50 protein-coding genes and 3 tRNA genes (2 of these 53 cut by a window edge) are annotated in these 57,671 nt (G+C 67.4%); 29 read left to right on the top strand and 24 right to left on the bottom strand.

Annotated features, from left to right (window positions below):
• Positions 1-472: the 3' portion of a YwiC-like family protein gene (locus ACX1D0_RS14495; RefSeq protein ID WP_459018700.1), read on the top strand. The gene continues 290 nt to the left of window position 1, outside the view; 472 of the gene's 762 nt are visible here — the last part of the coding sequence; its start codon lies beyond the left edge, outside the window; the stop codon is at positions 470-472.
• An 89-nt stretch (positions 473-561) separates the two neighbouring features.
• On the opposite strand, the gene ACX1D0_RS14490 is transcribed toward ACX1D0_RS14495, so the two are convergent.
• The 3 genes from ACX1D0_RS14490 to ACX1D0_RS14480 form a co-directional block, all read right to left on the bottom strand.
• Positions 562-1,467, bottom strand: coding sequence for a 1,4-dihydroxy-2-naphthoyl-CoA synthase (locus ACX1D0_RS14490; RefSeq protein ID WP_459018699.1), 906 nt, complete (start codon positions 1,465-1,467; stop codon positions 562-564).
• A gap of 48 nt (positions 1,468-1,515) precedes the next feature.
• Complete coding sequence (locus ACX1D0_RS14485) at positions 1,516-2,250, bottom strand: glycerophosphodiester phosphodiesterase (RefSeq protein WP_459018698.1); 735 nt, start codon at positions 2,248-2,250, stop codon at positions 1,516-1,518.
• 107 nt (positions 2,251-2,357) lie between these two features.
• A tRNA-Arg gene (locus ACX1D0_RS14480) sits at positions 2,358-2,430 on the bottom strand.
• Between the two features lie 130 nt (positions 2,431-2,560).
• Between ACX1D0_RS14480 and ACX1D0_RS14475 the strand changes: the two genes are divergently transcribed.
• Together ACX1D0_RS14475 and ACX1D0_RS14470 are read left to right on the top strand one after the other, a co-directional pair.
• A complete protein-coding gene (locus tag ACX1D0_RS14475) occupies positions 2,561-4,045 on the top strand; it encodes an AlkA N-terminal domain-containing protein (protein ID WP_459018697.1) in 1,485 nt (494 codons plus the stop codon).
• Positions 4,042-4,524: a methylated-DNA--[protein]-cysteine S-methyltransferase gene (locus ACX1D0_RS14470; RefSeq protein ID WP_459018696.1), complete on the top strand. Its 483-nt coding sequence runs from the start codon at positions 4,042-4,044 to the stop codon at positions 4,522-4,524. Before ACX1D0_RS14475 ends, ACX1D0_RS14470 begins: the two co-directional genes overlap by 4 nt.
• 50 nt (positions 4,525-4,574) lie before the next feature.
• Here ACX1D0_RS14470 and ACX1D0_RS14465 read toward each other — a convergent pair.
• Positions 4,575-4,668: transfer RNA gene (locus ACX1D0_RS14465), tRNA-Ser, on the bottom strand.
• A 131-nt stretch (positions 4,669-4,799) separates the two neighbouring features.
• Here ACX1D0_RS14465 and ACX1D0_RS14460 point away from each other — a divergent pair.
• Positions 4,800-6,512, top strand: coding sequence for an LCP family protein (locus tag ACX1D0_RS14460; RefSeq protein ID WP_459018695.1), 1,713 nt, complete (start codon positions 4,800-4,802; stop codon positions 6,510-6,512).
• A gap of 19 nt (positions 6,513-6,531) precedes the next feature.
• On the opposite strand, the gene ACX1D0_RS14455 is transcribed toward ACX1D0_RS14460, so the two are convergent.
• Entirely contained in the window at positions 6,532-6,969 is a 438-nt protein-coding gene (locus tag ACX1D0_RS14455) for a hypothetical protein (RefSeq protein ID WP_459018694.1), read from the bottom strand.
• 48 nt (positions 6,970-7,017) lie between these two features.
• A tRNA-Ser gene (locus ACX1D0_RS14450) sits at positions 7,018-7,105 on the bottom strand.
• A gap of 170 nt (positions 7,106-7,275) precedes the next feature.
• On the opposite strand from ACX1D0_RS14450, the gene ACX1D0_RS14445 reads away from it, so the two are divergent.
• The 4 genes from ACX1D0_RS14445 (at position 7,276) to ACX1D0_RS14430 (ending at position 11,993) form a co-directional block, all read left to right on the top strand.
• Positions 7,276-8,094: a pseudouridine synthase gene (locus ACX1D0_RS14445; protein WP_459020462.1), complete on the top strand. Its 819-nt coding sequence runs from the start codon at positions 7,276-7,278 to the stop codon at positions 8,092-8,094.
• A gap of 84 nt (positions 8,095-8,178) precedes the next feature.
• Positions 8,179-8,838: a 4a-hydroxytetrahydrobiopterin dehydratase gene (locus ACX1D0_RS14440; protein ID WP_459018693.1), complete on the top strand. Its 660-nt coding sequence runs from the start codon at positions 8,179-8,181 to the stop codon at positions 8,836-8,838.
• A 59-nt stretch (positions 8,839-8,897) separates the two neighbouring features.
• Positions 8,898-9,863, top strand: a complete 966-nt coding sequence (locus ACX1D0_RS14435) for an NAD(P)H-quinone oxidoreductase (RefSeq protein ID WP_459018692.1) — start codon at positions 8,898-8,900, stop codon at positions 9,861-9,863.
• 105 nt (positions 9,864-9,968) lie between these two features.
• On the top strand, positions 9,969-11,993 hold the full coding sequence (locus ACX1D0_RS14430) for a cell wall-binding repeat-containing protein (RefSeq protein ID WP_459018691.1): 2,025 nt from the start codon (positions 9,969-9,971) through the stop codon (positions 11,991-11,993).
• Between the two features lie 70 nt (positions 11,994-12,063).
• Here ACX1D0_RS14430 and ACX1D0_RS14425 read toward each other — a convergent pair whose 3' ends face one another.
• Positions 12,064-13,122, bottom strand: a complete 1,059-nt coding sequence (locus tag ACX1D0_RS14425) for a glycosyltransferase (RefSeq protein ID WP_459018690.1) — start codon at positions 13,120-13,122, stop codon at positions 12,064-12,066.
• A gap of 90 nt (positions 13,123-13,212) precedes the next feature.
• On the opposite strand from ACX1D0_RS14425, the gene ACX1D0_RS14420 reads away from it, so the two are divergent.
• Positions 13,213-14,511: a nucleotide sugar dehydrogenase gene (locus ACX1D0_RS14420; protein WP_459018689.1), complete on the top strand. Its 1,299-nt coding sequence runs from the start codon at positions 13,213-13,215 to the stop codon at positions 14,509-14,511.
• A gap of 1 nt (position 14,512) precedes the next feature.
• On the opposite strand, the gene wecB is transcribed toward ACX1D0_RS14420, so the two are convergent.
• Entirely contained in the window at positions 14,513-15,577 is a 1,065-nt protein-coding gene (gene wecB / locus ACX1D0_RS14415; RefSeq protein ID WP_459018688.1) for a non-hydrolyzing UDP-N-acetylglucosamine 2-epimerase, read from the bottom strand.
• 113 nt (positions 15,578-15,690) lie between these two features.
• On the opposite strand from wecB, the gene ACX1D0_RS14410 reads away from it, so the two are divergent.
• A complete protein-coding gene (locus ACX1D0_RS14410) occupies positions 15,691-16,950 on the top strand; it encodes an O-antigen ligase family protein (protein ID WP_459018687.1) in 1,260 nt (419 codons plus the stop codon).
• Positions 16,951-17,605: 655 nt separating this feature from the next.
• Positions 17,606-18,703 carry a glycosyltransferase family protein gene (locus ACX1D0_RS14405; protein ID WP_459018686.1) on the top strand — a complete coding sequence of 366 codons (1,098 nt, stop codon included), beginning with the start codon at positions 17,606-17,608 and terminating at the stop codon, positions 18,701-18,703.
• Here the strand turns inward: ACX1D0_RS14405 and ACX1D0_RS14400 are convergent.
• Complete coding sequence (locus ACX1D0_RS14400; RefSeq protein ID WP_459018685.1) at positions 18,694-19,929, bottom strand: glycosyltransferase; 1,236 nt, start codon at positions 19,927-19,929, stop codon at positions 18,694-18,696. The genes ACX1D0_RS14405 and ACX1D0_RS14400 overlap by 10 nt on opposite strands.
• Positions 19,930-20,020: 91 nt before the next feature.
• Here ACX1D0_RS14400 and ACX1D0_RS14395 point away from each other — a divergent pair, with 91 nt between their 5' ends.
• The 4 genes from ACX1D0_RS14395 to ACX1D0_RS14380 are packed head-to-tail and all read left to right on the top strand — an operon-like array spanning position 20,021 to position 25,592.
• A complete protein-coding gene (locus ACX1D0_RS14395) occupies positions 20,021-21,106 on the top strand; it encodes a glycosyltransferase (protein WP_459018684.1) in 1,086 nt (361 codons plus the stop codon).
• Positions 21,103-22,440, top strand: a complete 1,338-nt coding sequence (locus tag ACX1D0_RS14390) for a lipopolysaccharide biosynthesis protein (protein WP_459018683.1) — start codon at positions 21,103-21,105, stop codon at positions 22,438-22,440. Before ACX1D0_RS14395 ends, ACX1D0_RS14390 begins: the two co-directional genes overlap by 4 nt.
• Positions 22,441-22,450: 10 nt before the next feature.
• Positions 22,451-23,770: an O-antigen ligase family protein gene (locus tag ACX1D0_RS14385; protein ID WP_459018682.1), complete on the top strand. Its 1,320-nt coding sequence runs from the start codon at positions 22,451-22,453 to the stop codon at positions 23,768-23,770.
• A 10-nt stretch (positions 23,771-23,780) separates the two neighbouring features.
• Complete coding sequence (locus ACX1D0_RS14380) at positions 23,781-25,592, top strand: polysaccharide biosynthesis protein (RefSeq protein ID WP_459018681.1); 1,812 nt, start codon at positions 23,781-23,783, stop codon at positions 25,590-25,592.
• Here ACX1D0_RS14380 and ACX1D0_RS14375 read toward each other — a convergent pair.
• Together ACX1D0_RS14375 and ACX1D0_RS14370 are read right to left on the bottom strand one after the other, a co-directional pair.
• Positions 25,574-26,743 (bottom strand): glycosyltransferase family 4 protein, encoded by a 1,170-nt coding sequence (locus ACX1D0_RS14375; protein ID WP_459018680.1) that lies wholly within the window; start codon positions 26,741-26,743, stop codon positions 25,574-25,576. The genes ACX1D0_RS14380 and ACX1D0_RS14375 overlap by 19 nt on opposite strands.
• Complete coding sequence (locus ACX1D0_RS14370) at positions 26,713-27,648, bottom strand: NAD-dependent epimerase/dehydratase family protein (protein WP_459018679.1); 936 nt, start codon at positions 27,646-27,648, stop codon at positions 26,713-26,715. The genes ACX1D0_RS14375 and ACX1D0_RS14370 overlap by 31 nt, the downstream gene beginning before the upstream one ends.
• Positions 27,649-27,781: 133 nt before the next feature.
• Here ACX1D0_RS14370 and ACX1D0_RS14365 point away from each other — a divergent pair, with 133 nt between their 5' ends.
• The 3 genes from ACX1D0_RS14365 to ACX1D0_RS14355 are packed head-to-tail and all read left to right on the top strand — an operon-like array spanning position 27,782 to position 30,930.
• Positions 27,782-29,065 carry a nucleotide sugar dehydrogenase gene (locus tag ACX1D0_RS14365; RefSeq protein WP_459018678.1) on the top strand — a complete coding sequence of 428 codons (1,284 nt, stop codon included), beginning with the start codon at positions 27,782-27,784 and terminating at the stop codon, positions 29,063-29,065.
• A 54-nt stretch (positions 29,066-29,119) separates the two neighbouring features.
• Positions 29,120-30,274: a DegT/DnrJ/EryC1/StrS family aminotransferase gene (locus ACX1D0_RS14360; protein ID WP_459018677.1), complete on the top strand. Its 1,155-nt coding sequence runs from the start codon at positions 29,120-29,122 to the stop codon at positions 30,272-30,274.
• The gene (locus tag ACX1D0_RS14355; RefSeq protein ID WP_459018676.1) at positions 30,271-30,930 is read left to right on the top strand and encodes a sugar transferase; all 660 of its coding nucleotides are present in this window, start codon (positions 30,271-30,273) and stop codon (positions 30,928-30,930) included. The genes ACX1D0_RS14360 and ACX1D0_RS14355 overlap by 4 nt, the downstream gene beginning before the upstream one ends.
• On the opposite strand, the gene ACX1D0_RS14350 is transcribed toward ACX1D0_RS14355, so the two are convergent.
• Positions 30,890-31,483 (bottom strand): acetyltransferase, encoded by a 594-nt coding sequence (locus tag ACX1D0_RS14350; protein ID WP_459018675.1) that lies wholly within the window; start codon positions 31,481-31,483, stop codon positions 30,890-30,892. The genes ACX1D0_RS14355 and ACX1D0_RS14350 overlap by 41 nt on opposite strands.
• Positions 31,484-31,574: 91 nt before the next feature.
• On the opposite strand from ACX1D0_RS14350, the gene ACX1D0_RS14345 reads away from it, so the two are divergent.
• From ACX1D0_RS14345 to ACX1D0_RS14330, 4 genes are read left to right on the top strand one after another with little or no spacing between them, the layout of a single operon-like run.
• On the top strand, positions 31,575-32,726 hold the full coding sequence (locus ACX1D0_RS14345) for a glycosyltransferase (RefSeq protein WP_459018674.1): 1,152 nt from the start codon (positions 31,575-31,577) through the stop codon (positions 32,724-32,726).
• Positions 32,727-32,761: 35 nt separating this feature from the next.
• Positions 32,762-33,367, top strand: coding sequence for an acyltransferase (locus tag ACX1D0_RS14340; protein ID WP_459018673.1), 606 nt, complete (start codon positions 32,762-32,764; stop codon positions 33,365-33,367).
• A complete protein-coding gene (locus ACX1D0_RS14335; RefSeq protein ID WP_459018672.1) occupies positions 33,364-34,455 on the top strand; it encodes a DegT/DnrJ/EryC1/StrS family aminotransferase in 1,092 nt (363 codons plus the stop codon). The genes ACX1D0_RS14340 and ACX1D0_RS14335 overlap by 4 nt, the downstream gene beginning before the upstream one ends.
• A gap of 2 nt (positions 34,456-34,457) precedes the next feature.
• Positions 34,458-35,447, top strand: a complete 990-nt coding sequence (locus ACX1D0_RS14330) for a Gfo/Idh/MocA family protein (protein WP_459020461.1) — start codon at positions 34,458-34,460, stop codon at positions 35,445-35,447.
• A 27-nt stretch (positions 35,448-35,474) separates the two neighbouring features.
• Here the strand turns inward: ACX1D0_RS14330 and ACX1D0_RS14325 are convergent, their stop codons facing one another.
• The 3 genes from ACX1D0_RS14325 to istA all read right to left on the bottom strand — a co-directional run bounded on the left by ACX1D0_RS14325 (position 35,475) and on the right by istA (position 39,532).
• On the bottom strand, positions 35,475-37,037 hold the full coding sequence (locus tag ACX1D0_RS14325; RefSeq protein ID WP_459018671.1) for an FG-GAP-like repeat-containing protein: 1,563 nt from the start codon (positions 37,035-37,037) through the stop codon (positions 35,475-35,477).
• 168 nt (positions 37,038-37,205) lie between these two features.
• Positions 37,206-38,009, bottom strand: a complete 804-nt coding sequence (istB, locus tag ACX1D0_RS14320; protein WP_459017651.1) for an IS21-like element helper ATPase IstB — start codon at positions 38,007-38,009, stop codon at positions 37,206-37,208.
• Positions 38,006-39,532: an IS21 family transposase gene (gene istA / locus ACX1D0_RS14315; protein WP_459017652.1), complete on the bottom strand. Its 1,527-nt coding sequence runs from the start codon at positions 39,530-39,532 to the stop codon at positions 38,006-38,008. The genes istB and istA overlap by 4 nt, the downstream gene beginning before the upstream one ends.
• Before the next feature lie 335 nt (positions 39,533-39,867).
• Between istA and argG the strand changes: the two genes are divergently transcribed.
• The 4 genes from argG to ACX1D0_RS14295 all read left to right on the top strand — a co-directional run bounded on the left by argG (position 39,868) and on the right by ACX1D0_RS14295 (position 44,823).
• Positions 39,868-41,289 (top strand): argininosuccinate synthase, encoded by a 1,422-nt coding sequence (argG, locus tag ACX1D0_RS14310; protein ID WP_459020460.1) that lies wholly within the window; start codon positions 39,868-39,870, stop codon positions 41,287-41,289.
• Between the two features lie 311 nt (positions 41,290-41,600).
• Positions 41,601-42,119, top strand: a complete 519-nt coding sequence (locus ACX1D0_RS14305; RefSeq protein ID WP_459018670.1) for a WhiB family transcriptional regulator — start codon at positions 41,601-41,603, stop codon at positions 42,117-42,119.
• Between the two features lie 71 nt (positions 42,120-42,190).
• The gene (locus ACX1D0_RS14300) at positions 42,191-43,147 is read left to right on the top strand and encodes a TIGR03885 family FMN-dependent LLM class oxidoreductase (protein WP_459018669.1); all 957 of its coding nucleotides are present in this window, start codon (positions 42,191-42,193) and stop codon (positions 43,145-43,147) included.
• A gap of 14 nt (positions 43,148-43,161) precedes the next feature.
• Positions 43,162-44,823, top strand: coding sequence for an alpha-amylase family protein (locus ACX1D0_RS14295; RefSeq protein ID WP_459018668.1), 1,662 nt, complete (start codon positions 43,162-43,164; stop codon positions 44,821-44,823).
• On the opposite strand, the gene ACX1D0_RS14290 is transcribed toward ACX1D0_RS14295, so the two are convergent.
• Together ACX1D0_RS14290 and serS are read right to left on the bottom strand one after the other, a co-directional pair.
• Positions 44,784-45,620, bottom strand: coding sequence for an HAD family hydrolase (locus ACX1D0_RS14290; RefSeq protein WP_459020459.1), 837 nt, complete (start codon positions 45,618-45,620; stop codon positions 44,784-44,786). The genes ACX1D0_RS14295 and ACX1D0_RS14290 overlap by 40 nt on opposite strands.
• A gap of 105 nt (positions 45,621-45,725) precedes the next feature.
• Positions 45,726-46,991 (bottom strand): serine--tRNA ligase, encoded by a 1,266-nt coding sequence (gene serS, locus ACX1D0_RS14285; protein ID WP_459018667.1) that lies wholly within the window; start codon positions 46,989-46,991, stop codon positions 45,726-45,728.
• A gap of 117 nt (positions 46,992-47,108) precedes the next feature.
• Here serS and ACX1D0_RS14280 point away from each other — a divergent pair, with 117 nt between their 5' ends.
• Together ACX1D0_RS14280 and ACX1D0_RS14275 are read left to right on the top strand one after the other, a co-directional pair.
• On the top strand, positions 47,109-48,311 hold the full coding sequence (locus ACX1D0_RS14280) for an MFS transporter (RefSeq protein WP_459018666.1): 1,203 nt from the start codon (positions 47,109-47,111) through the stop codon (positions 48,309-48,311).
• A 38-nt stretch (positions 48,312-48,349) separates the two neighbouring features.
• Complete coding sequence (locus ACX1D0_RS14275; protein WP_459018665.1) at positions 48,350-49,891, top strand: bifunctional phosphatase PAP2/diacylglycerol kinase family protein; 1,542 nt, start codon at positions 48,350-48,352, stop codon at positions 49,889-49,891.
• A gap of 178 nt (positions 49,892-50,069) precedes the next feature.
• Here ACX1D0_RS14275 and pheA read toward each other — a convergent pair whose 3' ends face one another.
• Genes pheA through aat form a run of 4 tightly spaced genes read right to left on the bottom strand, consistent with a single transcriptional unit; the run spans position 50,070 to position 53,470 of the window.
• Positions 50,070-50,969: a prephenate dehydratase gene (gene pheA, locus ACX1D0_RS14270; protein ID WP_459018664.1), complete on the bottom strand. Its 900-nt coding sequence runs from the start codon at positions 50,967-50,969 to the stop codon at positions 50,070-50,072.
• Between the two features lie 52 nt (positions 50,970-51,021).
• Positions 51,022-51,834, bottom strand: a complete 813-nt coding sequence (locus ACX1D0_RS14265) for a DUF1206 domain-containing protein (protein ID WP_459018663.1) — start codon at positions 51,832-51,834, stop codon at positions 51,022-51,024.
• 30 nt (positions 51,835-51,864) lie between these two features.
• Positions 51,865-52,728: an Fpg/Nei family DNA glycosylase gene (locus tag ACX1D0_RS14260; protein ID WP_459018662.1), complete on the bottom strand. Its 864-nt coding sequence runs from the start codon at positions 52,726-52,728 to the stop codon at positions 51,865-51,867.
• On the bottom strand, positions 52,721-53,470 hold the full coding sequence (gene aat / locus ACX1D0_RS14255; RefSeq protein ID WP_459018661.1) for a leucyl/phenylalanyl-tRNA--protein transferase: 750 nt from the start codon (positions 53,468-53,470) through the stop codon (positions 52,721-52,723). The genes ACX1D0_RS14260 and aat overlap by 8 nt, the downstream gene beginning before the upstream one ends.
• Before the next feature lie 91 nt (positions 53,471-53,561).
• Between aat and ACX1D0_RS14250 the strand changes: the two genes are divergently transcribed.
• Positions 53,562-54,263: a hypothetical protein gene (locus tag ACX1D0_RS14250; RefSeq protein ID WP_459018660.1), complete on the top strand. Its 702-nt coding sequence runs from the start codon at positions 53,562-53,564 to the stop codon at positions 54,261-54,263.
• Positions 54,264-54,546: 283 nt separating this feature from the next.
• Here the strand turns inward: ACX1D0_RS14250 and alr are convergent, their stop codons facing one another.
• The 3 genes from alr to ACX1D0_RS14235 form a co-directional block, all read right to left on the bottom strand.
• Positions 54,547-55,662, bottom strand: a complete 1,116-nt coding sequence (gene alr / locus ACX1D0_RS14245) for an alanine racemase (RefSeq protein ID WP_459018659.1) — start codon at positions 55,660-55,662, stop codon at positions 54,547-54,549.
• 56 nt (positions 55,663-55,718) lie between these two features.
• Complete coding sequence (locus tag ACX1D0_RS14240) at positions 55,719-57,137, bottom strand: ANTAR domain-containing protein (protein ID WP_459018658.1); 1,419 nt, start codon at positions 57,135-57,137, stop codon at positions 55,719-55,721.
• Positions 57,138-57,259: 122 nt separating this feature from the next.
• On the bottom strand, positions 57,260-57,671 hold the 3' portion of the coding sequence (locus tag ACX1D0_RS14235) for a hypothetical protein (protein WP_459018657.1). The gene runs 134 nt beyond the window's last position; the window shows 412 of its 546 coding nt (coding positions 135-546); the start codon falls outside the window, past its right edge; its stop codon occupies positions 57,260-57,262.

The raw sequence follows: 57,671 nt of genomic DNA, 5'->3' as shown, positions 1-57,671 counted from the left end.
GCTGGCCTGGGTGCCGGCTTACACAGTGCTGGTGGGCTGGGCCCTCTGGCTGGCGTGGACGAAGCGTGAGCGCTCGCTCCTGTCCGGGGTGCTGACTGTCGTGGCCTCGTGCGGGCTGATGGCGGTGCTTCAACCGTGGGGCGCCGACGACCCCTCCCGCTGGCGCGACCTCGCGATCATGCTGGTGATCACGGCGTACTTCGTCGGCACGGTTCTGCACGTCAAAGCACTCATCCGGGAACGCAACGATCCTGCCTCCACCCAGCGTTCCAGGGCTTACCACGCCGCAGTCGCGTTGGTAGCGGTCGCCGCCGTCGGCGCGGGATGGCTGGGATGGTGGTGGCTGCCCTGGGCGGCGGCCCTCGTCGCCCGCTCCGCCTGGATGCCGCGGGCGGCGCGCCGACCCGCCCAGATCGGCGTGGTCGAGATCCTGCTGTCGGCCTGGGCGCTGGGGTTGTCGCTGCTGGGCTGACCACCTGCTGGGGAGCCCTGCCCGACCCTGCGACAGGAGTGGGCAGGGAGTGACGGGTGACCCTCGTTTCGCGCCTGTCAGGCGCCCGCTCAGTAGTAGTAGGGGAACTTCGACCAGTCCGGCGCCCGCTTCTCGAGGAACGAGTCCCTGCCCTCGACGGCCTCGTCGGTCATGTATGCCAGCCGCGTCGTCTCGCCGGCGAACACCTGCTGGCCGATCAGCCCGTCGTCGATGGCGTTGAATGCGAACTTCAGCATGCGCTGCGCGGTCGGCGACTTCCCGCAGATCTTCGCGGCCCACTCCAGGCCCACGTCCTCCAGGTCCGCGTGCGGCACCACCCGGTTCACCATGCCCATCCGGTGCGCGTCCTCCGCGTCGTGGACGTCGCCGAGGAAGAAGATCTCGCGGGCGAACTTCTGCCCCACCTGGCGCGCAAGGTAGGCAGACCCGAAGCCCGCGTCGAAGGAGCCGACGTCGGCGTCGGTCTGCTTGAACTTGGCGTGTTCGCGCGACGCCAGGCTGAGGTCCGCCACGACGTGCAACGAATGCCCGCCGCCGGCCGCCCACCCGTTGACCAGCGCGATCACCACCTTCGGCATGAACCGGATGAGCCGCTGCACCTCGAGGATGTGCAGGCGTCCGAGCTTGGCCGCGTCGACGCCGTCGGCCGTCTCCCCCTCCGCGTACTGATAGCCGGCGCGGCCCCGGATGCGCTGATCGCCTCCTGAGCAGAATGCCCACCCGCCGTCCTTGAGCGCGGGACCATTGCCCGTCAGCAGCACGCAACCGACATCAGAGGAGGTGCGCGCATGCTCCAGCGCCCGGTAGAGCTCGTCGACGGTGTGTGGCCGGAAGGCGTTGCGCACCTCGGGCCGGTCGAGCGCGATCCGGACAGCAGGAACATGCTTGGCACGGTGGTAGGTGATGTCCGTGAAGCTGAAGCCCTGGACCTCGTCCCACAGCTCGGGACGGAACGGATTGCCGGTGTTGCTCATGAGGCGAGCCTAACGGCCCACCGGCGCCGTCGTCGGGCGCCTGGGCGGCTAGCCCCCGGGGGTGCGGAGGAGCTCACCGAGCCGGTCTGGGAAGTTGGTGATGATGGCGTCCACGCCGAGGTCTGCCAGCCAGCGGGCGTCCTCATCCTTGTTCACCGTCCACGGATGCACCTTGATGCCTGCCTCGTGGCAGAGCCACACGAAGTTGGGCTGCTGAATCGCCAGGTAGTGCGGGTGGATTGCGCCGGCGCCGAACCAGGTGGCGTACTTCCACGGGTCGAAGATGCCGTCTGAGATGAGCAGCCCCAGCTGATCACGCGCCACCCGTCCGCGGAGGTTGGCCAGCGAGAAGTGGTTGAAGGACGAGTACAGCACCTGCTCTGTCATGCCCGCATCCCGCACGATCCGCAGGACGTCCTCCTCGAGCCCCGGGTAGAGCACGACGGTGTTCTTGAGCTCGATGTTGACCGTGACTCCCGTGCCTCGGAAGAGGTCCAGCACTTCGCGCAGCGTCGGGATCCTGACGTTGCGACGGCCGGCGAAGCCGTTGGAGAAGTCGCAGTGGCGCAATTCCTCGAGCGTCTGGTCCACCACCCGTCCGAAGCCGTTGGAGGTTCGGTTGATCGTCTCGTCGTGAATGGCCACGATGTGCCCGTCGGCGGTGCGTTGCACGTCGAGTTCCACGCCGTCGGCCCCCATCTGCAGGGCCAGTTGGAAGGCGGGCAGGGTGTTCTCAGGCGCGTAGGCGCTCGCGCCGCGATGGGCCCAGATGGCTGTTGTCACGTCAATATCCTGCCACTCTTTGTCGTTCCTCCCGCCACCACTGACTGGGGTGGAGTGGCCAGGAAAGACGACGAGGCGCCGGGTGCGATGCCCGGCGCCTCGTCCAGCGCGCTCGGAGGGACTCGAACCCCCAACCTTCTGATCCGTAGTCAGATGCTCTATCCGTTGAGCCACGAGCGCTGGCCGAGTGGTAACTATACGTGGCAGGCACTGGTTGGGCAAACGCGCTCACTCGGACAGCGAACCGTCACGCGCCGCGATGTCGCATTCCTGCGAGAGACCGCGGCGGGCATGCGCCATGCTTGATGCCATGCACGACGACACGGCCACGCGCCTGCGGGCCATCCAGGCCAAGGATCCCCGCTTCGACGGGTGTTTCGTGACCGGGGTCACGTCGACGGGCATCTACTGCCGGCCCAGCTGTCCCGCCCGCACACCGCACGCCCGCAACGTCCGCTTCTTCCCCACTGCGGCGGCCGCTCAACTCGCCGGCTTCCGTGCCTGCAAGCGCTGCCTACCGGGCGCGACCCCCGGCTCACCGGCATGGGACGTACGGGGGGACAGCGTGGCCCGGGCGGTCCGGCTCATCAACGACGGCGTCATGGATCGCGAGGGCGTCGGCGGTCTCGCTTCGCGGTTGGGCTACTCCACCCGTCAGATCCAGCGGCTGCTGGCCGACGGCGCGGGCGCCGGCCCGTTGGCCCTTGCCCGCGCCCGCCGTGCGCAGACGGCTCGGACCCTCCTGGAGGCCACCTCGCTCACGCTGCCGGAGGTCGCCTTCGCCGCCGGGTTCTCCAGCCTCCGCTCCTTCAACGCCACCATCCGCGAGGTTTACGACGCCACCCCGAGCCAATTGCGGCGGCCTTCGCGGGGTCCCGGTTCGAGCCCTGACGGCGGGCTCACGTTCGTCCACCTCACGCTGGCGGTCAGGAAACCGTTCTGCCCGTGCAACGTCTTCGGCCACCTCATCGCCACCTCCGTCGCCGGCGTCGAGTCGTTTCACGACGGCGCCTACCACCGCACGCTGCGACTGCCGACCGGGCACGCCGTCGTGTCCCTCCGGCCAGCGGGAGACGGGGTCGAGGCACGCATCGGCCTGAGCGACATCGTCCAACTGCCGACGGCCGTCGCTCGCGTGCGCCGGCTCCTGGATCTCGACGCCGACCCCGTCGCCGTCGACGGTCTGCTCGCGTCGGACCCCCTCCTGGCACCGCTCGTCGCCGCGCATCCCGGCCGCAGGATCCCGCGCGGGGTCGACGGCGACGAAGTGGCCTTCCGGATCCTCCTCGGCCAGCAGGTGTCGACGGCGGCGGCGCGGACCCATGGATCGCGGCTGGTCGAACGGGTCGGCGCCCGCGTCGAGACCGGGATTCCGGGCCTGACGCACCTGTTCCCCACCGCCGCCGCTGTGGCGGAGGTGGCCGACGAAGCCCTGGCCTTCCCGGCCTCGCGCCGCGACACCATCCGCCGACTGGCGCGCGCGCTCGCCGACGGCGAACTGGACCTCTCCGTCGGCGCCGACCGCGACGCCGCCCGCGCGGCGCTGGCCGCCCTCACGGGGATCGGGCCCTGGACCGTCGAGATGATCGCCATGCGAGGGCTTGGCGACCCGGACGCCTTCCCTGCCACGGACTTGGGCGTGATGCGCGCCGCCCGGGAGCTCGGCGTGTCCGTAGGGTCCAGATCGGCAGCCTGGCGACCGTGGCGGTCCTACGCGACCCAACACCTGTGGGCGCTCACGCCCCACGCCGTCAACACGATTCCCGGCGTACCCGGATGCGAGGAGAAGTCATGACCTACAGCGTGATGGAGTCACCCATCGGACCGCTGACGATCGTCCAGCGCGACGGCACACTGATCGCCGTCCTCATGGACGGCCACAGGAAGCCACCGGTGGACACCCCCGACTGGGGTGACCAGGTCGACGACGCGCTCCCGGAGGCCACCCGCCAGCTCACCGAGTACTTCGCCGGGCAGCGCACCGAGTTCGACCTGCAGCTCTCGCCGTCAGGCACGGACTTCCAGCGCCAGGTGTGGGAGGCCCTCACCGAGATCCCCTACGGGGAGACGCGCAGCTACGGCCAGCTGGCCACGGCGATCGGGCGCCCCGGCGCCTCGCGTGCCGTGGGTGCGGCGAACAGCAGAAACCCCATCAGCATCGTCGTGCCGTGCCACCGCGTGATAGGGGCGAGCGGGATGCTCACTGGCTACTCCGGAGGCCCTGAACGCAAGCAGTTCCTCTTGGACCTGGAACGGGCGAACATCGCCGCCTGAGGCGGACTAGCAGAGCCCCTGGCAACGGGTCCCAGGGGCTCGATCACAACTGGCGGAGGCGGCGGGATTTGAACCCGCGATGGGGTTGAAGCCCCAAACCCGCTTAGCAGGCGGGCGCCATAGACCGGACTAGGCGACACCTCCAGTGCCGTCACAGCCTAGCCGAGCGCCCAGCGCAGCGGCAAACATGCGCCACCGGACCGGGGGAGGCTGGGGGCTCAGGCCGCCGTTTCGTGCGCTGCGCTGCCAGTTACACTGGCGCGCAGGAGGAGCCCATGACCGAAGACGGCCAAGCGCGCCGCGCTGCGTCCGGCGATGGCGGTGCGGGTCGAGGCAAGGCCCCGAAGTCCGCGGCCACCCCGACGCGCGCGCTGGAGGACACCCCGCTCGACGATTGGGACAGCCCGGCCGACCTGCCCTTCCCCCACAACGTTCGCCTCCGCATGGCAGCCCAGGAGAGGGCAGCGAAGGGCTCGCTGCGCCGCGCGTCGCTCCTCACCCTCGCCTCGACGATGCTGCCCGGCATCGGTCTGCTCGGCGCCAGACGCCCCGGCCTTCGGGTGGCGGGGCTGGTCGCGGGTGGGTCCGCTCTCGGCGCGGGTGCCTTCATCGCCTACTATGCCGTCGCAAACACCACCCGCCTCGCCACACTCGCCGTGAGCCCCGGCTTCCTCACGGGGGCGACGCTCGCACTGATCGTCGTCGGCCTGGTGTGGGTCACGCTCATCGTCGTCACCCACCTGGCCACCCGCCCGCGCGGCCTCTCCGACACGAGGCGGGCTCTGGGGGCCATTCTGGTGGTGGTGCTCGCGTTCGCCGTGGCGACGCCCACAGCCATCGCCGCACGGTATGCCCGGGACCAGATGCTGCTGGTCGACAGGGTCTTCACCTCCGGCGACGACGAGGTGAAGTCATCCACGCGCCCGACCCTGGACTCCGAAGGCGGCGCGGACCCCTTCGCCGACATCCCGCGGATCAACATCCTCCTGCTCGGGGCGGACGGAAGCGCCAACCGGGCCGACGCAGTCGAGCAGTTCAGCATCCGCACCGACACCATCATCCTGGCCTCGATCGACACCCAGAGCGGCGCGACCACGCTCATCCAGATCCCCCGGAACGTGCAGTACACGCCATTCCCGGAGGGAAGCGAGATGGCAGAAGCGTTCCCGGACGGGTTCCGCGGCGAGCCTGCTGAGGACTGGCTCATCAACAGCGTCTGGGCGCACACCGAACTCGGTTACCCCGATCTGTTCGACGGCGCCACCTACCGCGGCGCCGAGGCGCTCAAACAGGGCGTGGAGGGCATCACCGGCCTCAAGGTGGATTACTTCGCCATGCTCAACATCGACGGCATCCAACAACTGATCGACGCCATGGGTGGGGTCACCGTCAACATCAACCAACGGCTGGCCATCGGCGGCAACTCGGAAGGCAGAAGGCCCTCGGGTTATCTCGAGCCGGGGCCGGATCAGCACCTGATGGGCTACGAAGCCATGTGGTACGCCCGTAGCCGGCTCGATTATTCGGACTACGACCGCATGGCCCGCCAGTCGTGCCTCGTGGGCGCGATCATCAAGCAGGCCAACCCCGCGACGCTGCTGACCCGGTATGAGGCAATCGCCGCTGCGTCGTCGCAGATGGTGGTGACCGACATCCCGCAGCGGGACCTCCCGGAGATCGTCGAGTTGGCGCTGCGCGTGAAGGACGGCCAGGTCAGCCGGCTCGTCTACTCTCCCGGCAAGAACGGCTACTCCTACGAGAATCCGGATTTCGAGGCGATGCAAGCGGCCGTCGAGCAGGCCCTCGATCCGCCGTCGCCCACCACGTCCGCGGCGCCCGGCGTGGAGCCGACGGCGGCCGCGACACCCAGCGCCACCACGACGTCCCCCTCGGCTGAGCCGTCGCCGTCGGCCTCCGAGAGCCCGGTCCTCACCGACGGGGCGCAGAACGTCACCGACGCCTGCGCCTGGTACGGCGAGGAAGGCTGAGGCGGGCGCAGGAGGGGTGCTACCCCTTCGCCGCCTGGAGGCGGGACCGGATGTCCGCGAGCACCTCGTCGATCTGGGCGCGATCCCCGCCTGGGAACAGCAGGTGGGTGCGCCGGACCGGGCCGTGGTAGACGGTCACGTGTGAGCCCTCCTGCGACTGCGTGACCTTACTCACGTCCGCCCATTCACCGGAGTGATCGACCCCGGGCCCCACCAGCCTGTACCCGTCGTCGTCCAAGGTGAGACGGACGGCCAGCCGGTCGAGCGACACGAACGCGGCCACCATGAGCGCCACGCCCGCGACGAGAAACAACGCGCCGACCACGACGACGGCCACATGCCATCCCTGGTTCAGCGCAGCAACCAGCACGACGGCGCCGATGAGGTCCGCACCGGCCGCGGTGACGAACGCGCGCACGGGCGGCTGGGGCTTGATGACGTGGGTGGTCTCGGCCATGGCCCCACAGTACCCAGGAGATCGGTTGACCGGCCGGACGCGGGGCGGTGGCGGCGAGGGTGGGATTCGAACCCACGGAGAGTTGCCCCTCGGCCGCTTTCAAGGCGGCTGCACTAGTCCACTATGCGACCTCGCCAGTGCCCGACCATGTTAGCGCCTCGATGCCGGCGGGTAGGGTGCGGTATCCGAGCAGGGAAGGGACGTGGGATGCCGCCGAAGTCGCCGCTGCCGCCCCGCCACGGCCTGCAGGCCGCCTGGGTGCGCACGCCGGATCGCGATCCGCGCGACCCCCTCCCCTGGCCCACGATGCGTGACTGGCTGGTTCACAAGCTGGCGCCGTCGCCGGAAGATGTCGACGAGATGCTCGAGGGCGGCGTCTTCGTCGACGACCGCGGCCGGCCGTGGACCGGTCGCGAGGAGTACCGTCCACACACCTTCGTCTGGTTCCACCGCGAACTGCGCGACGAGGCCCCGGCCCCCGGCGAGCTCACTCTGCTGTACCGCGACGAGCGGATCGCGGTCTTCGACAAGCCCCACTTCCTCTCCACCATCCCGCGCGGCCGGCACGTGCTGCAGTCGGCCGTGGTGAAGGCGAGGCAGGCTCTGGACCTGCCCGAACTCTCCGCTGCCCACCGGCTGGACCGTGGCACGGCCGGCGTGCTGCTCATGACGACGGAGAAGAGATGGCGGGCCGCCTACCACTCGGTGTTCACAGACCGAACGGCCACGAAGGTCTACCGCGCGATCGCGCCCCACGATCCGGCGCTCCACTTCCCGCGGCGGGTCGAGTCCCACCTGGTCAAAAGGGTGGGCACACTCCAGGCCGACACGCTCGACCTACCGTCGAACTCAGTCACCGACATCGAGCTCATCGAGATCCAGCGCGGCTATGCCCTGTACGAGGTCCGCCCACTCACCGGCAGGACCCACCAGATCCGCGCACACTTCAACGGCCTCGGCATACCCCTCGTCGGTGATCCGCTGTACCCCGAGATCCTCCCCACCGCCATCGATGACTTCTCCACGCCGCTGCGCCTGCTGGCCCACCGGCTGGAGTTTCCGGACCCGGTCGACGGCTCGCACCGTGCGTTCGAGAGCGGTCGCGGCCTCACCTGGCCTGATTGACTCCACTCCGGCGAGCCAAGAGCGACCGCGCTGTCGGGCGCGACGCCCCCTGTGCTCACCGCGTTCCCGGGGTTAGTGTGAAACATGGCACTCTCACGCAAGCAGGCCTCAGAGGCCCTTCCAACCTGGCGTTACCTCCTAGGCCGGATGCATCTCACGGTGGACGCCGGCTCCTTCCCCTCGGCGCTCGCCTTCGTCAACGACGTCGCCCGGATCGCGGAGGACCAGAATCATCATCCCGAGATCGACCTGCGCTACTCGAGGGTCCATCTCGCCGTGGCCAGCCACGACGCCGGAGGCATCACCGACCGCGACGTCGCCTTCGGCTCGGCGGTCGCGGAACTCGTCGCCGCCATGGGCCTGCAGCCGGTGACGTCAGACCTGGCCGAGATCGAGATCGCCATCGACGCGCTCGACATTCCCGCCGTGCTCCCCTTCTGGCGCGCGATCACGGGCTATGCCGACGACGGCCCGGAGGCGTTGATCGACCCGCAGCTGATCGGGCCACCGATCTGGTTCCAGCAGATGGACGAACCGCGCCCGCAGCGCAACAGGGTCCACCTGGACCTCACGGTGGCGCATGACGAGGCGAGGAACCGGCTGGACCGGGCACTGGCTGCAGGCGGGACACTGGTGAGCGACGAGGCGGCGCCCCGGTTCTGGGTCCTGTGCGATCCCGAGGGCAACGAGGTGTGCATCTGCACCTGGCAGGGTCGCGACGAGAACGAGCCCACGGACGGCTAGAGCCGTTGCGGGATGTGCAAACCCCCGTCGACGCACGCGCGTGTGGCAGGGTGGGGGACATGCGCGCAGTGATCGTGGAAGCCCCAGGAGATGTCGACGCCCTCACCCTCGGCGAGGCCCCCAGCCCCATCCCTGGGCCGGGAGAAGTGCTCGTCCGGACGGTTGCCTCCGGCGTGAACCGCGCCGACGTGCTGCAGCGGCAGGGCCACTATCCCCCGCCCCCCGGCGAGAGCGACATCATCGGGTTGGAGGCCTCCGGCGTCGTCGAGGCGGTCGGCGACGGAGTCCGACGTTGGAAGAAGGGCGACGAGGTCGTGGCCCTCCTGGCCGGTGGCGGATATGCCGAATACTTCGTCGCACCCGAGGGTCAGCTCATCGCTCCGCCGCCCGGCGTGGATCTGGTGTCGGCAGCCGGGGTTCTCGAGGTCGCGGCGACCGTCCTTTCCAACCTTCGCGTCGGGCAGCTCGAGCCCGGCGAGGTGTTCCTGGTCCACGGCGGCGCCGGTGGGATCGGCACGTTCGCGACTCAGTACGCCCACGCCCTCGGCGCCACGGTCGTGGCGACCGCGGGGAGCCCTGCGAAGCTGGAGCACTGTCTGGCCCACGGCGCCGACATCGCGCTGGACTATCACGACGACTGGGTCGCAGCACTCAAGGCCGCCACCAAGGGTGCCGACGTCGTCCTCGACATCATCGGCGCGAAGTACCTCGAATCCAACGTGGCGGCGCTGAAACGCCGCGGCAGGATCGTCGTGATCGGGCTCCAGGGTGGCGCCAAGGGCACGCTCAACTTGGGGGCCCTGCTCAGCAAGCAGGCCACCATCACCGCGACCTCGCTACGGTTCCGTCCCGCCGAGGAGAAGGCGGAGATCTGCGCCGCTGTGGAGGCGGAGGTGTGGCCGATGCTGGCCGACGGCCGCATCAGGCTCTCCCCCGAGACCAGGATCCCCTTCGACGACGTGCGCAGGGCCCACGAGCAGCTCACGGGCGGGGACAACGTGGGCAAGATCATCCTGGTTCACTGACGGCGCACGGCCCGGGACGCCCAACACTGCCCCGGAGGGTGGAACCTCAACCTGCGCCTCACCTTTCGGATGACAGATTTCGCGAGGTGGGGGTTCAATGACCCCATGCCTTCTCCGCGCATGCTCCTTCGAGTACTCCTCACCTTCGCGCTCGTGGCCGTCTGGCTGCCCGTCGCCAGACCCGCCGCAGCCCTGGACGCCGCGACCTTCGTCGCCAAGACCTCCGCCTGGGCCCAGGAAGAGGAGCGCGCCTACGGGGTGCCGGCATCGGTGGCCATGGCGCAGGCGATCCTGGAATCCGGTTGGGGCGAGTCGTCTCTGACCAAGAATGCGAAGAACTGGTTCGGCATCAAGTGCTCCTCCACACTCAGTCCGCACCAGAACGGCTGCTACTCCGTCAGCACCACCGAATACGACTCCAGCGGCAACGCCTACACAACGACGGCGCAGTTCCGGAAGTACGACACAGACCAGAACTCGTTCATCGACCACGGCTACTTCCTGAGCCGGCTGACCCGCTACGCCAAGGCCTTCAACTACACGAACAACCCGGATCGCTTCATCGTCGAGGTGCACCTGGGCGGGTACGCCACGGATCCGCAGTACGCCAACAAGATCATCAACCTGATGGTCAAGTACGACCTCTACCAGTACAACGTGACCGCGCCGGCAACCGGCGCCAGTGAGCTGGTGATCCGCCCCCAGACCCAGGCGAAAGTGGGGGCGACGGCGTACGTCACCGGCCTGCTCAGCCCCGGCGGCGCAGGTAGCGAGGTCCTGACACAGGTCTACACAGCTTCGGGGTGGTCCATCGACGAGCTTGTCACCGCGGGGACGCGTGGCCAGTTCTCGATCCCACTCACATTCGGCACGGCCACCGTGGGTACCACCCGCTACCGGGTGCAGGCGACCTCGGCAGCGGGGACCCTGACCAGCGCCGAGTTCACCGTGGACAGGCTGGGGTCGGTCACCGTCCAGTCCGTAACTGGTGTCCTGGTCGGCCAGACCGCACGACTCAAGGGGCAGGCCCTCGGTTACGGCGGCCGGACGATCACGTCCCAGGTACTGGTGAACGGGGCCTGGCAGAACCACACGACGGCCACCGTCAACAGCGACGGAAGCTTTGACCTTCCGTTGACCTACGGGCAGGCCAGCGCCGGCACCCGGACCTTCCGCGCGAGGCTGGTCACCGCAGCCGGAGCCACACTCGTCTCCTCTCAGGTCACCGCCACGTGGGCGGCGACCGCCTACCCAACGATTGAGCAGCGAATCGGAGGCGCCGATCGATACGAGGTTGCTGCCAACGTTTCGAGTCAGCTCCCCGCCGCCGTCGGCTCCTCCGTCGTGGTGGCCTCCGGCGAGGTCTTCACGGACGCACTCAGCGCGGGTCCGCTAGCGGCGTACCGTGGCGCCCGCCTGTTACTGACGAGGGGTGCGTCGCTCCCCTCGTCGGTCACGGCTGAGCTGACTCGGAGTCGTCCCAGTGAGATCGTAATCGTCGGCGGCCCCGGCACCGTCTCGGACGCGGTGCTGGCCGACCTCCAGAAGTTCGGCAAAGTCACCCGCATCGGTGGCGCAGATCGGTACGCGGTATCAGCCGATCTCGCTGCGCGCATTCCAGGCAAGCACGTCGTCATAGCCTCAGGCGAGCTGTTCTCCGACGCCCTGTCCGCCGGACCACTCGCTGCCGAGCTGGGAGGGCCACTGCTGCTGGTGCGTTCTGGCGAGCTGCCCAGCGCCACTGCCAGAGCGCTGAGCTCTATTGCCCCCGAGCGAGTCACCGTTCTCGGTGGTGCGGCCACTGTCAGCGATGCGGTGCTGACTGAAATCGCCAGCATCACTGGAGCCCCGACCAACCGCGTGGGGGGAGCGGATCGATTCGAGGTCGCGGCAAACGTGGCGAAACAATTCTTCGCTTCTTCCGACACCGCCGTAGTGGCGTCGGGTCTGCTCTTTCCCGACGGTTTGAGCGGCACGCCCCTGGCCCACTCAAACAACGCCCCCATACTCTTGAGTACGGCCACGTGCACCCCCTCCTACACCACAGCGGTACTCAACTCGCTGAAGCCAGCATCAACGTTCCTGGTAGGCGGATCAGCGTCCGTCACGAGCCCGACGGTCCAGTGTTGAGTGTCTGTCCAGCAAAGGGGGATAGTGCCACGTATCTCCTCATCCTCGCTGCGACGCCCGAGGGGTCATTTCACAGACCGTCGCCGAGGCCAAGGAAGTCCCTGAGCAGCGCGGCCGACACGACGCCATCGTGCCACCGACGAACAAACTTGAGGTTGCTCTCGGCTTGGAGACGCAACTCGCCGCGACGCTCGCGGATGGACCCGATGACCTCGCGCAATGAATTTGGCGTCGCCTCCAGTATCGACGGCGCTTCTTCCATGCGGTCACGCACCGGTTGGACCATCCGGCCTATCGTGACCCGACCTGCGGCCATGGCCTCCACCGCCGCCACTCCGTAGGAGCCGAACAACAGTTGATCAACCACCACGTCACACGTCCGTACGAGTTCACACACCTCCCGGTGCTGCATGCCCGAGGGTTCCACGTACTCGATCACGCCCTCGTCGTGGAGCTGCTGTAGTACGGGCGAGATGTATTGCGTGCCCTTGATCGGGGGACTCCGCCGGCTGGGGACGTGGACGACGCGCGGCCGCTCCCGCTCCAGCAGCGGGGCGTCCGACGCCCACGCGTCAACGTCTACGACGACAGGCAGCCATGTGCCGCCCGGGAGGTCAAAACCCAGGTCTGGCGTCGAGTAGAACACGGGCCAGCCCGACTCCTCCGCGAAGGCTCGGTTTCGCGCGGTCTGCGCGGTAAGCCTGGCCCTCCACTCCTCGGAACCGACCGAGAAATAGGACCACTTGTCGCGCGCCAGGTGGGCCGCCGGTTCGCGCACATCCGAACCGTGCGCAATGAGGGCCATTGAGTGCCCAAGCGCCTCAAGCCGCCTGGCGTCGGCCGGGAAGTGACCGTGCCTGTCCCAGCGTGCGAACGACTTGAATCCGTCCAGCGCGATATGGGTGGTGTCCCTGAACATCACCTGGGCCCTGGCACCCCACAAAGTCCCTGCACGGAACGCGACGCGGTTGAAGCGGCGGTCGACGTCGAAGCCGAACCCGCCGCCCCGGAGTGGTACACCGGCGAAGGACCATGCCTCGACTGTCAGCACGGCCCTCACCGCCCGCGCCCATGCCGTGGCCTGGCCGGCGTAGTTCGACGGACCGATCGCGAGTACTGGGCGCTGCATGGGGCCAGGCTAGCGGCAAGCCGCGAAACGGTTGGGTAGACTGCGGCGCGGGTGCGCACCGCCATCCACCGGTGGAAGGGACGAAGAAGAGTGAAGATCGCTGTCATCGCCATGGGCAAGATCGGCCTCCCACTGGCCGTCCAGTTCGCCGACATGGGTCACGAGGTGATAGGCGTCGACGTGCAGCAGAGCGTCGTTGACAAGGTCAACGACGCCGTCGAGCCGTTCCCTGGCGAGGCACACCTGCAGGAGAAGCTCTCCGAGTTGGTCCCCGCCGGGCGACTGCGCGCCACCACGGACTACGGCGAAGCGATCCCGGACGCGGACGCCGTTGTCATCGTGGTCCCCCTCTTCGTCAACGACGAGACCTGGCAGCCAGACTTCGGCTGGATGGAGAACGCCACGCGCAGCCTCTCCGAGCACCTCACCCCCGGCACGCTCGTCAGCTACGAGACCACCCTTCCCGTCGGCACCACGCGCACGCGGTGGAAGCCCATGATCGAGGAGATCTCGGGGCTCACCGAGGGCAAGGACTTCCACCTCATCTTCTCCCCCGAGCGTGTGCTGACCGGCCGCGTCTTCGAGGACCTGCGCAAGTACCCAAAGCTCGTCGGCGGCCTCTCCCCGGAGGGTGCCCGACGCGGCGTCGAGTTCTACGAAGCGGTGCTCAGCTTCGACGAGCGCCCCGACCTGCCGCAGGGCAACGGGGTGTGGGACCTAGGCTCGGCCGAGGCCGCCGAGATGGCGAAGCTCGCGGAAACCACTTACCGCGACGTGAACATCGGACTGGCCAACCAGTTCGGCAAGTTCGCGGCCGCCAATGGCATCGACGTCCACAAGGTCATCGAGGCGTCGAACTCGCAGCCCTACAGCCACATCCACCGCCCCGGCATCGCCGTCGGCGGCCACTGCATCCCGGTCTACCCGCGCCTCTACCTCTACACGGATCCCGACGCCACCATCGTGCGCACGGCCCGCGAGGCCAACATGACCATGCCGGAGTACGCCATTTCCCTGGCCGAGGGCGCGCTGGGTGACCTACGCGGGAGGAAGGTCGTCGTCCTGGGCGCCTCCTACCGGGGCAGGGTCAAGGAGACCGCCTTCTCCGGCGTCTTCCCGACTGTCGCGGGTCTTAAGGCGCGGGGCGCTGAGGTGAGCGTCCACGACCCAATGTTTACCGACAAAGAACTCGCCAAATACGGCTTCGACGCCTACCACCTCGGCGAGCCGGTCGACATCGCGATCCTGCAGGCCGACCACCCCGAATACACCTCCCTTACCCCGGCGGATCTGCCTGGCGTGGAGGTGTTCGTCGACGGTCGCGGAACCTGCCCGGCGGACGCGTGGAGGGACGTCAGGTTCTTCCGGCTGGGTGACGGCGAGGCCTGAGTCAGGCCGGCTGCCAGGTCTTCAGCACCCGCACAACGACTTCTGCCGCCTCACCCCGGCCATAGGGAGCGGCGTCTGTCTTCTCCGGAGCCGGACGCACGGCAAGCTCAGCCAACCGGGTTAACTCTGGATCGAGCGCGTTCCAGCCCGTGTCGACGGTTTCGGTCCATTCCGTCTCAGTGCGAATCGTCGTGCACACAGTCTCAAGGAGGAAGGCCTCCTTCTGCAGGCCGCCCGAATCGGTGACCACACCCCGGGCATGGACCACAGCGTTGATCATGTCTGGATAGGTGAGCGGTTCGATGACATGCAGACCTCCACGCTCGATCTCGATACCACGCGCCTCGCAGGTGGATCCAAGTCGTGGGTGGACGGGGAGGTACACGTCAACGTTCAACGACCCCAAGGCGTCGAGAATTGCATCGAGCCGTCCGGGATCATCGGTGTTGTCGGCGCGATGTACGGTGGCCAGCACATAGTCCTGACCTTGCGGAATACCCGGCACGGGCCGCGGATCGGCCAGAACAGCGTCGCGGGTCTGCAGGCAGACGTCGGTCATGACGTCACCTACGAGCACGGCGCGTGAGGCGAGTCCCTCGTCGCTCAAGTGCTGCATCGCCACCTCTGTTGGTGCGAGGCACAGGTCTGCGGCGTGATCAGTCATGACCCGGTTGTGCTCCTCGGGCATACGACGGTTGAACGACCGCAGGCCAGCTTCCAGATGTGCCACTCGAAGATGTTGCTTGACCGCCGCGACCGTCCCCGCGAGAGTGGAGTTAGTGTCACCGTAAACGAGCACCCAGTCTGGCTTCATCTCCATCAGGATAGGATCCAGCTGTTCCAACATCCGCCCGGTCATGACACCATGGCTGCCGCTGCCCACCCCGAGATGCACGTCCGGGTCCGGAATACGGAGATCACGGAAGAACGCCTCGGACATGTTCACGTCGTAATGCTGGCCGGTATGAATGACGCTGTGCTGAATCCCTTCGGCCGCCATCGCCTGGGCAATGGGTGCCAGCTTCACGAACTGAGGACGTGCGCCGACGATACTGACAACGTGCACGGTGTTCTCCTGGGCTTGGGTTCGCTCTCTGACGCACGGCACGCCAGCACCACCAATCCTAGGGTGCGCCGGGCCACCGAGTACGCTTACACCGCTGGAGGGAGGACAACCGCATGACCCTGCTGCTTCCCACGAAGGCAGCTCGCCGCACTGGCGGAGAGTTCTTCATTGCCGCCGTTGCTCTGCTCGTGTTGATCCAAGTGCCCGGCAACACCTACATCGCCCTGCTTCTTCCCCTGTTCGCCCTGCTCTGGAACGGCCTGCGGGTCCCCGACATGGGTCGAGTGAACCCGTATCTGGCGACCTGGCCACTCTGGTTGTGGCTGGGCATCACGCTAATCGCATCATTGATGGCACTGATCTATGACAACGCACTGTTCCAGCGAAACTTCTTCCTCCTGACCGTGGCGACGACCAGTGTCGCACTCTTCGTGATTCCAGATTCCTCCAAGCGGGGAGAACGTGCCCTCGGTACCGGGCTGTGGCTGGGTTTCTCGGCGCTAGCCCTGATCGGCATCGTCGAGGTCGTCACAAACAATAAACTGATTTTCTCGCGCTACCCGGAATCGACTGTCCTGTCCTGGGTTGCCACAAAGCGCTTCCTCACCACCGCCGTGTACCCCAACTACAACGATTACGCGATTGCCCTTGTGCTCCTGGCGGTATTCATCGCAGCCAGATTTCTGGTTGCTCCGCGAGGGCTCGTGGTGCAAGGGGCCCGAGTCGTGGCGGTCCTGGCCCTTAGTGGGTGGATCGTCTACATCGGGTCGCGGGGCGCCATGCTCGGCCTACTGGTTGCGTTGGCCCTCCTCGTCTTCCTCACCGAGCGCGAACGCGACATCCGGTCCATTCCAAGCTGGCTGCTCACCACGCTGACGGCGACTGGGGTGGCGGTGGCTGCCGCGCTCTCGCAGACCAGCTACGTGCAGGACGAGAACGCAGCGGAACGTGGGCGCATCATCGAACGGCTCTGGGCGCTGGCCTCCGAGGATCCCAGCCGGACGCTCCTCGGATTCGGCTCACCGGAGACCCTCACCCGGTTTAGCACGAGTCATTTCAGCGGCCAACTGCTGAACCCTCACAACGTCATCGTGGAGAGCTTCGTCTGGGGTGGGATCTTCGGCGCCCTCGCCTTTGTCACGTGCTGGGGTTTTGTTGCCTGGAAGGCTGTCACCAATCAGTCTGGCACATCGTGGTTTGCCAAGGCCGCCACCGCCGCCACCGTGAGTCTGCCGCTGCTGGGGGTTACCCCAAGCGTGATGCTCCACTATCTGTTTCCGCAATTGCTGCTGGTTCTCGCCGTCGCGACGCTGCGAAGGCGTCCAGTAGCGCCATCGTCACCAACCACGCCGCAACAGCTAGCGCGCCACTGATGATCAACCGCGATAGCTTCGCGGAACTCACTGCGGCGATCTCCGGGTCTGCGGCAGCGCCCAGTTCGTAGGGGAAGTACAACGATCCCTCTCCCGAGCGGCTATCGGCAATCACCTCGGCGAAGGCCACGGCAGCGTCGTTGGCAAGGGCCGCTGATTCCTCGGCCGATTCGCCCGTGGCATCGACCCGGACCGCGAAGGCATTGATCTGTTGGATGTCAACAAGCGCGGAAAAGCTATCGAAGGTTATCGCCTCGTGTGTCACCTGAACCTTCCTGACCAGCTCAGCGCTGTTGCGCGCCACTGCCACATCTGATGCGACGAGGCCGTTGGTCATGGTGCTCTGGGTGGCTTCAGCGTCAGTCGCAGCCTGCGGCACCTCGATGAACAGAATACTGCTGGATTGCCAGGTTGAAGGCGTGGCCAACGCGAATCCGGCCGCCAATGCCAGCACCACGAGAAAGACCGGCAGCCCGCGGAGCCACTGCCTGGATAGGCGCACGAGGTAGCCCCGCAGGTCGACGATCGTGGGTACTTCTTCCGCATTTGCTTGCACGAGCCTCATAGTACCTACACTTGGCCGCCCGCCCGAGGAGGCGCAAACCATGTCAACCGCGATACTGTGAACTGGCTCTTGATCCGAAGTGAGGTGCCCGTGACCCGCGTTGTCTTTCACCATCCCCTGCCTATCGTCGCGGAGGGATTCTCGGGCAGCAGCGTTCGACCCGCTCAGATGCTGCGAGCCCTGGAGTCCGTGGCTGAGGTGTGGCAGGTCACGGGAAGTTCGGCTGAGCGGAAGCAACGTATCGACGAGGTGAAGAAGGCAATGGCGAAGGGGCTGCGGTTCGACGGCGTCTACGCTGAAGCCGCCACGCTGCCCACCCCCCTGACCGACGATGACCGCGTTCCCAGGCACCCGTTCATGGATCCTCTGTTCTTCCGCCACTGCAGGAAGCAGGGAACACCGGTGAGCCTGTTCTATCGAGACGTCTACTGGCGCTTTCCAGGGTTCGGGCACCGTCAGTCGAGGCTGCGCCGAGAGATGGCGCGGGCCTCTTTCCGTTATGACCTCATGTGGTACCGGCGCGCGGTCGACCTGTTGTATCTACCGAGCTTGGCGATGAAGGATCATCTCCCCCAAGCCAAGGGCCTGCCGGCCAAGGCGCTGCCTCCGGCCACTGTGCTGACCGAACCTTCTTCACCCAGCCCTGACGGGCCGCTTAAGCTGTTCTACGTGGGCGGCTTGGGCTCCATGTACGACATCCAGGATTTCGTTCGGGCCGTAGCCGATCAGGACGGCATCGAGTTCACGATCTGCACCCGGGTAGAGGACTGGGAGAGCGTCGCCGACGACTACCGGCCGTTGCTCGGTTCGAACACCCAGGTCGTCCATCAGTCGGGGCCCGCGCTGCGCTCAACGATGGCGCAGGCGCACATATCGGTTCTCTGCGTCCAGCCGAACCTCTACCGCTCGTTCGCGGCACCGGTGAAGCTTTTCGACGGCATCGGGATGGGGCTGCCCACTGCTGCTTCAAACGGCACGCACGGGGGAGCCCTCGTCAATGAGTTCAGGCTGGGCTGGACTGTCGACTACGAGGTGGCTGCCATGCGCGAGTTATTCAGCCGCTTGGCACTGGATCGCAGCGAGATCGAGAGCGCCCGCGATCGCGTGCTGGCCGAACGCGGGAACCACACCTGGCTGGCTCGGGCCGAGCAGGTAGTTCGGGATTTCGCGGAGATCCGTCAGCGCTGAGCCAGGGCGAGTGCCTCGTCTACAAACGCGGCAAAGTTGGCGCTTTGGTCCCAGTGCCGCACCACCTCGTCACGGAATCCACGCCGCCATGCTTCCTCCATTGAGGATGGCAGGGCTTCCTCGATCTGGCCCGCCCACGTCGTCGAGGGTGCGTCCGGGTGGAGGATAACTCCGCCCGGAGGGGCCACTAGCTCTTGAGTGCCGCCGACATCCGTGGCCGCCACGGGGATAGCCCGGCACATCGCCTCCATCAACGAGACCGGCACGCCCTCCGAACTGGACACATTGATCATGAAGTTCCACGGTCGACTCGCATAGGTCCTGGCCAAGACGTCGCTATCCAGCTGACCCAGCCAACTGACCTCGACATTGTCTGGAAGGGATACGGCGCTGGCGCGGAGCGAATCCGCCAGGGGACCCGAACCGGCATGGGACCAACGGATGCGGCGCTGTGGATTGGCCTCCGCGAGGATCCGTAGCGTGTCGATCAGCCTGTCCACTCGCTTCACGGGCATCAAGGACGACACCGACAAGAGATTGAGTTCGTTGTGGTCAAAGGGGATGGGAGCCACGTCATCCGTGATAGATACACCCAACCTCATGCACCTCGATCGCTCAGGCGGCAAATCCCATGATCGTCTCGCGGCGCGCAGCCCGGCTTCACTGATGGGAGCCAGCACATCCACTCTGGACGACATCCACCCACGGAAGGGCAGGCGACGATCCGGCGACAATTCCTCGTAGATGTCGTAGCCATGCGCGCGTGAGAGAATCCGACGGACCGCCTCAGGAGCTCGGAGGGCGCCCAGAGCGTAGAAGTCGAACCAGTATGAATAGACGAGGTCAGTCGGCCTGCCCTGTTCACTGGCCAGATCTCCGAGGGCACGAGCGACTATGGAACCGGCAGCGGACGACACCAAGACGCGCCACAGCGCCTTCGGGGCATAGCTGCCAGCCCTCACTGAGGCGACCACCTCGCGCCACAATGAGGGAGAGGCCAGTTCCAAGAGTCGCTGGCGCTTGGTGTGCCGCTCTCGCAGCTTGCTCAGGCGATCATCTACGACGATACCCTCAGGCAGATCCCTGAGCCGGTCTGTGGTTCGCCAAGGCATCAGGATGAGCTTCACCCCGTCCCTCGACCAGTGGGCGATCTCCGGGGTCAGGAATTCTTCCCCGGGGGCGTACGGATAGACCGATGAAAGGAGCACCACCGTTGCGCGGGACATGAACCAGAGCCTAGTCGGTGGGTTCATGAAGGAGGGGCAACCGACAAGCGAGTAGGCTGAGGCCTACCCACGTTCCATTTGGAGGTTATTGGTGCGCATCCTGCACGTCATCAACGGGCTCGGGACCGGTGGCGCTGAGATGCTCGTCGTCAACCTCGCGGCGGCGATGCGCGGACATGGACACGACGTCACGATCGCCTGTCTGGCTGATGTGGACGGTGTCCCCAACGGCCGTGCTCGCGACCTGACACTTGATGTTCGCATTCTGAGCCCCCACCGGCTGGACCCGCGCCTGCCCCTGCGCGTCGCCGCGCTGGCCAAGGGCTACGACATTATCCACGCCCACTTGTTCCCAAGCCTGTACTGGACGGCGCTTGCCCCAACGACTGTCCCGAAGGTACTAACTGAACACAGCACCTCCAACCGTCGCGCCCACAAGAGCTGGCTCCAGCCGGTCGACCGTTGGATTTATCGACGCTTCGATCGCGTCTTCGCCATCAGCCAGGGAGCTGCAGAGCACCTCGCCACGACTCAACGGCACCCCGCCGAGGCGTTCCCGGTGGTCCTAAACGGCATCGACGGCGAACTCCTGAAACACTCAGCCGCCCGGCGACCTGGTGAACAGCGCATCATCTCCGTGTCGAGCCTGGACAACCGCCGCAAAGACCTCCTGCGGGCTGTCGAGGTACTGGTGCACCTGCCAGCGGCAACACTGACCATCGTCGGCGATGGGCCTGATCGACCGGCCATCGAATCACATGCCACGAGTCGTGGCGTGAGCGATCGCCTGACGCTGGCAGGGCAGCGCTCAGATGTCGCCGACTACCTACGCCGACATGACGTCTTTCTCTCCAGCTCCCGCATCGAGGGCTTCGGCATCGCGGCCGTGGAGGCCATGGCCGCAGGCCTACCAGTGGTTGCGCCAGACATCCCAGGCATTCGCGAGGTGGTGACGCATGAACGAACCGGCCTCCTGTATGACCGCGGCGACGACGCGGAGCCGACGCGTTCACTGACCCGGCTGTTCCACGACGTGCCCCTCGCAGACGGGCTGGCCACGGCTGCCCGAGCTGATGCCGCGCGGTTCACCATCGACAGCTGCGCCGCCAAGTACGAACAGCACTACGCCGACATCACCGGTCAGGTGATGAGCCGCCGGGCAGAGAGTTCCCAGTGAGGAGCCCCGAATCGGGTTCCTGGCACCAGCGACTGATCGGGCGGTTGCGGGATAGTCGACTGGGACAATGGCTAGGGCGTCACGAGTTCGCCAAGCACGTCCTCACGCTAATGACGGGCACGGCCTTCGCCCAGGTCCTCGGCCTGCTCATCTACCCGATCGTCACGCGCGTCTACAGCGCCGCCGAGATGGGCGTCTTCAACCTACTGGCCGCCGTCGTCGGCTTCCTGATTACGATCGCTGGCCTGCGTTACGAGTACGCCATCGTGCCCGCCCGCTCCGACGACGAGGCCCGCACCCTCATATCACTGACGACGCGCACGAACACTGCAGTGTCGGTGACGGCGACCGTGTTGCTGCTGATCTTCGCCGAGCAGGTCGCCGGGCTGCTCAACACGCCCCGACTGGCTGACTGGCTGTGGCTCGCTGGCCCCATGGTCTTCCTGGCTGCGCAAGTTATCATCCTCACCCAGTGGCTCAACCGGAAGAAGTACTACCGGTTTGCCAGCAGCAACCAGATCTCCCAGTCGCTGACCATGTCTGCCAGCCGCGTGGGACTTGGGTTCGCGGGCGGCAACGCTCTGGGACTGGTTGGTTCCCAGATGTTCGGGCACTTCGTCGCCCTGCTCCGGTTGATCCGGCGCGTTGGTCCGGAGGTTCGGGGTCCATTGACAGGGCGCCGCCGCGACGTGGCCAAGAAGTATCGCCGCATGCCGCTGCTCAATGGCCCGAACGCAATGATCGACGCGATACGCCTCAACGGCATCCCCCTCCTCAACGGCCGGTTCTTCTCACTTGAGGCCATCGGCAACTTCGGCGTGGCCTGGCTGTTGATCCAGGCACCGCTGGCTCTCATCAACGGCGCATTGTCCCAGGTGTTCTTCCAACGCATGTCCGTGACCCCACGCGGGGAGATGTTCAGTCTCGTCAAGCGGTCCCTCATCCGATCGCTGTTGCTGGGCATCGTGCCGTTCGCGCTGATCTTCTTCCTCGCGCCCAGGCTGTTGCCATGGGTGTTGGGCAACGACTACGTTCTCGTAGGCGACATAGCCGCCGTACTGGTCCCCTGGCTCTTCCTGAACCTCGCGACGTCGCCCGTGTCAATGCTCTTCATCGTCGTGCACAAGCAGGCAACCATGTTGGTCTTCAGCATCGCCTACATGGTCACCCCGCTGACGATCATGTGGTTCTACCATCCGAGCATAGTTGAGACGATGACGGTGGTGTCGCTGGCGATGGCTGGCCTGCTCGTGTGCTTCTCCCTACTGGCGCTACTGGCCTCACACGCCTACGACGCCGGTCGCACACCAGACCTCCATACTGGGACGACCTGACATGAACGCAATGCGCCGGATCAGCGTGCTGTTCGGCTGGTCCGCCCTGGCCATCATCGCGCTGGGGAGCCTGTTCAATGGCAACTCGGTGGTCATCCTCACCCCTGTCGGCATCACGGCTTGGCTGCTGGGTGCCGTGCCTGCGATCATCGTCGCGCTGGCGCTCCTGCCGTGGGCCCAAGGGCTGCGCAACCTCTGGCAACAGGCGGGTTGGGTGATAATCGCGTTTCTCGCCCTCACCATATGGGGCGCCACCCGCGCTTTCGGCTTCACAGTCTGTGTGACGCACCGCGATGGCGAACCGTGGCCCGTCTGCTACCCAAGTTGGGTCGGCTGGATTCCGGTGCTTCAGGGTGCTGTCACCATGCTGCTGGCCTTCACCGTCGTCGCCGCCGTTCCACGTCGGCAGCTGTGGCGTTGGCAGATCGCCCTCGCCTCCGTTGTGGTGCTGATGACTGCGATCGGGCTCGTCAGGGCGCTGTTTCACCCCCGGGGATTCAACCGCCTCGGCACCGGACTGGGAGGTGCAGCGGTGCTGTCTACCGCGCTGATTGTCACGGTGGTCATCCTGGTGGCGGCAGCGCTCAAGACCAATCGGCGAGCCTGGCCGCTCTGGGGCCTCGCCGTCATCGGGGCCGCAGAGATCTTCCTCACCTTCTCCCGAGCCGGCCTGGGTCTGCTGGCCTTGGCAACGGTCGTTCTGATCGTCATCTGGCGAAAACGCACCGAGCGGTCGGTCTCATCACGCGCCGTGCTGCTCGGGTTGGGCGCCGTCGTCCTCTTAGCCATCGGTGCGGCGGCGTCCTTCCCTCATCGAGCGACGCGTCTGCTGACGCTCGGAGATCCAGCACGCCTGGAGAACATCACCAACGCTCTAGAGCACTGGACGAGCTCGGCCACGACGATCCTGTTAGGCACCGGCACTGCTGGAGTGTGGCCCTGGTTCGGCATCGACGCCAAACTAATCTACGCTCCACGCACAGGAATGATGCGGGTCGAGGGCATTGAGGGCGATCTCCTCGCCAACCCACACAGCACGTTCCTCGGTGTACTCGTCGAGCTGGGTCTGGTGGGAATCGCGCTGCTCACCGTCGTTCTCATCATCCTAGTGAGGGCTGCGCTCCGCCATCAAGGCGACCGGCGCACGGCGTCTGTGCTCTGGATCGTGGTACTCGCCGCTGCGGCGTTCGCCGTCGACACCTACCTCTTCCGCAATCCGGGTGTCTCGTTCGTGTGGTGGTGCGCGGTCTTCGCCGGCCTGGCGCTGCACGGAAAGGCTAGCGGCACTGCTGACGATAGGATTACCGGGGGACAACGCCACAGCAACTAAGGAGTAACAGGTGGACACAGCGAGGCGCACCAACGTGCACTGGCAACGGTTAGCCCTCGCCGCCTGGGACGCTAGCTGCTGGACCATCGCCGCCCTGGCGCTGGTGATCGCCCGATACAGCTTCACCCTCACCAACGCCCAGACCCGTATGGTGCTGGGCTATGCCGCTGCTGCCATGATCGCCCAGCTACTGCTCGGCTATGCGACCAAGTTGTACCGCGGCCGCAACCGGGTGGGCTCCTTCGAGGAAGCCACCCAGATCGCGGTCATCGTGTTGGTGATCGGCATCGTACTAGTGATGTGGTTCGCCTGGTTCGGCTCGCCCAGCTATCCGCGGGTCGTCACGTTCACGGTCCCCTTGGCCGCGCTCATCCTGATGGCCGCTGGCCGGTTCGTGTTCCGCACCTTGCAGGGCAGCACCCAACACGCAGCGACGGCGGAACCGGTCCTCGTCTACGGCGCCGGCAACGCGGGCGCACAATTGGGCCGACTCCTCGCATATGATCCGGACGCCCCGTTCACCATCGTCGGTTTCATTGACGACGACCCAGACAAGCGCAACCTCCACCTCTCGGGGGCGAGGGTCCTTGGCGGTAGGGACAAGCTGACACCCATTGCGCGGGAGCGCGGGATCAAGACGGTGATCGTCGCCATCCCCACGGCCAGCCGGGAACTAATGCGCGACATCTCAAACATCACCGACGAAGCTGGCTTGAAGACGCTTGTCATGCCCCCCACCCGCGAGATCGTGGGCGGACGGGTCGACGTCTCCAGCCTGCACGCGCTAGACGTGACGGATCTGCTTGGCCGCGCCCAGATCCAGACCGACCTCAGCGAGATCTCCGGCTACCTCTCCGGCCGAGTGGTCCTCATCACAGGGGCCGGCGGCTCCATCGGTTCCGAGATCGCCAAGCAGGTGCACCGCTTGGGCCCGAAGGAACTGGTCATGCTGGACCGCGACGAGTCGGGCCTGCACAGCACCCAGCTGTCCATCTACAACAAGGCCCTGCTCGACACGCCGAACATGGTGCTGTGCGACATTCGCGACATCAGCGCCCTGGACAAGGTGTTCGAGGATCACCGGCCGGATGTGGTGTTCCACGCGGCCGCACTGAAGCATCTGCCGATGTTGGAGCAGTACCCCCTGGAGGGGTGGAAGACCAACACCATCGGCACCCGCAACGTGCTGGCGTCGGCCCGCAAGTGGGGCGTCAAGCACTTTGTGAACATCTCCACGGACAAGGCCGCTGACGCCACCAGCGTGCTGGGCAAGACCAAACGCCTCGCTGAGGAACTCACCGCCCACTACGCACGCCTCGTGGACGGGCCGTGGCTCTCGGTCCGCTTCGGCAACGTGCTGGGGTCACGCGGCTCCATGCTGCACACCTTCACCCGTCAGATCGACGCCGGTGGTCCGCTGACAGTTACACATCCGGACATCACGCGATACTTCATGACCATCCCCGAGGCCTGCGAGCTGACGATCCAGGCTGGCGCCATCGGCAGGCCCGGCGACGTCCTCGTCCTCGACATGGGTGAACCGGTGAAGATCCTCGATGTGGCTAAGGGCCTCATCGCGCGCTCGGGGAAGGACATCAAGATCGTGTTCACGGGGTTGCGCCCCAACGAGAAGCTGCACGAGGTGCTCTTCAGCGAGGATGAGAAACGCACGCCCACCAGCCACCAACTGATCTCTCGAGTGTCGGTTCCTCCGCTCGATCCGGCGCTGCTGGATACCGTCGACGGCAGCGATCCCGCATCACTCGGGGCGGTGCTCCATCAGCGAAACTCCCTGCGCCAAAATCAGTTGCCGGAGCGGTAAACCTTGTTGAGACCCGCCCAGATGCGCTCGTTGGGGAACTCCTGTTCAGCCCATTGGCGCGCCTGCCCGCCCTGACGGGTGCGCTCGGCGTCGTCGTTGACGAGCGTGGTCAAGGCGATTGCCAGAGCGCCAGCGTCGTCGACATCGACAAGGAGGCCGGTGTGACCTGCGACGACGGAGTCCACGGCGCCGGTGGCGCGGGTGGTGACCGTCGGGATCCCTGCCACCGCAGCCTCCAGGATGACGTTGGGAAACCCCTCGCGTCTGGTTGGTAGGCAGAGGAGGTCCATGAGCGAGTACCAGGGCCACGGCTGTGCCTGATGACCCAATTCGAACACCCGGAAGGGCAGGGCCTCCAGTTCTCGTGCCAGCCCTTCGTCCTCCACTGAACCCATCAGCGCCAAGGCGACATCGCCATCGGGCCGGAACTGGTCGCTGCGCAGAGCAGCGGCGAGAGTGTCGAAGCCCTTATCCCGAGTGACCCTCCCCACAACCCCGATGACCTTGGTGGCTGCGCTGATTCCGAACTGGTGGCGAAGCTCCTCGCGGCGCCCATCGACTGCTGCCCTGACACCGTCGACATCGACGCCATTGCTGGATCCGGAGCCTATGACAATCGCGCTCCTCCGCCTCGGCAACAGGCGCTGGGCCTTCAGCTCACGGGCGAGACTGTGACTGACCGACACGGTGTGGGTGGACAGCGCGATCGCGATGCGCTCCATTATCCAGAGCAGCGCACGCTTCGACCCGGTCACACCTTCGAGCCGGAGACCGCGCACGACGTAAATCCGCTGAGGAACGCGGCACAGCCAGGCCGCCATCGTGCCCAGAAGCCCCGCCTTGGGAGTGCCGACGTTGACAACATCCGGCCGCAGTTCGCGGATCAGTGCGATCCAGCGCCGCAACGACACGGCGTCGTCGAGTGGCGACGGTTCCCTCTTCATGTCCAACGCGTGGGCGGTGACCCCGGTCCGCGCGGCGACCTCGTCGAAACCCGGTCCTGGCGCCATGGCGACGTGGACGTCCCACCCCTGGGCCGACATCCATTCGAGCTGCCCGCGCAGCAGGGTTACGGCGCTCGTGGGGATCGTCACGCCGTACAGCAGCCGCCGCTGGACCTTCACCGGTGCCCCGGGAGTGATCGGAACCACTTGAGGGTCGCGGTGAGACCCTCGTCAAGGGAGACGGGATCGATGTGCGGGAACAGGCCACGCAGAGATTCGTTGGCGCCCTGCGAGTGCGGCACATCCCCGGTGCGGGCAGGACGGAACTCTCGCTCCAACTCATGTCCGACAAACCCTTCCAGGCGGCGCACCAGATCCAACAGTGAGGTGTTCGTGCCGAAGGCGAGGTTCACCGGTTCGGGGTGGGTCACCCGGCCCTCCGCGGCCTCGAGGAGCACGCGGCACACAGTGCCAACGAAAGTGAAGTCCCTCGACTGGGTGCCGTCGCCGTTGATGGGCAGCGGCTCGCCACGGAGCATCGCGTCGATGAAGATCGGGATGACGGCGGCATACGCGTGGCCCGCATGCTGGCCGGGGCCATATACGTTGAAGAAGCGGAACGCGAGCGTGGTGAGGCCGTAGCACTGCTGAAACGCCAACACGTACTGCTCCGTGGCCAGCTTGCTCACAGCGTACGGACTCATCGCACGGACCCATTCGCGTTCGTGCTTGGGTAGGGCGGGGTTCATCCCGTAGACCGAGCTCGACGACGAACAACTCACGTGCTCCACCTCGGCCCGCCGTGCCGCCTCCAGTACCTTGAGCGTGCCGGTCGCGTTGACTTCATGTGTACGCATCGGATTCTGGATGCTGCGCGGCACCGAACCAAGCGCGGCCAGATGCACCACCGCCTCGGCGCCGGCCATGGCGCGGGTCAGTGCGTCGTCGTCGAGGATGCTCCCTTCGACGAACTCCACGTTCAGGCCATCGAGGTTGACGCGGTAACCGGTGGAGAGATCGTCGATGACCTTGACTGCATGCCCTGCAGACAGGGCCACCTTCACGAGGTTTGATCCAATGAATCCGGCGCCACCAGTGACAAGCAACTTCATGCAGGGGAGCATACTCTCGGTGGCTTCGCTGGTCGGTGACGCTACCTGGACGGGGCGGGCCGATCAGGTATCCTCATGCTGTTCGTCGGACGGGCGCGCGATACCGACACCTCTCCCGCAGAAAGGTCCTGGCATGGGATTCCCCGCTCCTGAAGACTCCGTGATGGCCGTGATAGGCCTCGGCTACGTCGGGCTGCCGCTGGCCGTCGAGTTCGCCAAGTACATCGACGTCATCGGTTTCGACATCAACGCAGCACGCGTTCAGGGCCTCAGCGCCGGCTACGATCACACCCTTGAGGTACCCGACGGCGAACTCGCTGCTGCGCAGCGCCTCACCTTCACCACGGATCCGACTGACATGGAACGTGCAAACGTCTACGTTGTCACCGCTCCCACCCCTGTCGACGCACACAACAACCCGGATCTGACCCCACTCCGTTCTGCGTCGGAGTCGATTGGTAACACGCTGCGCCCCGGCGACGTGGTGATCTACGAATCGACGGTGTACCCCGGCGCGACCGAAGAAGTCTGCGTGCCGATCCTTCAGCAGGTGAGCGGACTGAAGTTCAATGAAGACTTCTTTGTGGGCTACTCCCCCGAACGCATCAATCCGGGCGACAAGGAGCACCGCTTCTCCACCATCCTCAAGGTGACGTCCGGATCGACCCCTGAAACGGCGGACTACGTCGATTCCCTCTACCGGATCGCGGTCACCGCTGGCACCCATAGGGCGCCGTCGATCAAGGTCGCCGAGGCAGCGAAGGTCATCGAAAACACCCAAAGGGACGTCAACATCGCACTCGTCAATGAGCTCGCCCTGTTGTTTAACCGCTTGGGCATCGACACCCATGCGGTCCTTGAGGCGGCCAATACCAAGTGGAACTTCGTCAAGTTCCAGCCCGGGCTCGTCGGCGGACACTGCATCGGCGTCGACCCGTATTACCTCACCTACAAGGCCCAGGAGATCGGATACAACCCCGAGATCATTCTCGCCGGCCGCCGCCTGAACGACGCCATGGGTCGCTATGTCGCAACCGAGACGGTGAAGGGGATGGCGAGGAATGGCCTTGTAGTGAGCAACGCCCGCGCTCTGATCCTGGGGTTGACGTTCAAAGAGAACACCCCAGATCTCCGTAATACCAAGGTCACCGACATCGTCGAGGAACTTGAAAGCTACGGCATCGACGTCGACGTGCACGACCCCTGGTGCTCCGCAGAAGAGGCACTCACGCTTTACGGCGTGACGCTCATCGACGAACCAGACAAGGGCGCCTACGACGCTGTCATCCTCGCAGTCGGGCACGGGCAGTTCCTGGATCGCGGTCCCGAGTGGGTGCGCGAGCTAGCCGCGAACAATGGCGTGGTGTTCGACGTCAAGGGCATCCTCCCGACCGGCCTGGCCGATATGGCGCTCTGAGCAGCCCAACCGCACGCCGTCAGCGGTGAGGGCGGGTCGGGATATTCTTGCCGCGTGAACGAACGCATCTTCCTGTCCCCGCCCGACGTCACACAGCTTGAACGAGACGCGGTCAGCCGTGCTTTCGACGGCGGGTGGATTGCGCCCCTGGGGCCGGAGGTGGACGCATTCGAAGCCGAACTCGCGGCTTTCTGTGGACGTCAGCACGCCGTCGTGCTCTCGTCGGGCACTGCGGCACTGCACCTTGCTGGGCTGACGATGGGCTTCGGCCCCGGCGACACGGTGATCACTGCCTCGATGACGTTCGCCGCTACGACCAACGCCATCACCTACACGGGGGCTGCCCCTGTCCTCGTCGACTGTGACGCGCAGGGGTCGATGGATCCGGAACTAACGCGTCACGCCGTCGAAGACCAACTCAAGAAGGGCGCGACGATCAAGGGAATCGTTCCCGTCGACCTACTGGGCCACGTCGTTGATCACGAGGCCTTGAAGCAGGTCGCGGACGAATTCGGTCTCCATGTGCTATCCGATGCCGCCGAATCGCTGGGCGCCGTGCACCAGGGACGCCCGGCGGCGGCCCACGGCGACAGCGCCATCGTCTCCTTCAACGGGAACAAGGTCATCACCACATCCGGTGGCGGCGCGGTGCTCACCGACGACGTGGACGAAGCCAAGCACATCCGATATCTCGCCACCCAAGCACGTCAGCCAGTGCTGCACTATGAGCACACCGATGTGGGCTATAATTATCGGCTCTCAAATCTGCTGGCCGCAATGGGGCGAGCCCAACTCAGCAGACTGCCTGAGATGCTGGAGCGCCGACGCCAGCACCGCCTGCGCTACAAGAAACTCTTCGGCGGGATCCCGGGAGTCGCTTTCTTCGGGCAGCCCGACGGGTCAGAGCAGCACATCGGCAGCGGCCACGACCACGACAACTTCTGGCTCACGTCGATCATCGTCGACCCCGAGGAAGCGCCCTTCACTCGCGACGATCTCCTGCAGGCCCTCACCCAGGACAACATCGAAGCGCGCCCTGTCTGGAAGCCGATGCACCAGCAGCCGGTCTTCAAGCATTTGGTGGCATATGTCTCCGGCGCCAGCGAGCACCTCTTCGCTACCGGCCTTTCGCTGCCGAGTGGTTCGGCCCTGACGGACCCGCAGATGGATAGGGTTGAGGCAGTGATCCGACAGGTCCTAGATCGGTGAGCCGCTTTCGTCCATACGATCTGGTAAAACGGGCGATCGATGTCGTCGCGGCCGCGGGCCTGTTGGCGGTCACCGCCCCGATCCAAGTGGGCGTCGCCGCTCTGGTGCGTGTCAAGCTTGGCTCGCCGGTGTTGTTCCATCAGGAACGGCCCGGCCGCAACGGCCGACTGTTCAAGATGGTGAAGTTCCGCACCATGCTCGAGCCCACCGCGGATTTGGTCACCGATGAGCAACGCCTCACGCGGTTCGGCAAGCTGCTGCGCTCCACCAGCCTCGACGAGTTGCCGGAACTCTGGAACGTGCTCAAGGGCGACATGTCGCTCGTGGGCCCCCGCCCGTTGCTCCCGTCCTACCTGCCGCTCTACACGCCTCGCCAGGCGCGACGTCACGAGGTCCGGCCGGGGATCACGGGGCTGGCCCAAGTCAGGGGCCGCAACGCGTCGAGTTGGGGGGAACGACTGGCCTGGGACGTGACCTACGTTGATCAGCGCAGTCTGGTCCTGGATCTGCGGGTACTCGTCGAGACAGTTGCCGTGGTGCTGCGACGCGACGGTGTGGCCGAGGAAGGCGCGGTCACCCGCACTCCCTTCGAGGGAGCTCCGGATACTGGGTCAACTAGCGCTGAAGTTCGCGCCCGGGGTTCCCGACCACGGTGACGCCGTCGGGAACGTCGCGGATGATCACTGCTCCCGCCCCGATGGCGCTCCACGCGCCGATCCTTACCCCCGGGATGATCGAAGCCCCCGAACCAATGTGGGTGCCCTCCCCCACCATGACGCCGCCCGATAGCACCACGCCCGGTGAGATGTGCGCAAAGTCTCCCACCACGCAATCATGGTCAACCGAAGCGCCGGTGTTGATGATGCAGTGTCGGCCGATGGCGGTAGCCGGGTTGACGATCGCGCCAGCCATGGCGACGCTGCCCTCGCCGATCTCGGCACGCGAGGAGACGCAAGCGCCGGGATGAACGAGAGCGGCGACACTACGTGGCAGGGTCTCGGCGATGCGCCGTCGGGTGTTGTTATGGCCGATGGCCACGACATAGGCGACGTCGTCCGCAGGCGCTGCCACAACGTCGTAGCCCCAGAGACTTGGCTGCTTCGGCGTGTCGTCCACGAAATGGGCGATGTCGTAACCGAGCAACTCGGCAATCTCAGCGACGACCTTGGCATGCCCTCCTGCGCCATACAGCCCGAGACGTCCCGCCATGAACACATTCCTTTCGCACCACCGCCGGGAGAACCGGCAGGTCCTGGTTGCGGCACTACACTAACCGTGCAGAACCCAGGAAGGGGTGTTGGTGATCAAGACTCGTCGGCAGGTCAAGGTCCGGCACCTGTCCACGGTGCACGATGTGCGCGACACTCGCGTCACGTACAAGGAGTGCCGCCATCTGAGCGAAGCGGGCTATGACCTTGCTCTCATCAACTGCAACCCAGGCGACACCACGCTTGCAGGTGTCCGGGTCATCGGATTGGGCGCGCCACGTAACCGGCTACACCGGATGTTCGTGAAATCTGTCTCGATGGCGCGGCGAGCGCTGCACGAGAACGCCGACATCTACCACTTCCACGACCCCGAGCTCATCCCTGTCGGCATCGTGCTGAAACTCCGCGGTAAACGGGTGATCTATGACGTGCACGAGGACGTGCCCAAGCAGATCATGCACAAGTTCTGGATCCCGACGCCCATGAAGAAGCCGCTGAGCCTCGCCGCACACGTGTTTGAGCGAGCGGCAACCAGGCTCGTCGATCTGTTCGTGGCCGCCACCCCGACGATCGCGGAAAAGTTTCCACAGGCCAAGACGATCGTCTGCCAAAACTTCCCGGAGAAGGATCTGGCCGAGCACAAGAACAACACCCCTTTCGAGGACCGACCGTCAGCGTTCGTCTACGTCGGTGGCCTCTCGCGTCAGCAGGGGCTCTTCAGCATGCTCGACGGCGCCGCCCAGCTGCCCGATGACGCCGTCGGTGACCTGGCAGGGAAGTTCAAGGAGTATGAGGACGAGGCACGTGCACACCCCGGGTGGCAGCACGTGCGTTGGCACGGGGTGCTTGAGCGCGACGGCATCGTCGCGTTGTTGAACCAGGCCCGCACCGGCGTCGTCCTCAACCATCCAATTTCGAACTACCTGGAGGCCTACTCCACCAAGATGTTCGAGTACATGGCCTGTGGGCTTCCCGTGGTCACCTCCGACATCCCGCTGTGGAAGGAAATCGTCGAGGGTTCAGGATGCGGCGTAGCGGTCGACCCCTTCGATGCGGCCGCAGTGGAAGCCGCCGTCCGGCGCTACCTGGACGACCCTGAACTGGCCGCAAGCGACGGGGAACGAGGTCGGCAGGCGATTTTGGCGCGCTATAACTGGAGCTTGGAGGGTGCAAAGCTGGTTGCCGCCTACGACGCGCTCTGTGGCATCCGCCCCGTCACAAGTCAGATCATGTCGGAGCACTAGACTGAACTGGACCTTCGATCAACTGGAGACTTCACATGGCTGAGCCCAGGATTCTGCCTTCGGCAGACCTCGATGACAACGTCAACATTGGCGACGGATCCTCCATCTGGCACCTTGCGCAGGTGCGCAGCGGAGCGGACATCGGAGAGAACGTCGTCGTCGGCCGTGGCGCCTACATCGGCACCGGCGTGCACGTCGGCAACAACTGCAAGATCCAGAACTACGCGCTCGTCTACGAGCCCGCGTACCTGGAGGACGGCGTCTTCATCGGCCCGGCTGCAGTCCTCACCAACGACACGTTCCCCCGGGCGATCAATCCCGACGGCACCGCCAAGAGCGCGCACGACTGGGAGCCGGTCGGAGTGACGCTCAGGCAGGGCGCCTCGGTCGGCGCCAGGGCCGTGTGCGTGGCGCCGGTCACCATCGGAGCATGGGCGACGGTTGCGGCTGGCTCAGTCGTCACCCGCGACGTCCCGGATTACGCGCTCGTCGCGGGCGCCCCTGCCCGGCGCATCAAGTGGGTGGGCCGATCCGGCTTCCCGCTGGAGCAGACCGGCGACAACACCTACCGGGACCCCAAGACCGGCGACGAATTTGAGCAGTCCGGCGACACTCTGAGACTCGTAAAGGAATCCGCATGACGTACGACTTCATCCCTCCCGCGAAGCCCTTGATCGGTGACGAGGAGCGCGCCGCGGTGGACCGCGTCCTGCAATCAGGCATGATCGCCCAGGGCCCGGAGGTGGCCGCCTTCGAGACCGAGTTCTCCGAGCACTTTCAGCTCGGGCGCGCATGCGTGGCGGTCAACTCAGGCACCTCGGGCCTCCACCTCGGCCTGTTGAGCTGCGGGATCGGTGCAGGCGACGAAGTCATCGTCCCCTCCTTCACGTTCGCCGCGACGGCCAACTCGGTCGCGTTGACCGGTGCCACGCCCGTGTTCGCCGACATCGCGGAGGACGATTTCACGCTCGACCCCGCGTCGGTCGAGGCCTCCGTTACCGAGCGCACCAAGGCGATCATGCCAGTGCACCTCTACGGCCACCCCGCCAAGATGGAGCAACTGCGCGCCATCGCGGACAAGCACGGACTCATGCTGTTCGAGGACGCGGCGCAGGCGCACGGCGCCGCACTCAACGGCACCCCCGTGGGCGCGTTCGGTGAGTTCGCCATGTTCTCGCTCTACCCCACCAAGAACATGACCTCGGGCGAGGGCGGCATGGTGTCCGCGGCGAACGCGGAGATCGAGCGGAACCTCCGCCTGTACCGCAACCAGGGCATGCTCCAGCAGTACCACAACGAGGTCGTCGGACTGAACAACCGCATGACGGACATCCATGCCGCCATCGGCCGGGTGCAGTTGACCAAGGTGGGGGCCTGGACCAATTCCCGCCAGGAGAACGCTGCATTCCTGTCCGCCAACCTCGAGGGCGTCACTCCCCCGCCTATCGCCGACGGCGCCGTGCACGTGTTCCACCAGTACACGGTCCGCGTCGCAGGTGACCGCGACGGGCTGTCCAGGGCGTTGAAGGAGGAGTACAACGTGGGCTCCGGCATGTTCTACCCCGTACCCAACCACCGCCTCAAGCCCTTCATGGCAGACGTCGAGCTGCCGGAGACGGAGCGCGCGGCGAAGGAGTGCCTGTCGCTGCCTGTGCACCCCTCCCTCAGCCAGGCGGACCTCGAGCGCATCGTGATGGCCGTCAACGCCCTCGCGAAGGCCGGTGCGTGAGCATGGCCAACCTCCGCGCCGGCCTGATCGGGCTCGGCATGATGGGGCGCCACCACGCCCGGAACCTTCGCTCCATCGATGGTGTGGACCTGGTGGCCGTCGCAGACGCAGCAGGCGACCCGCATGGTCTCGCGGGCGACCTCGAGGTCCTCCCCGACATCGACGCCTTGCTCGCGCAGGGTCTGGACTACGTCGTCGTGGCCGCGCCCACCATGTACCACGAGGAGATCGGCCTGAAGCTGGCCGAGGCCGGCGTGCACGCGCTCATCGAGAAGCCCCTGGCGAAGACCGTGGAGGGGGCCCGTTCCCTGGTCAAGGCGTTCGCCGACAAGGGGCTGGTCGGGGCCGTCGGCCACATCGAGCGCTACAACCCCGCACTCCAGAGCCTGCGTAAGCGGCTGGAAGCCGGGGACCTCGGGGACCTGTACCAGGTGTGCACCAGGCGTCAGGGCCCGTTCCCTGCCCGCATCGCCGACGTGGGTGTCATCAAGGACCTCGCCAGCCATGACATCGACCTGACCGCTTGGGTGACCCAGCGCAAGTACGAACTGGTGGCGGCACGCACCATGTTCAAGGCCGGCCGCGAATACGAGGACATGGTCTCCGCCACCTGCCAGCTCGAGGGCGGGTTGATGTCCAACCACCTCGTGAACTGGCTGACTCCAACGAAGGAGCGGCTCACTGTCGTCACCGGCGAGAAGGGCATGTACATCGCGGACACCCTCACCGCCGACCTCACCTTCTACGCCAACGGCAGCATCGTCAACACCTGGCACGACATCGCGCAGTTCCGCGGCGTGTCCGAGGGTGACGTGACCCGCTACGAGATCCCGAAGCCCGAGCCTCTGCGCACCGAGCACGAGAACTTCCGCGACGCCGTGCTGGGCAAGGAGGCGGACATCGTCACCCTTGAGCAGGGCGCACGCGTCGTCGAGGTGTGCGAGGCCATGATCGAATCCGCGAGGACCAATCGGTTCATCACCATCGACTGAGGCCCGCAGCGTCCTGGTCTGAGCCACTCAGGCCAAGACGTTCAAGCTGGACCACGTGCCTCCGGCGGGATGCGCGAGGGTGACGCGGGGCAGCAGGCTGCCGGTGCCGGTGCCTGGATAGAGGTACATTGCGCCGCTACTCCTCTGCCGAGCAACGAGATCAGGGGACCTGTCACCGTCGAGGTCGGTCATGCCCTCGATCATGTCCATCGCCCCCCAGCCGGTCCCGAGCCTGGTGCGCGCGAGCAGGCTCCCCGTGCCGTTCCCGGGGTAGAACCACAGGTACCCAGTGCTGCGCTCACGCGCGATGAGGTCGGGATCGCCGTCGGAATTAAAGTCTCCGGTGGAGACGAGCACATCCATGACGTTCCACCCAGTGCCGATCCGTTGGCGCTTCTGACCGCTGAATGTGTCGCCCTTGTAGAGCCAGAGCTCCCCGGTCGACTTCTGCACGGAGAGCAGGTCCGTCCTGCCGTCGCCGTTGAAGTCGCCGACGCCGGCTATGTCGCCCATGCCGTTCCAGCCGTTGCCGATCCTCTTGCGGGTGGGCCCGCCGTACCCGTAGCCGACGTAGAGGTACAGGTCGCCCGTCGAAGACTCTCTGGCGACGAAGTCGCTGCTGCCGTCGCCGTTGGCGTCACCCACCACCTCGAGGAGGTTCATCACACCCCAGCCCGTGCCAATCTGCTGCCTGGTGAACTGTCCCCGCTCGTTGCCCGCGTAGCGCCAGAGCTTCCCGTCGGGACTGCGTGCGAGGAGGTCGTTCTTCCAGTCACCGTTGAGGTCGTTGAGAAATCCGGTCATCGTCGGCAGCGGCTTCGCGAATGCCGTGAACTGGTAGGTGCCGCAGGTGCGGTCGTAGTCCCGGGTGTCGTCGTACCACTGCGAGATGAGTACGGGCCCGCCGGAGAAGCTCGCCTGCGTGCAGCGGTCCAGAGCCTCGTTCGCATAGTCGAGCCGACCCGCAGTGGCCCACACGGGGACAGCGGGGAGCTTCCAGCCACCGACGATCTCGTTCCACCCATTCGTGAAGGAGTAAAGACCGTATGCGTAGCCGGAGTCGGACAGACCCCTCATGAACCCCTCCACGACGGCGCGGTTCAGCGCACGCTTCACCGCAGTCCCGCTCGGCCACGGCTGCGCGGGCCGGGGTTCCACGTCGATCCACACCACCGGCGGCCTCCACCCGACCTGGGACAGGTAGGCCACCGAGTCCTTGGCCTGCGCGTAGCCGACGTTGCTGAGTCGTGCCGCCAGAGTGGTGGACCGCCATGGTCCCCACGTGCCGTACTTGGTCAGCTGGGCCGCAGTGGGATATGTGGCCATCCCGTACGCGTGCGCGGGCTTGGACCGCGACGTCGCCCACTGCACTTGACTGACGAGACAGGGGTTGAGCGTGAACGCCAGCCCTCGCGTGAGCCCGATGATGACGAACTGAGTGGTGGCCGGCGGCATCGGGAGGCCGTACCCCGCGGGCGCCGGGCATTGGGGCCACGACACATCGTGGCCGAAGAGGTCCGCGGCCTCGGCGCGGGGAGCCCCCGAGAAGGACGCGAGGACGACGAGGACTGTCACTAGAAGACGCGACACGATCGCTCTTCTTGACGTCCGCTGCTGCGCTGACATGTCAAGGGCCACTGGTTTCTGCCCGGAGGCGGACATGAAACCTGCCCGGTAGCGGTCACGAGAAGTGCCCGGTGGTGGCCATGGGATCTGCCCCAGGGGGTTGTTGGCCATCCACCTCGGTCGAGGGCGTGGTTAGTGCAAGGGGGTCACCCCCCGGCCGGCGAGTGCTTGGGTGAGGCGGACGCTGTCGCCGCTGGTTTGGCAGACGTGGGCGTGGTGGAGGAGCCGGTCGACGGTGGCGGTGGCCAGCGTTTTGGGCATGAGTTCGTCGAAGCCGGCGGGGTGGAGGTTGGAGCTGATCGCGACGGAGCGTTTCTCGTAGGCGGCGTCGACCAAGCGGTAGAGGCCCTCGGCGGCGTCGTGGGACACGGGCAGCAGGCCGATGTCATCGACGACGACGACGTCGGCGCGCAGGATCCGGGCGATGGCTTTCGACACGGTGTCGTCGGCGCGGTGCCGGCGCAGCAGGAGGCCGAGGTCTTCGAGGGTGAACCAGGCGACGCGTAGTCCTTGTTCGACGGCGTGTTGGCCGAGTGCTTCGAGGAAGAACGTCTTCCCGGTGCCGGAGGGGCCGCAGACGACGAGGTTCTCCCGCCGACCGACCCATTCCAGGGTCCGGAGTGCTTGTTGGGTGGGGGCCGGGATCGATGAGGCGGTCGGCTGCCAGGCGTCGAAGGTTTTCCCGGTGGGGAACCCGGCGGCGGTGCGGCGGGTGGCGAGCGCGGAGCGTTCCCTTCCGGTGACCTCTTCGATGAGGAGGGCCTTGATGATTTCGGCGGGGTCCCAGCGTTGCGCTCGGGCGGTGGCGAGGATGTCAGGTGCCTGGGCCCGCATGTAGGGCAACCGCATCCGGCGCAGCAGGCCTTCCAGATCGGCCGGTAGCGGCGGGGCGACCGGGACTCCCGCGACGGGGACGGCGACCTTCGGTGCGGTCATGAGGCGATCTCCTGGGCGGGGTTGGTGCCGTAGGTGGCCCAGCCGCGGGTGCCTTGGGTCAGGGACTGGTCCTCGCTGGCCTGCAGCTGTTGGGGGTGGGGTCGGCTGCGGTGGTGGTCGAGGATGGAGGCGAGGTCGGCCTCGGCGAAGCGGCCGTGGACGGCGGCATGCCCCAAGGCCCAGTCGACGTCGGCGGGGTTGAACAGGCGTGCCAGCTGGACCGCGGCGGCCATCTTGACCCGCATCTTCCCGGTGCCCGCGTGAGCGGCCTCGACCAGCCAGATCCGCGCCCCTTCACCGAGGGCGAGGAACTCGGTGTCAGCGACCGTCTTCGCCCTGGGTGACCGCTCCAGGGCCCCGGCCGGGGCGGGCGGGAAATGCAGCCCCTCAAGCATCGGCGTGCCTGGGGTGGCGCGTCGGTGGCGGGCGACCTCGACCGGGCCCGCGTCGTCGAGGTGGCAGATCACGATCTGCTCATCCGCGCCGCGGCCGTGGACGCGGACCCAGACCGTCTCGCCGCAGAGCCGGTGAGGGACGGAGTACTGGCCGTGTTCGAAGTTCACCATCGGCGTGTTGTCCGGCACCACCCTCGTGGTCCCGAACGCGACCGTGAACGGCGCCGCGGCGACAGGATGCAACCGTGGGCGTTCCTCGGCCAGCATCTCGGCCGGGGCCCGGCGGGTGACCCGATGCGGGCGGGCGTTGACCAAGTCGCAGAACGCCTCGCAGGCGGCTTCGAGGTCGGCGAACGTGTCGTAGGCGTCGCGCAGGTTGGCGTCGGTGGGCACCAGGTCGGCCTTCGCGAGCTTCACCGATGATTCGGTGCCGCCCTTGCTCGCCGGGTCCGCCGGAACACATGTGTGAACCGTCACCGCATAATGCGAGGCGAAGGCGACCAGCTGCTGGTTCCGGACCGGGATCCCGGCGATGTGCTCACTGGTGACGGTCTTCTCGTTGTCGGTCAACACATACGTCGGGACGCCCCCGATCCGGCGGAACGTGACATCCAAGGCGGCGAACACCGAGGGCAGGGTCTTGTCCCGCAGCGGCAGCACCACCCGGAATCTCGACCACGCGACCCAGGCGACGAACAGGACCGTCTTGACCCCGTCGATCAACGGCCCGTCGCCGTAGTCGTACTGCAACCACATCCCGGGCTCGGTCACCCACGGCCGATGAACCCGGCGGTTCCCGACCCGGAACGCGGTCTTCGCGGCCGCGACCGCTCGGCGGGTGGTGCGCTCCGAGCCGGTGTAGCCCAGCCACTCCAGCTTCTGGTGGACCCTGTCGGCGCGGACCTTCCCCTTCGACCGCTCGACCCACTCCTCGACCTTCTCCAGGTAGTCGTCGATCAACTGCGGCCGGCGGGCCGTCCCCGACGGCGGGCCACCCAGCTTGTCGCGGGCCTCCACATAGCGTTTCACCGTGTGATGGGAACACCCCACCAACTCGGCGGTGTCACGCAACGACCCGGTCAGATCGTAAGCATCCAAGATTTCCATGATTTCCTCGGCAGACTTCAAGATGTCCCTTCCCGGGTGACGAACAGTGCTTCAGCACCACTCATCGCACTCGAGGAAGGGACGCCGACCGCGGACGCGGCAGGCAACGGATGTCGTGTCGGGCAGATCCCATGGCCACCACCGGGCAGATTTCATGACCGCCAGCGGGCAACTACATGACCGTCACTGGGCATTTTTCCGTGTCCGCCGACACTGACATGACGCCCCCATCATTTGGCCCTGCATCCATAGTGCGCCTGTCCATGCCAAAGCGCCATGGCCGAGACCCGACGTTCAGCGGTCACGCCGGCCGGACGGCCCTGCTGGTGCGGGTGACGATCATCTACAGTGTCTCCGTGTCCAAAGTCCTGACCTCCCTTCCCGTCGGCGAGCGCGTCGGCATCGCATTCTCCGGCGGCCTCGATACCTCCGTCGCCGTCGCCTGGATGAAGGAGGCAGGGGCCGTCCCCTGCACCTACACCGCAGACATCGGCCAGTACGACGAGCCTGACATCGAGTCGGTGCCGGGCCGCGCGCTGCAGTACGGGGCGGAGCTGTCGCGACTGGTGGACTGCCGGACCCAGCTCGTCGAGGAGGGACTCTCGGCCCTGGCCTGCGGCGCATTCCACATCCGCTCCGCCGGCAAGGCGTACTTCAACACGACCCCCATCGGTCGCGCTGTCACCGGCACGCTGCTGGTCCGCGCGATGGCCGACGACAATGTGTTCATCTGGGGAGACGGCTCCACCTACAAGGGCAACGACATCGAGCGGTTCTACCGCTACGGCCTCATGGCCAACCCGCAGCTGCGCATCTACAAGCCGTGGCTCGACGAGGAGTTCGTCCGCCAGCTCGGCGGCCGCGACGAAATGAGCCAGTGGCTCACCGAGCGCAAGCTCCCCTACCGCGACTCCAAGGAGAAGGCCTACTCCACCGACGCCAACATCTGGGGCGCCACGCACGAGGCCAAGACCCTCGAGGACCTTGACGTGTCACTCGAGACGGTCGAGCCCATCATGGGCGTCAAGTACTGGGACCCGACCGTGGACATCGCCGCCGAGGACGTGAGCGTCCGCTTCGAGCTCGGCCGCCCCGTCGCGATCAACGGAGTGCGCTTCGACGACCCGGTGGCGCTGGTCATGGAGGCCAACGCCATCGGCGGCCGCCACGGGCTGGGCATGAGCGACCAGATCGAGAACCGCATCATCGAGGCGAAGTCCCGCGGCATTTACGAGGCACCCGGCATGGCGGTGCTGTGGATCGCCTACGAGCGGCTGCTCAGCGCCATCCACAACGAGGACACGCTCGCCAACTACCGCTCAGAGGGCCTGCGCCTGGGCCGCCTGCTGTACGAGGGAAGGTGGCTGGATCCTCAGTCGCTCATGTTGCGGGAGTCCATCACGCGCTGGGTGGCCTCCGCCGTCACCGGCGAGGTGGACCTGCGGCTCCGTCGCGGAGACGACTACACCATCCTGGACACCCGCGGTCCGCACCTGTCGTACCAGCCGCACAAGCTGTCCATGGAGCGCGTCGAGGACGCCGCGTTCGGGCCCACAGACCGCATCGGCCAGCTGACCATGCGCAACCTGGACATCGCGGACTCGCGCGAGAAGCTGGAGCTCTACGCAGCCCAGGGCACGCTGCTGTCGAGCCACCAGGACCTCATCGGACGGCTTGAGGCGGGCGGCGCGGCCGCCATCGCCGAGTTGGGCGCCACCGGGCCCTCCGACGTCGACGAGGCCGTGGCAGGTTCCTCGATGGAGTCCGGCACCGACTGAAGTCCCGGCGCTCAGCACGCGCACGGCCCGCCGTGCAATAGCCGAAAGGTAACACTTCCCGCTTCCAGGTGAACGGCGGGTAAAGCACCCTGTCACGGGCACGTCGACGACGGCCGCGGAGCGTGTCACGCTCGCCATTTGAGTATCCGCACTCAAAAGCGCTGCGTTGCCTACTCACCTTTTTCGGGTAGCAGCGCCCATCGTCGAGCGCCCGTCCACCCGCTTCCTCTTGGGACCGTTGATACCGGGGATGCAGTCCCCTGACGATAGCTTGAACAAGGGGGCAGTTCATGGCCGAGGTGACGCCGTGCGTGAAGTATCCGACCATCTTTCTCCACCCTCTGCTCGAGGACGGAGCCTCTGCCGGGTCAGGAGGCGAGCGCCGTGAGCAGTCGATGCTCGAGTCGCAGGCTGACGCGATGTGCGCCTCCTGCCCACTTCAGGCCCGATGCCTCACGGACGCCGTGACCAGGTTCGACGTATCCGGCTTCGTCGCCGGCACCACCCGACGCCAGCGCCAGGAGATCCGCCTGCGGCTCGGCGTGGAGGTGCCGCCGGACAATCTCGACGCGCTGGCCGGGGCACCGTCGGGCCGTCAGTTCGACCGCCACGAGATCCACCGGCTCCGCACCGCGCACCCCACGCAACCGCTCAGCGTCCTGGCGTCGAAGATCGGCTGCTCGGTGTCCACCATCAAGCGTCATCTCCGCAAGATTGAGGAGGAGGGTTTGGCGGTGCGGCCCTCGGACCGCCCCCGGCCGACCCCACGCGAGGTCATGGCCGTGGCGTCGGAGGTCCGGAGAGGATCGCGCCGCGCCGCCGCGGCCTGACACCGTCGCCGAAGCTACCCAGTTTGGGCGAAACCTTGAATCGCGGGGTCCTGTGCCACAAGAGTGGGGGCATGACGCGAATCGGCTTCCACGCCTCCCACGAACAGATCTCGCCGCGCCAACTCCTGCTCGACGTCCAGCACGCCGAGCGGGTGGGATTCGACATGGCCATGTGCTCGGATCACTACAAGCCGTGGTCAGAGCGGCAGGGCCACTCCGGTTACACGTGGTCCTGGCTGGGCGCGGCGCTGGCCACCACCGGGCTCGCGTTCGGCTGCGTGTGCGCGCCGGGCCAGCGGTACCACCCCGCCGTCGTTGCGCAGAAGATCGGCACGCTGGCGTCGATGTTCCCGGGCCGCTTCTGGACCGCGCTGGCCAGCGGCGAGGCGATGAACGAGTCCATCACCGGGGAGCGTTGGCCGGCCAAGGAGGAGCGGATCGAGCGTCTTGAGGAGTGCGTCGAGGTGATCCAGCGCCTCCTCGACGGCGAGGAGGTCAGCTTCTCCGGCCTGATCACCGTCGATCGGGCGAAGGTGTGGGATCGGCCCGAGGTGCGCCCGGCGCTGTTGACGCCCGCCGTCTCGGCCGAGTCCGCCGCCCGGTCGGCCGCCTGGGCGGACGGCCTGATCACGGTGAACCAGGACCACGCGACGCTGCGGCAGGTGATCGCCGCCTACCGTGACGCCGACGGCCAGGGTCCCCTGGCGCTGCAGCTGCACCTGTCCTGGGCCCCGACCATGGAGGAGGCCGAGCAGATCGCCTTCGACCAGTGGCGCTCCAACGTGCTCGGGGATCCGCTGTCCTGGGACATCGCCACCGTCGAGGGCTTCGACGCGGCGTCGAAGCACGTCACGCTGGACTCCGTGCGTCAGGTGGTGCGGATCTCCGACGACCTCGAGCAGCACGCCACCTGGATCCGGGAGTATGCCGACCTCGGCTTCGACGACATCTACCTGCACTACGTGGGCCAGCATCAGACCGCCTACCTCGACGCGTTCGGTGAGTACGTGCTGCCGAACGCCCGCTGACAAGGAGACCCACCATGAGAATCACGGACACCAGCGACCTGTGGTGGAAGAGCGCGGTGGTCTACTGCCTCGACATCGAGACCTACCTCGACGCCAACGGCGACGGCGTGGGTGACCTGGCGGGTCTCTCCCATCGCATCGACTACCTGGCCCAGCTCGGCGTCAACTGCCTGTGGCTGATGCCGTTCTACCCCTCACCCGATCGGGACGACGGCTACGACGTCAAGGACTTCTACGGCGTGGACCCTCGGCTCGGCAACCACGGTGAACTGGTGGAGGTGATCCGCACCGCCCACGATCGCGGCATCCGGGTGATCGCAGACCTGATCGTCAACCACACCTCGGACCAGCACCCGTGGTTCGTGGCGTCGCGGCGGAGCACGACGAACCCCTTCCGTGACTACTACGTGTGGCGCGGCACGGACCCCGGCGACACCTCGGCCGAGGTGGTGTTCCCAGGCGAGGAGGACGGGATCTGGACGCTCGACCACCGCACGGACGAGTGGTATCTGCATCACTTCTACGCGCACCAGCCCGACCTCAACCTCGCCAACCCAGCCGTGATGGACGAGATCCTGCGCACCGTCGGATTCTGGCTGGAGCTCGGCATCGACGGTTTCCGCGTCGACGCCGTGCCGTTCCTGCTCCAGAACACCCAGAACTCGGGCACCAGGACGATGCCCGTGGATCCCCACGACGTCATCAAGCAGATCCGCGCGTTCCTTCAGCGGCGCAAGGGCCACGCCGTGCTGCTGGGCGAAGTGAACGTGCCGCACGCCGAGCAACGGGAGTTCTTCGGTGGTGACGTCGGCGACGAACTGCAGATGATGTTCGACTTCATCGCCATGCAGGCCACCTACCTGTCGCTGGCCCGGCAGGATCCCCGCCCTCTGATCAAGGCGTTGGAGGACAGGCCGCCGATCCACCACACCTGCCAGTGGGCCACGTTCCTGCGCAATCACGACGAGCTGACCCTGGACAAGCTCACCGAGGAGGAGCGCCACGAGGTCTTCGAGGCGTTCGGCCCCGAGAAGGCGATGCAGGTCTACGACCGCGGCCTCAAGCGACGACTGCCACCCATGCTCGGCGGAGACCCGAGACGCGTCCGGATGGCCTACAGCCTCATGTTCTCCCTGCCCGGCACGCCCACCCTCTACTACGGCGAGGAGATCGGGATGGGCGAAGACCTCGAGGCCCCGGGCCGGATGGCCGTGCGCACCCCGATGCAGTGGGGGCCGGGCCGAAACGGAGACTTCTCGATGGCGAAGCCCGGGAAGCTGATCCAGCGCGTCACACCGGACGGGTACGGCCCCAAGCACGTCAACTTCGCAGACCAGGAGCACGACCCGGACTCGCTGTGGTCCTTCATCCGGACACTGATCAGCATCCGCCGCCGCCGCGCCGAGGTGGGATGGGGAGACTTCTCCGTCATCGAGACCGAGTCCGCGTCGGTGCTGGCGCACCAGGTGTCGCTCGACGGGTCGGCGGTGGTGGCGGTACACAACTTCTCGGCCGATCCGGTGTCGGTCTCGCTCGCCGACGCGTTCGGAGACGAGGACGTCGTGGAGGACCTGCTCGCCGGGGAGGCGACGGTGGTGCACGACGGCAGTCTGTCCGTCAGCCTGGAGGGCTACGGCTACCGCTGGTACCGCGTGAGGTCCACTCCCGGTCCCTGACCACATGACACGAGGGCCGGGAACCACCGGTCGAGCTCCTCGACGGTGCCGAGGTCGGCGAAGTTGCCTGTGACGGCGTCCGCCGCCTCCTTGACCACGTCCGGGGCGTCGCCCATCGCCACCCCCCGGCCGGCCCACTCGAGCATCTCGATGTCGTTGCGGCCGTCGCCGATGGCCAGGACATCGGCCGCGTCGATGCCCAACTCGTCGCACACGATCTGGAGGCCGTGCGCCTTGTCCACCCCCAGCGGCGCGATGTCCAGCCACGCGGACCAGCCGATGAAGTAGGCCACCTCGTGCAGCCCCAACTGGCTCACCAGCCCGTCGAACACCTCCTCGGAGCTGTGCGGATCCCGCACGATGACGCGCGACACCTCCCGCGAGGCCAGCTCGTCGATGCTCTCGATGCTCACCTCGCCCAGCAGCTCGCCCTCGGGGAAGGGCCGGTTGACCCGCCAGTGCATCCCGTCCTGGACCGCGATGCAGGCACTGGGCGCGAGCTCGGCCACGCGGTGCACCGTGTCCCCGGGATCGAACCGCGACTCGTGGCGGATCTCGAACGGCGGGTAGGTCACCACCATGGCGCCGTTCGACGACACCGCCCAGCCTGCCGGCAGATCCAGGTGGTCGAAGATGGTCTCGGTGGCAAGCCAGGAGCGTCCCGTGGACAGCACCACCGGGATCCCGGCGTCGACGACGCGACGCACGGCGTCCCGGACCTCCGGCGGCATCTCCCCGAACGGGTCGACGAGCGTGCCGTCGATGTCTAGGGCCACCAGTTTCGGGCTGAACTTCACGGACACAGATGAACCTCTCTTGCGGTGTGCCGACGGGGGCCGGGTGGGCGAAGCCTGCCACGTGCAGGTGAACGCCCGGTTGCCGGCGCCCCAACGGCGGGTGGGTTAGGCAAGCGCCTCCCGGCCACCCAGGTAGGGCCGGAGCGCCTCCGGGACGCGCACCGAGCCGTCGGCCTGCTGGTGGTTCTCCAGCAGCATGATGATGATGCGGGTCATGGCGCACAGCGTGCCGTTGAGCGTGGCGACCGGGCGGACCCCGTCGTCGAACCTGCCCCGGATGCCGAGCCGCCGGGCCTGGAACTCGGTGCAGTTCGACGTGGACGTCACCTCGCGGTAGCGCTGCTGGGTGGGCAGCCAGGCGTAGCAGTCGTACTTGCGGGCCGCGGAGAGGCCGAGATCGCCCGACGCCACGTCGAGCACCTGGAACGGCACCTCGAGCAGCGTGAGGAACTCCTTCTCGAAGCCGAGCAGCTTCTCGTGCCACGCCTCGGCGTCCTCGGGTGCGCAGTGGACGAACATCTCCACCTTGTCGAACCAGTGCACGCGGAAGATGCCGCGGGTGTCGCGGCCGTGGGAGCCGGCCTCGCGCCGGAAGCACGGGGAGTAGGCGACGTACTGTCGCGGCAGGGTGGCGGCGTCGAGGATCTCGTCGGAGTGGAAGGCGGCCAGCGCCACCTCCGAGGTCCCGACGAGGTAGAGGTCATCGGCCGGGAGGTGATAGACGTCCTGCGCCGCCTGGCCGAGGAAACCGGTGCCCTCCATGGCCGACGGTTTCACCAGCGCCGGCGGGATCATGGGTGTGAAGCCCCACTCGGCGGCCTTGGTCATGGCGAGGTTGAGCAGCGCGAGCTCCAATTGGGCGCCCACTCCGGTGAGCACGTAGAACCGCGACCCCGAGATCTTGGTGCCGCGCTCCATGTCGATGGCACCCAGGCGCTCGCCGATCTCCAGGTGGTCCTTCGGTTCGAAGCCCTCGGCGGCGAAGTCCCGCGGGGTCCCGACGGTCTCGATCACCACGCCCTCATCCTCGCCGCCCTCGGGGACGCCGTCGAGCACGAGGTTGCCGACCTGCTTCATGAGGACGTCGAACGCGGCGCCGGCGGTGTCGGCGTCGGCCTGGGCCGTCTTCACATCTGCCGCCAGCTGCTTGCTGCGCTCGAGGATGGCGACGCGCTCGTCGCCCTTCGCCCGGGCCACCTCCTTGCCGAGGCCTTTCTGATCGGCGCGGAGGGTCTCGAACGCGAGGATCGAGGCGCGGCGGGCCTCGTCCGCGGCGATCAGCTCATCGACGAGCTCGACCGAGGCGCCGCGGGCGGCCTGGGAGCGTCGGATGCGGTCTGGATCCACGCGGAGCCACTTCGGATCAATCATGCCTCTACCCTACCGACGCCCGCATCGCGCTGTCCCCACCACCCTTGGGCCTGAGGAGAGCACCCACCGAAGCGTGGGGGCGTTTTGACGCGATCGACCGTCGCCTAGGGTAGGCGGGTGACGGAGAAGAGTGCGACGGCGAAGAGAGAGCCGATCTCTGCCGAGATCTGGGTGCTGGTAGCCTCCGCGATGCTCATCGCGCTGGGGTTCGGCATCGTCGCCCCGATCCTTCCCCAGTTCGCCCAGTCCTTCGACGTGGGGCTGATGGCGGCGTCGTCGATCGTGTCGGTCTTCGCCTTCATCCGGCTGATCTTCGCGCCCGCAGGCGGTGCGCTGGTCAACAAGCTCGGCGAACGACGCGTCTACCTGGTGGGCCTGCTCATCGTGGGCGGCTCCAGCGCGCTCAGCGGGCTCGCCACCGACTTCTGGATGCTCCTGGTGTTCCGCGGCATCGGCGGCATGGGCTCGGTGATGTTCACCGTCTCGGCGATGGCCCTGCTGGTCCGCCTGTCACCCCCCGCCCAGCGCGGGCACACGTCGTCGATGTACGGCACCGCGTTCCTGCTGGGCAACATCCTCGGCCCCATCCTCGGCTCGGCGATGCAGGGGCTCGGGCTACGGGCGCCGTTCTTCATCTACGCCGGCGCCGTGTTCCTCGCCGCCGGGGTGGTCCTGATCTTCCTCCGCGGGGGCACGGGCGGGAGGCCCGTCAAGGGTGAGCACCAGGAGCGGATGACGCTGGCCGAGGCCATGGGGATGCCCTACTACCGGGCGCTGCTGGTCACCGGCTTCGCGCACGGCTGGTCCAACTTCGGGGTGCGGATCGCGCTGTTGCCCCTCATGGCGGCCGCCGTGCCCACCATCGGCAATCAGGCGGCGGGCATCGCGCTCACGCTCTTCGCCCTCGGCAACGCCGTCACGCAGCAGGCCACGGGCCGGCTGGTGGACCGCATGGGGCGGCGGCCGTTCCTGGTCCTCGGCCTCGCCGTGTCCGCCGTCGCCACCGTCTTCTTCGGATGGGTGGACTCGCTCTGGGTCTTCCTGGCTCTGTCCGCCCTGGCCGGGGCGGGGGCGGCGCTGATCGCCCCCGCGTCCCAGGCCCTGATGGCCGACATCATCGGCTCCAATCGCAACGGCGGCCAGGCCCTGTCGACCTACTCCATGTCCATGGACATGGGCTCGATCGCGGGCACCATGCTCGCCGGGGCGATCGCGGACGCCGTCGGATTCGGCTGGGCGTTCGCCGTCACCGGGGTGGTGATGGCCGCGGCCGTGCTGCCCTGGCTGGTGGTCCGACGGCATCCGTTCCGCGCCGCCTGAAACACCCGCGCAGAGCGCCGCGGTGGAAGAATCGGCGCATGGGGCGACGTTCGCGCGTGACGGTCGGGGCGGCGCTGGCCTTCGGCGTCGCCTTCCTGGTGTGGACGCTGCTGCTCCCCACGTTCGTCGACGACCTGTGGCCCCACTCCCCCGTCTCCGACCGCTCCGTCGCCGGCCAGATCGCGGCGGCGGTGGCATTGGTGACGGCCCCCATCGTCGTGTACCCGCTCCTGCTGGTCCTCGCGTGGTGGGCCGCCCGCCGGCGGTTCCGGGCGATGGCCCGGGCGATCGCGATCGCGGTGGTGCTGGCCGTGACAGGCACGGCCCTGCTGAAGATCACGGTGGGCCGCGACCGCCCCGCCAGTCCCTGGGACTATCTGGTGAGCAGCGACCCGATGAGCTACCCGTCGGCGCACACGGTGGGCGCGACGGTCGCGGCAATGCTGGTCGCCGTGCTCGCCACCACCACCCGGCGCCCTCGCCGGGTGCGGGTCGCGGCGCACGTCCTGGGCGCGGCGGCCGTGGCGGTGGTGGCCGCAGACCGGCTCCTCCTGGGAGCGCACTTCGTCACCGACGTGGTGGGCGGGGTCCTGTTCGGCGGCCTGGTTGCGTCCGCTGCCTGCGTGCTCGGTGACGTGCACATGCTTCCGGCGGCCCCGGCACGAACCGGCCCCGGACGCCTCGTCGTGATCTACAACCCGACGAAGGTGCGCGACCTTGCCCTGCTGCACCGCTTCGTCGGGCACGACGCCGAGGCGCGCGGCTGGGCGCCGCCCATCTGGCTGGCCACCTCCGAGCACGATCCAGGTGGGGGGATGGCGCGCGCAGCGCTCGAGTCCGCGGCGGACCTTGTGCTCGTCGTCGGCGGCGACGGCACCGTGCGGGAGGTCTGCGCCGGGATGGAGGGCAGCCGGGTACCCATGGCCATCCTCCCGTCCGGCACCGGCAACCTGCTGGCCCGCAACCTCGGCGTGCCTCTGGACGCCGGCAGCGCGTTGGGGGTCGCGTTCACCGGGGCCGCGGAGGACATGGACCTGCTGCGGTACGCGGACCTGGACGGCGGCGTCGAAGGGATCGCGGCGGTGATGGTGGGCCTGGGCGCCGACGCCGCGGTCCTCCACGACACCGACGAGGCCCTCAAGCGCTCGCTCGGTCCCGCGGCCTACGTATGGGCCGGGATCGGCCACATCCGGGCCCGGCCCGTGGCTCTCCGGTTGACGGTCGACGGCAGGGTACCGCTGGAGCGCGACGCGTCGCTGGTGGAGGTGGGCAACGTCGGCGATCTGTACCCGGGAGTGTCGCTGATGCCGGCCGCGAGCGCGCACGACGGAACGCTGGAGGTGCTGGTGGCGTCGCCGCAGACGGCCGGTGATGTGGCGCGCATGATCGGCGGGGTGCTGCGGCGGTCGACGGACGAGCCCCTGCTAGACCGGGTGGAGGGACGCAGCGTCGTGGCCGAGTTCGCCGAGCCCGTGTTGTGCCAGGTCGACGGCGACGTGGTGGGCAGGGTTCAGCGGATCCGCTTCGAGGTGGTCCCGGCGGCCGTGCGGGTCGTCCTCCCCTCCACCCCTGAGAGTTGAGCCTGACACGGCTCTCGCTGGACCGCCTTGAGCCGGACACGGCTCTCGCGGGGGCTACTCGAGCCTGAACCGAGGCCCAACGCCCGGATCCGCTGTTTTGATCGTTCCAACCCCGACGAGACCAGTTTCAGGCTCAACGCAGATGGCCGGCGTCGGGGTACAGCAGCCGAGGGGGCGGTCAGCCGAGGGTGCGCACCCACCGCGCGGCGGCGTCGAACTCCTCGTCGGTGAAACCGTGGCCGATGACGGGGCGAGTCTCGTCCGCGCGCGCGTAGGACCCCAGGAAGTGCACCGTGGGGCAGATGCGGTGCAGCCCCTCCAACGCTTCGGCGACGCGCTTGTCATGCAGGTGCCCCTCGACATCGATCGAGAAGCAGTACGAGCCCAGCGTGGTCTTGGTCGGCCGCGACTCGATCCGGCTCAGGTTCACGCCGCGCACGGCGAACTGCTCAAGGATCTCCAGCAGAGCCCCCGCGTGGTCCTCACGCATGTAGGCCACCAGCGTGGTCTTGTCCGCACCGGTGCGGACGGGCACCGGCCCCGCGACCCCCACCTCCACGAACCGGGTCACCGCACCAGGGTTGTCCTCGATCTGGTAGGCCAGCTCGTCCAGTCCGTAGAGCTGACCCGCGACCCTCGCGCACACCGCGGCGTCGTAGCGCGAATCCGGGCGGGCCACCTCGGCCGCCGCGCCCGCCGTCGATCCCGCCTCCGTGATGTGGGCCTGGGGCACGGTCCGCGACAGCCAGTCACGGCACTGCGCCGCCGCGTGCCCGTGGGTCAGCACCTGGTGCACGTCGTCCATCGCGGTGCCGGGCCGGACGTACAGCCCGAACTCGACGGGGATGACGATCTCGCCGCGGATGGCCAGCGGCGAGCCTGCGATCAGCTCGTCCAGGGTGGCCGAGACCCCTCCCTCCACCGAGTTCTCGATGGGTACGACGGCGCCGCGGACCTCCCCGAGACGCACCGCGTCGAGAGCCTCGCGCACACTGGCGAAGGCGACGGCGTCGTCATCGGTGATGGTGCGCAACGCCTGGTGGGTGAAGGTCCCCGCGGGGCCGAAATAACCGAGCACGCCCTTAGGTTAGGCCATGGGCCTCCGGAGCAGCCGCGGGCTCTCCTGAGCGTCAGTCGCCCTTGTTGGCGGTCGTGGTGGCGCGCGCGATGCAGAACAGGCCGTACAGGATCAGGCCTACGCCGATGGCGATGAGGACGATCTGCCCCCCGGGCACCCCGACGAGGGACTTGAGTGCACCGTCGAGCCCGCCGGTGTCCGACGCGTCGCCGCTGACGACGGCCGCGACGAACAGGACCCCGACGATGGCCACGGCAAGGCCCTTGGCCAGATAGCCCACCACACCCAGCACCGTGAACGACCGGCGGAACCTCGGCGAGAGGTCGACGTCCTTGAGGAAGGACCTCGTGATGCCCCGCCCCATCATCGCCGCGCCGATGGCGAAGACGACGATGCCCGCCAGGACCAGCAACGCCGATCCCCACCAGCTCTGCAGCAGCACCGAACTCAGCGATTCGGTGGCCTCCTCGCCGTCGGCGGTGCCGCCTGATGCGTAGGTAAGGGCGGCCGCCCCCACCACGATGTACATGACGGCCCGACCGGCGCTCCTGGCCGCGTCGCGCTTCTTCTCGGTGATCTCACCGATGGCTACGGCGATCGAGTACGCCGCCAGCGCGAACAGGGCCAAGCCCACGAACCACAGCGCGACGGAGCCGAGCGGGTGCGCGTCGATGGCGCGCATCGCGCCGGACTGGTCCGCCGATCCGCCGACCCCCCGGGCGATGCCGATGGCGATCACCCCGATGATGGCGTGCACGATGCCGTTGACGATGTGGCCCGCGGCCGCCAGCCAGGCCGCGGCCGGGTGGTGTTCAACATCCTTGGCCTTGTCCTGCACGTCGTCCAGGATGCCCCCGTCGCTCATCCCCACATAGTAGGGGCGCCGGGCACGCCGCTACTTGAGAAGCTTCGACATCCGGCGGTCCGCCAGCGGCTTCCCACCGGTCTGGCACCCGGGGCAGTACTGCAGGGACGAATCGGCGAAGGACACCTCCGCGATGATGCCGCCGCAGACGTCGCAGGCGTCACCCGCGCGGCCGTGCACCCGCATACCCGCACGCTTGGCGTCCTTCAGCTTGTCGATCGGCACTTCGGCCGCCGCGGCCACCGCCTGGCCGAGCACCTCGCGCAGGTGCCCGAACAGCTCTGCCGCGGCGGCGCCGTCGAGGCTGTTGGCCGGCTTGAACGGGCTCAGCCTCGCCGCGTGCAGGATCTCATCGCTGTACGCGTTGCCGATGCCGGCGAGGATCTTCTGATCCCGCAGCACCCCCTTCAGCTGGGCCCGGCCCGCGTCTGCCAGCACCGAGCGGAAGTCGTCGACGGTGAAACCCGGATCCAGCGGGTCCGGGCCCAGCGCCGCGACCCCGGGCACCTCCTCGGGGCGCTCCACCACGTACACCGCGAGGTGTTTCTGCGTGCCCGCCTCCGTGAGACTGAATCCGGACCCGTCGTCGAGGACGACCCGCAGCGCCAGGCCCGACTTCCCGGGCCGTGCAGGGACCGTGGGTGCGACGTCGTGCCAGGTGATCCAACCCGCGCGGGCCAGGTGGACGATGAGATGGACGCCTTGCGCCTCGATGTCGATGAACTTGCCGTGCCGGGTCACGCGTTCCACCTCAAGCCCGGCCAGCGCGTCCAGCGGAATCCGGTAGGTCTTCAACGCCGAGAACGACACCAGGTGGCCCGCCGCGACGACACGTCCGCGCAGCCGCTCGTCCAACGCGCCGGCCAGGGCGGCGACCTCCGGCAACTCAGGCATCCGAGACTCCTCTCAGGGACAGTGTCCCCCCTGCGCGCGCCGCATCCCAGGACCGGAGCAGTTCGTCGCCGCCCATGGCGCCCTTGTCGCTCCACGGCAGGCGCGGCAGCTCCAACGCCCGGCTGAGGCGTTGGAGGTAGTCATCCCTGGGCATCTCGTAGGCGCCGAGCGTGCCGAGGTGCTCCGTGAGCCACTGCACATCCAGCAGCGCCACCCCTGCGCCCGCCAGCTCGACGGCGAGGCGCAGCAACGCCACCTTGGAGGCGTCGCGGCCGTGCACCGGATCGTGGAACATCGATTCGCCGGCGAACATCCCAGCGAGGTGAACCCCGTACAACCCGCCGACGAGGCGCCCGTCGGCATCCCATGTCTCCACGGAGTACACCCATCCCGCCTCGAACAGGGCCGTGTAGGCGTCCGTGATCCGCTGGTCGATCCATCCGTCTGGCCGCGACGGGTCGCCGCAGGCCGCCAGCACCCGCAGGAACGCCTGATCCACCGTCGTGGTGTAACGCCTGGCGGACCGACGCAGGGACCGGGTGACGTGAAGGTTGCGCACCGGAAGCAGGCCGCGCTGCATGGGCGACCACCAGCCCATCTCCAAGCCGTCCGGGTGGAGGGGCATGGGGAACACCCCGCACGCGTATCCCTCGAGGGCCAGTGCGGCGCCGAACTCCTCGGAGAACCCGATGAGATCCTGACTCGGCCAGTCCTCCGGCCGCCCGAACGTGGCTCCCAGCATCCACCCAGTCTGGCAGCCTGGAACGACAAATCCCGGGGTCGACGCGTTTGCGGGCGTGTGACACGCTTGGAAGGACGAAAGGGGACCGCCGATGAGCGATCAGAACGTCGTCGCGGTGGCGGAGGGCTTCACCGCGGATGTGTTCCACGAGTTGCTGGAGCTGGCCATCGAGGGCCGGGGCAAGCTTCCGGGCGCCAAGCACTCCGCCAAGCAGCTGCTCGCCCAGCGTTCTGACGCCGAGTCCGCCATCTCCCGCATGATCGCGCAGCACGTCGCCATGGCGGGCGGGCAGGGGTTCGTGACGAACTGGGGCGGATTCTTCGTCTCACTGGTGACCATCCCGGCCAACATCGCGGCGGCCACCTTTCTGCAGGCCCGCCTGGTGGCCGGCATCGCCCATCTCCGCGGGTACGAACTGACGGACCCCAGGGTCCGCACGGCCATCCTCATGGTCATGCTCGGCCCGGGTGCCATGGCAGACCTGGTCAGCAAGGGCATCCTGCCCAGCTCTCCGCTGGTGGTGGCCACGGCTCCGGTCTTCGACGCCCGCCTCGACGGCCAGGTGTCGCGGGCGCTGCTGGACCGGGCCCTCAACGCCATCACCGGCAAGCGCTTCGGCGTGTGGGTGGGCAAGCGGATCCCGTTGGTGGGTGGCGGTTTCGGAGCCGCCGTCGACGGGTGGGCCACCCGTTCCATCGCCATCCATGCCATGAACGAGTTCCCGAGCCGGCGGCCGAAGCTGTCGGCGGGCCACGCCGAGGACGCCTCCGCCGAGGAGACCTCGTCCGAGTAGCACCGCTGGTGGGAGTGAGCTCGGGGCTGGATGGGAGTTGAGCCGGACACGGCTCTCGCTGAGTGGCCTTGAGCCGGACACGGCTTTCGCGCAAGCCACTGGAGCCGGAACCGGCACTGAACACGGCTTGAACGATAAAGTCCCCGACTTTGCGTGTTGACATCCAGACCAGGCTCAAGCGGGCTCAGCGAGAGCCGTGTCAGGCTCAAGCGGGCCCACCGGGAGCCGTGTCCGGCTCAACTCCCGTCCCCAGCCCGGGACCATCCAAGCGACGCATGGCGGTTCAGTAGGTCCGCGGGACGCGATCGGTGATCAGGCAGGTGACCTCGTAGGTGATCGTGCCCATCAACTCGGCCAACTCCTCCACGCCGATCCGCTCGGCGCCGCTGGTACCCATGAGCACCACCTCGTCGCCCACGCCCACCGTCGGCTCCTCCGGCCCCACGTCGAGCATCGTCTGGTCCATGCACACCCGCCCGACGACGGGGTAGGCGCGACCGTCGATCAGCATCCGACCCCGCGACGACAACAGTCGCGAGTATCCGTCGCCGTAACCCACCGCGACGGTGGCCACCCACGTGTCCTGCGGGGCCCGCCACGACCGGCCGTATCCCACCGTCTCCCCCGCCGCGATCCGCTTGAGGAACGTCACCCGCGACGTCCAGCGACCAACGTCGCGCAGGGGCCGGGTGTGGGGGGTCGCGGCATCAGGGTAGGAGCCGTAGACCATGATGCCGGGGCGCACCATGGTGGTGCGGCCGAGGTCGTGGCCCAGCACCGCGCCCGAGTTGGCGGCGTGCACGAACTCGACGGGGCCGAGCACGCGCTCGACGTCAGCGACCGCCACCTCGAAGCGCCGCAACTGGTCGCGCGTGAAGTCCTCGCCGTCGACGACATCACTGACGGGCAGGTGCGTGAACACGCCGCCCACGCGCAGGTGCGACGACGCCGCCAGCAGCCCTGCGATCGCGACGGCGTCGCGCGGTTCGGCGCCCACGCGCCGCATCCCGGTGTCCAGCTTGAGGTGGACGTCCACAGTGGTCCCGGCCGTGGAGGCTGCCGCCTGCGCCTCCTCGACGGCGCGCGCATCGCCCACCGAGAGCGTGACGCCGGCGTCGATCGCCTCGCGCAGGTCGTCGACCAGTGTGGGCGTGAACTTCAGGATGGGCAGGGTGACGCCGGCCCGGCGGAGAGCCTGCGCCTCCGTCGTGACGGCCACGCCGAGCCAGTCGGCCGATCCCCGCTCCTCGATGCTGCGGGCCACCTCCACCAGGCCATGGCCGTAGGCGTTGGCTTTGACGGCTGCGAGCACCTTCCGTCCACCCGCCAGCTCTCGGGCCACGGCCAGGTTCGCGTGGAGGGCGTCGAGGTCGACGTGGAGGCGGGTCGGCGAAGGCATGGGTACCAGTGTGGACTCATCGTGCCGCGGCTGCACGACGCGGGCTTGACCCTCGCTCAGATGGACTCCGGATCCGAGCCTGTCTCGATGACGAGTTCCGCTACGGCGCGCAGCTTCACATTGCGCTGCTGGCTGGCCCTCTTGAGGCGTTCGAAGGCCTCCGCCGGTGTCACGCGGTGTCGCTCGACCAGGATCCCGACGGCCTGGCCGATCAGCCGGTGGCTCTCGATGGCACGGGTCATGTGTTCCTGCCGGTCCGCGCTGCGGTGGGCCTGGATGAGGCGATCGACGGCGAGGGCGAAGGCCTGGGCGAGGAGGTCGGCCACGATCATCTCGTCAGGGCCGATCTGGCGTCGACGGGGGAACTGGATCCACGCCCGGCAGTCGGCGAGGCTGGCCTGCGGCACGAGCAGGATGCCGGGGCGCAAGCTGACGCTGTCCGCGCTGGGTCGTCCGCCCAACCCGGCGTGAACCTCTGGAGGGAGGTCGTCGGCGGACACCGTCGTGCCCCCGCGGAACAGCACCGGGCTGCCGAGGTCGACCTGGATGGTGCAGCGGCCGGCGAAGAGGAGCTCGAACCCGTGCTCGGCCAGGCCCAGCAGCGTCGCGATGTCGTCCTCCCCAGCGAAATCGGCGCTCACGAGCGCCGCGGCTGCGCGCCGGGTCTGCGCCTCCATCTGCCGCGTGATGTCGCGGAATGTGCGGATCGTCGCGCTGAGGCCCGTGTCGGGGTCACGCACCTGGGCGTCGGCCACCGACACCCACACCGGCCGGCGCTCGCAGTCGTAGAACAACGCCTCACCGGCCCCGGAGGCCCCCGCGCGAGCCAACGCGTGCCGATCCGCGATGATGGCCAGCTGCTCGGCGTTCTCCTCCTCCGTGGGCCACCAGGGGTAGGGGGGTGAGAACGGCCCGTCGGCCATCGTGTAGCCGAACAACCGGACGAACGCCGGGTTCATCTCCATCACCGTGCCCGCGGCGTCGAAGATCAGGACGCCGTCGTGCAACGCGGACAGGAGGGCCCGGCGCCATGCGACGTCCAGCGAGTGGTGCCGGGCGCGCGCCAGGGCGGCGGCCAGACGGATCCGCACCCCGGGCAGGTCGACCGCGGCAGGCTCGTCGCCTGCCTGGTGGTCCTCGAGCAGGACCACGGGCGTGTCGGCCAACGCCGGTTCCGCGCGCAGGGCACGCAGGAAATCCAGCCCCGAGGACGAGGAGGTGAGATCCGCCAGCACGAGTTCAGGGGGATCGGCCCGAAGCAGGTCGTGGGCCTCCTCGACAGTGGCCACCGTGCGCACGTCGTAGGTGTCGGAGAGCGAGTTGCTGAGGAAGGCTGCGCGCTCGGAGTCCGGCTCGACCAGCGCCAAAGTAGGTCTGGTGCCCTGGTCCGGCTGAGGTTCCGGCAGCCACCCGCCCCGAGCGGACGTCGGCGCAGTGGCTGATGCCCGCTGGGCGCCACTGAGATGGAGGGTCATGAGCTCGGCCTTATGTGACGGTGCCGACATGGATTGTCGTCACGCCGCACACTAGCGCGCCGACGGTGCGCGGAACCGGGATATCCAGGGGCTGCCCGCGGGGCCCACATCCCGGCAGCGGGTCATCTGTGGCGGCCCCGGCCCATCGCCTCCACGGCCCACTCTCCCAGGACCCGTAGCCTGGCCTCCGCCGTCCGCCGGAGCTGGGCGAAGGTGATCCGATCCTCAGCGGGAAGCTCGCGCGCCACCCGCTGAACCTCGCCTCCCATGTACTCACCCCAGCCCACCGGCGCGTCGGCGACACACCCCCGACGTGCGCCTGCCTGCAGGGCGGTGGGATCGGCCAGCATCTCCTCGAGCAGCCCTGCCTCGATCACGAAGTCGAGGGAGTCGCGGTGAACGCACTCGAGGATGGTCACCGACGTGGACACAGCCACGTGGAACCGGTCGGCCCGACCCTGATCGGGCGACCCGCCGAACCCCAGCGAGGCACACATCCGATCGGCCGCCATCTGGGCGGCCAGGAGCCGTCGA

It is taken from the genome of Tessaracoccus pujii (genome assembly GCF_054483895.1).
The sequence above is the reverse complement of the archived record's forward strand: the minus strand, read 5'-3'. Positions and strand labels throughout refer to the sequence as shown.

Bases quoted from the DNA above. Each gene is read 5' to 3' on its own strand.
- ACX1D0_RS14475 (WP_459018697.1), top strand. From the start codon at position 2,561: ATGCACGACGACACGGCCACGCGCCTGCGGGCCATCCAGGCCAAGGAT.
- ACX1D0_RS14430 (WP_459018691.1), top strand. From the start codon at position 9,969: ATGCCTTCTCCGCGCATGCTCCTTCGAGTACTCCTCACCTTCGCGCTC.
- ACX1D0_RS14490 (WP_459018699.1), bottom strand. From the start codon at position 1,467: ATGAGCAACACCGGCAATCCGTTCCGTCCCGAGCTGTGGGACGAGGTC.
- ACX1D0_RS14350 (WP_459018675.1), bottom strand. From the start codon at position 31,483: ATGGCGGGACGTCTCGGGCTGTATGGCGCAGGAGGGCATGCCAAGGTC.
- ACX1D0_RS14385 (WP_459018682.1), top strand. From the start codon at position 22,451: ATGCGCCGGATCAGCGTGCTGTTCGGCTGGTCCGCCCTGGCCATCATC.
- ACX1D0_RS14340 (WP_459018673.1), top strand. From the start codon at position 32,762: ATGGCTGAGCCCAGGATTCTGCCTTCGGCAGACCTCGATGACAACGTC.
- ACX1D0_RS14470 (WP_459018696.1), top strand. From the start codon at position 4,042: ATGACCTACAGCGTGATGGAGTCACCCATCGGACCGCTGACGATCGTC.
- ACX1D0_RS14400 (WP_459018685.1), bottom strand. From the start codon at position 19,929: ATGTCCCGCGCAACGGTGGTGCTCCTTTCATCGGTCTATCCGTACGCC.
- ACX1D0_RS14240 (WP_459018658.1), bottom strand. From the start codon at position 57,137: ATGACCCTCCATCTCAGTGGCGCCCAGCGGGCATCAGCCACTGCGCCG.
- istB (WP_459017651.1), bottom strand. From the start codon at position 38,009: ATGACCGCACCGAAGGTCGCCGTCCCCGTCGCGGGAGTCCCGGTCGCC.
- ACX1D0_RS14440 (WP_459018693.1), top strand. From the start codon at position 8,179: ATGGCACTCTCACGCAAGCAGGCCTCAGAGGCCCTTCCAACCTGGCGT.
- ACX1D0_RS14260 (WP_459018662.1), bottom strand. From the start codon at position 52,728: ATGCCTGAGTTGCCGGAGGTCGCCGCCCTGGCCGGCGCGTTGGACGAG.
- ACX1D0_RS14455 (WP_459018694.1), bottom strand. From the start codon at position 6,969: ATGGCCGAGACCACCCACGTCATCAAGCCCCAGCCGCCCGTGCGCGCG.
- ACX1D0_RS14330 (WP_459020461.1), top strand. From the start codon at position 34,458: ATGGCCAACCTCCGCGCCGGCCTGATCGGGCTCGGCATGATGGGGCGC.
- ACX1D0_RS14300 (WP_459018669.1), top strand. From the start codon at position 42,191: ATGACGCGAATCGGCTTCCACGCCTCCCACGAACAGATCTCGCCGCGC.
- alr (WP_459018659.1), bottom strand. From the start codon at position 55,662: ATGCCTTCGCCGACCCGCCTCCACGTCGACCTCGACGCCCTCCACGCG.
- ACX1D0_RS14335 (WP_459018672.1), top strand. From the start codon at position 33,364: ATGACGTACGACTTCATCCCTCCCGCGAAGCCCTTGATCGGTGACGAG.
- ACX1D0_RS14275 (WP_459018665.1), top strand. From the start codon at position 48,350: ATGGGGCGACGTTCGCGCGTGACGGTCGGGGCGGCGCTGGCCTTCGGC.
- ACX1D0_RS14435 (WP_459018692.1), top strand. From the start codon at position 8,898: ATGCGCGCAGTGATCGTGGAAGCCCCAGGAGATGTCGACGCCCTCACC.
- aat (WP_459018661.1), bottom strand. From the start codon at position 53,470: ATGCTGGGAGCCACGTTCGGGCGGCCGGAGGACTGGCCGAGTCAGGAT.
- ACX1D0_RS14410 (WP_459018687.1), top strand. From the start codon at position 15,691: ATGACCCTGCTGCTTCCCACGAAGGCAGCTCGCCGCACTGGCGGAGAG.
- ACX1D0_RS14265 (WP_459018663.1), bottom strand. From the start codon at position 51,834: ATGAGCGACGGGGGCATCCTGGACGACGTGCAGGACAAGGCCAAGGAT.
- ACX1D0_RS14425 (WP_459018690.1), bottom strand. From the start codon at position 13,122: ATGCAGCGCCCAGTACTCGCGATCGGTCCGTCGAACTACGCCGGCCAG.
- ACX1D0_RS14295 (WP_459018668.1), top strand. From the start codon at position 43,162: ATGAGAATCACGGACACCAGCGACCTGTGGTGGAAGAGCGCGGTGGTC.
- ACX1D0_RS14445 (WP_459020462.1), top strand. From the start codon at position 7,276: ATGCGTGACTGGCTGGTTCACAAGCTGGCGCCGTCGCCGGAAGATGTC.
- ACX1D0_RS14250 (WP_459018660.1), top strand. From the start codon at position 53,562: ATGAGCGATCAGAACGTCGTCGCGGTGGCGGAGGGCTTCACCGCGGAT.
- ACX1D0_RS14370 (WP_459018679.1), bottom strand. From the start codon at position 27,648: ATGAAGTTGCTTGTCACTGGTGGCGCCGGATTCATTGGATCAAACCTC.
- serS (WP_459018667.1), bottom strand. From the start codon at position 46,991: ATGATTGATCCGAAGTGGCTCCGCGTGGATCCAGACCGCATCCGACGC.
- ACX1D0_RS14460 (WP_459018695.1), top strand. From the start codon at position 4,800: ATGACCGAAGACGGCCAAGCGCGCCGCGCTGCGTCCGGCGATGGCGGT.
- ACX1D0_RS14365 (WP_459018678.1), top strand. From the start codon at position 27,782: ATGGGATTCCCCGCTCCTGAAGACTCCGTGATGGCCGTGATAGGCCTC.